Here is a 57,671-nt window from a genome sequence, read left to right on the forward strand (position 1 = left end):
CACACCTTGCGGCGCCAGAACCTAAATCTGGTGCGTCTACCAATTCCGCCACGTCCGCATTCTACTGTTTGATTATTAAGGACTGATAGTCACTTAATCTACAAAGAGTAGTTATTCTATATTTTAATTGACGATTGGTAAATCAATTAAAAGTTGTATGGTGGCTACTACGGGATTTGAACCTGTGACCCCATCATTATGAGTGATGTGCTCTAACCAGCTGAGCTAAGTAGCCAAATTGTTTCTTTATTTCTAACTCGTCTCTCTTCCGTCTTATCGGTGAGGACGGAGCGCATTATGCGTACCAGAGGCTTATGCGTCAACACTTTTTTGAAAAAAATATGAAATCTTTGATTGTTCGAACGGAATTTAATCAAAGCGTACTTTTTATATGCAAATAAGAGTGAATAAGAGCAAAAGAATAGGGATAAGAGTTGAAAACAAGAAGTGGTACTGATGAGAAGTGAGAAGAATAATAGCTTTTAACTGTTTGAAATATAGACAAGTAATAAAAAGGCCAGCAAATTTGCTGGCCTTTTTTATTATACGTTGAAGCGGAAATGCACTACATCACCATCTTTAACGATGTAATCTTTTCCTTCTAGGCGCCATTTGCCGGCTTCTTTAGCGCCGCTCTCGCCACTAAATTCAATAAAGTTATCATAGCCAACAACTTCTGCACGGATAAAGCCTTTTTCAAAGTCTGTGTGGATCTTACCTGCAGCTTGTGGTGCAGTGGCACCTACTGGGATAGTCCAAGCACGAACTTCTTTTACACCCGCAGTGAAATACGTTTGTAGAGTTAGTAGTTCGTAACCAGAACGGATCACACGGTTTAGGCCTGGTTCTTCGATGCCCATATCAGCAAGGAATTCTTCGCGATCTTCATCATCTAGTTCAGAAAGCTCAGATTCAATAGCTGCACATACTGGAACAACTACGTTGTTTTCTTTTTCTGCGTATTCACGAACCATATCTAGGAATGGGTTGTTTTCAAAACCATCTTCACTAACGTTAGCAATATACATTGTTGGTTTTAGTGTTAAGAAATTCAGGTAAGAAACAGCTGCGATTTCTTCTTTTGCTAGTTCAACAGTACGAGCCATTCCACCTTCTGTGAATACAGGCAGCAGTTTTTCAAGTACTGAGATTTCAAACTTAGCGTCTTTATCGCCACCTTTTGCTTTCTTCGTTTGACGGAAGATTGCACGTTCACATGAATCTAAATCAGCCAAAGCAAGTTCAAGGTTGATGATTTCGATATCTTCAATTGGTGAGATTTTACCAGCTACGTGAATAATGTTTTCATTTTCAAAACAACGAACAACATGACCAATAGCATCAGTTTCACGGATGTTAGCAAGGAATTTATTACCTAGACCTTCGCCTTTAGATGCGCCAGCTACAAGGCCTGCAATATCCACAAATTCCATTGTAGTTGGAAGAATACGCTCTGGATTTACGATTTTAGCTAATGCGTCTAAACGTAGATCAGGAACCGGAACCACACCTGTGTTTGGTTCAATAGTACAGAAAGGGAAGTTTGCCGCTTCGATTCCTGCTTTAGTTAGTGCATTAAACAGTGTTGACTTACCAACGTTTGGAAGACCAACGATTCCGCATTTAAAACCCATGATGTAAACCTTATCTTTAGTTATACCAAGCTAAATAGAAATTTATTTAATTACTTATTCAGCTTTGAATGTATGTAAACGATTTTGTGCTTTACTTAACCCGTCTTTAAGCAAGATATCTAGACAGCGAGTAGACTCATCTACAGCAGCATCGATTAACTCTTGCTCTTTGGTAGGCGCTTTTCCTAAAACAAAACCGGCAACTTTGTCTTTATGGCCAGGATGACCAATACCAATTCGAAGTCGATAAAACTCTTTCGTATTGGCTAATTTGCTAATAGTGTCACGTAAGCCATTATGGCCACCATGACCACCACCTTTTTTGAATTTGGCAACACCAGGAGGAAGATCTAGCTCATCATGAGCGACTAAGATCTCTTCTGGCTTTATTTGATAAAACTTAGCTACAGCAGCAATAGCTTTACCTGATAAATTCATAAATGTTGTTGGGATCAATAAGCGAAGATCTTGGCCATTGCTTTGGATCCTCCCTGTTAATCCGAAGAACTTAGCTTCTTCTCGCAGTGAAACATTGTGCATACGAGCGAGTTCTTCAACGACCCATGCCCCTGCATTATGGCGAGTTCTTTTATACTCAAGACCAGGGTTTGCTAGTCCAACAAGAAGTTTGATTTGATTACTCAAAGACTTATCTCTCTATTTGGATACCAATATCATTAATAAACTTATTCGTATAAAAGAAACGAAAGAAAATTAATGGTATTAGTATGTCCCATTAAAAAGGCGCGCCATATTAACACAAGAAATCCAAATACAAAAACGCCCCGCATATAGCAGGGCGTTTGAATAGATTTTTGTTTGACTAGTGATCAAACATTGCAGAGATTGACTCTTCATTGCTGATACGACGAATCGCCTCAGCTAGCATGCGAGAAAGGCTCAGTTCAGTTACTTTACCTGTTGCTGCCATTTCTTTAGATAGAGTAATCGAGTCAGTAACAACAACTTGGTCTAATACCGAGTTTGCAATGTTTTCTGCTGCTGAACCAGAGAATACAGCGTGAGTTGCATAAGCAAATACACGTTTAGCACCGCGTTCTTTAAGTGCTTCAGCTGCTTTACATAATGTACCGCCAGTATCGATCATGTCATCAACGATAACACAGTCACGACCGTCAACATCACCAATTAGGTTCATTACTTCTGATACGTTTGCACGTGGACGACGTTTATCAACGATAGCGATATCAACATCACCTAATGCTTTTGCTGTTGCGCGAGCACGAACAACACCACCTAGATCAGGAGAAACAACAACTGGATTTTCTAGACCACGAGTGCACATGTCATCAAGCAGTACAGGAGTACCGAAGATATTGTCTACTGGTACGTCGAAGAAACCTTGAATTTGTTCAGCGTGAAGATCGATAGTTAAAACGCGGTCAACACCAACGTTTGAAAGCATATCAGCAATAACTTTTGCAGTGATTGGTACGCGAGCAGAACGTACACGACGATCTTGACGAGCATAACCAAAGTACGGGATTACCGCAGTGATACGGCCAGCAGAAGCACGACGAAGTGCGTCGATCATTACTACTAATTCCATGATGTTGTCATTAGTAGGGGCACATGTAGATTGAATGATGAAAACATCACTACCACGTACATTCTCGTTAATTTGAACAGCTACTTCGCCGTCAGAAAAACGATCGACAGTAGCGTCACCAAGTGAAATATATAGTCGATCAGCGATACGTTGCGCTAGTTCAGGAGTTGCATTACCAGCAAATAGCTTCATGTCAGGCACGGTGGAAACCTCAGGGTTGCGTCCAAATTGTGAGAATTTTATATTTTGCATAATGATTTATACTCTTCCAGTTTGTGGTTGAGTGGCGAAGTATTCATACCTCGAGTAATAAATCCGGTTGCATTATCAGGGATTAAGGAATAAACCTCTTGTGCTTCTTTTTCGCTGTTAAATTCAGCAAAAACACAAGCGCCTGTTCCGGTTAATCTTGATGGCGCATATTCTAACAGCCATGAAAGTTGGTAATCAACCTCTGGATACACACTTCTGACAATTTTTTCGCAATCGTTTTCGTACGGAGCGTCTAAAAGTGCATTAAGTGACTGTTTTGGCGTATTTCTAATCAAGTCAGGGTGAGTGAATACATCAACGGTTGCAATGCTGACGTTTGGCTTAATTAATACGTACCATAACTCTTTAGGGGTGGCTGGTTGTAATTTCTCACCAACACCTTCTGCAAATGCAGAAAAACCGTGAACAAAGATAGGGACGTCTGCTCCCAATTTTACGCCCAATTCACTAAGAGTATTGTTGGATAAATTCAACTGCCAAAGAAAATTTAAAGCAGCTAAAACCGTGGCAGCGTTAGAAGATCCACCACCGATACCTCCTCCCATAGGAAGTACTTTTTCTATTTCGATATGAGCACCGAGTACGGATGAAGTATGCTGCTGGAGAAGAGTTGCTGCTTTCCAGATTAAATTATCTTCTGTTTTAACCCCAGGAATATCTGGAGATAAAGTGATTTGACCGGTTTTGTTGGGCGTAATTGTTAGGTAATCACATAAATCGATGAACTGAAATAGCGTTTGAAGTTCATGATAGCCATTTTCTTGTTGACCATTAATATAAAGAAATAGGTTGAGTTTCGCAGGAGAAGGCCAGCGAGTAGAGGTATTTATCATTGAGTAATTTTTTATCATTGAGAAACAATCCAATTTGAAGCAATGATTTTAATTGTGGTGTTTTGTTGAGTAAGCGTCATTGAATTTGGCAATAGGAGCTGTTCATTATCGCTATAGCTGTTATAGCGTAGATGCCAGTTAGTTTGTCCAACCTGCTTTGATAAGTGCTCTATGGTATTTAATTCATTTAATTGAAAGTCATCAGCTGCGGTAGGTAATCCTTTTATCCAATCACCAAGATAAGCAATCGGCATATTAAGACCTGTGAGACCGTAAATAAGTCGTCCAGGGTCTGTACCTTCAAAAGTTTGGTTGTCTCCCGTTTCTACAACGGTATTGCCTTGATTCATTGAAATTTTGAGAACCGTTTGCCCTAAAAATGTGGTTAATAACAGCTCACTATTGTCTTGGTTTTGAGTCCATTGGAAATTTAAGCTATGACGTTGTTCTGGAGATTTATAGCCAATTTTTCCAGTGACTTTATACTCATTTATTTCTTGTAGTTTAGTTTGATGCTTATTCCAATTAGTCGATTGTTGTGGCGTTAAAGGAACACTAGAACAAGCACTCAGAAAAAGAGTTAAGATAAGAATAACGAATGGAAAGCGAGTAAAATGAGGACGCGTCATTAAAAATCTCATGTTTAATCTAAAGTAGGTATCAGATTGTAGCAAATTCTTTGAATATTTGGATACAAATAGTGCTTATTGCTCACTAATTTCTCTCCTGATAGCCCCTATGCCTTTTAAAATTGGACGGCATCAAGTAAAATCCGCCCTTGTTATTTTTTTATTGGTCTGTTTGCCGAATGTCATTGCTTGTTATTGGAATCAATCATACATCAGCCTCAGTTGATTTACGTGAGAGAGTTGCTTTCTCTCCTGATAAATTAACTAGAGCATTAGATGAACTAAAAAATAGTGATGCGATTCAAAGCGGCGTGATTTTATCGACTTGCAATCGAACTGAAATCTATTGCGAAGTGAAAATGGGGATCAGTAGTGGCTATGTCATTAACTGGTTAGCTGAATTTCACGATGTTTCTTTAGATTTGTTGATGCCAAGCATCTATGTTTATGAAGAACAAGCGGCAGTAAAACACTTAATGCGTGTTTCTTGTGGCTTAGATTCATTAGTATTAGGTGAGCCACAGATTTTAGGTCAAGTAAAAAAAGCCTTCGCTGATGCGCGTGAGCGTAATGCAGTAGAGGGAACTATTGAAAAACTATTTCAAAGTGATTTTTCTGTAGCCAAACGGGTCAGAACAGAAACCAATATTGGTGGTAATGCGGTATCTGTTGCTTATGCTGCTTGTATTTTAGCTCGTCAAATTTTTGAATCCCTTGCTGAGTCTACGGTCCTTTTAGTTGGGGCAGGTGAAACCATTGAGTTAGTTGCTAAGCATTTAGATGCTGCTGGTTGTAAAAAATTGATTGTTGCTAACCGAACTCGCGAAAGAGCCATGGGGCTTGCAGAGCAATTTAATGCGGATGTTATTAGTCTTCCAGAAATCCCAGAACATTTATCAAAAGCCGATATTATTATCAGCTCTACCGCTAGCCCATTGCCAATTATTGGTAAAGGGATGGTTGAAAGCGCTTTAAAGCAACGCAAACATCAGCCAATGTTGTTTGTCGATATTGCGGTCCCTCGTGATATTGAGGGAGAAGTGGCTGAGTTAAATGATGCCTATCTGTATTCTGTTGATGATCTTAAGTCAATTATCGATCACAACATTGAGCAACGAAAAATAGAAGCGATTCAAGCCGAAGCTATTGTCAGTGAAGAAAGTGCAAGCTTCATGACTTGGATCCGCTCGCGTCAAGCAGTTAAGAGTATTCGTGAATACCGTGATAATTCAGAAGCGATTCGAACTGAACTATTGCAAAAAAGTATTCAAGCGCTCGCTTCTGGTCAAAATGCAGAAAAAGTTTTGGCAGAATTAAGTAATAAATTAACAAATAAACTCATTCATGCACCAACACTTGCTATGCAGAAGGCCGCCAAAAATGGTGAGTCAGAAAAACTTACTGTTATACGTCAAAGTATTGGTCTAGACAACTAAGTGTAGCGTTCGCTACCAACATAAAGAAAAGAATAAATACTATTATGAAAGCATCAATTCGAGTAAAACTAGAAACGCTGGTTGAGCGTTATGAAGAAGTTCAGCATTTATTGGGGGATCCAGGTGTTATTGGTGATCAAAATAAATTCCGAGCTTTATCTCGTGAATACTCTCAATTGGAAGAAGTGACACAGTGTTTCCAAGCATATGAGCAAGCTCAAGAAGACTTAGTTGCCGCTGAAGAGATGGCGCAAGAAGACGATGCTGAAATGCGTGAAATGGCGCAAGAAGAAATTAAAGAAGCAAAAGCTGCGATTGAGCGTCTTACTGATGAACTACAAGTATTGCTTATTCCAAAAGATCCAAATGATGAGCGTAACTGTTTCTTAGAGATCCGTGCGGGTGCGGGTGGTGATGAAGCGGGTATCTTTGCGGGTAACCTTTTCCGCATGTATTCTCGTTTTGCAGAGAAAAAGGGCTGGCGCATCGAAGTCATGAGCTCGAATGTTTCTGAGCAAGGTGGCTTTAAAGAAATGATTGCAAAAGTAAGCGGCGATGGCGCTTATGGTGTATTAAAATTTGAATCAGGCGGCCACCGTGTACAACGTGTTCCTGAGACTGAATCACAAGGTCGTGTACATACCTCTGCATGTACTGTAGCGGTAATGGCTGAGATCCCAGAAGCGGATCTTCCAGAAATTAAAGCGGCAGATCTAAAAATTGATACCTTCCGTGCATCAGGCGCGGGTGGTCAGCACGTTAACACCACTGATTCAGCAATCCGTATTACTCACTTACCAACCGGTACGGTTGTTGAGTGTCAGGATGAGCGTTCACAACATAAAAACAAAGCAAAAGCGATGTCGGTTCTTGCTGCTCGTATTATTCAAGCTGAACAAGCTCGTCGTGCTGAAGCAGTATCAGATACACGTCGTAACTTACTAGGTTCTGGTGACCGCTCTGATCGTATTCGTACTTACAACTACCCACAAGGTCGTGTTTCTGATCACCGTATCAACTTAACTATCTACCGCTTGAACGAAGTGCTAGAAGGTGACTTAGCTTCGCTGATTGAACCTGTTGTTCTTGAATATCAAGCAGATCAACTTGCTGCATTAGCTGAAAATAACTAATGAGCTTATCTATTGAAGCGTTGTTGAAACGCTCAATTCAATCATTAGTACTTGAGGGGAGTGATTCTCCTCAAGTTGATGCTGCTGTGCTGTTGTGTCATGTTCTTGATAAACCAAGAAGTTATTTACTTACTTGGCCAGAAAAAGTGGTATCAGAGGAAGAGCTGAGTAATTTTGATGCTTTACTAGAACGACGTCTTGCTGGTGAACCTATTGCTTATATTGTGGGATATCGTGAATTCTGGTCATTACCACTTAAAGTATCACCAACAACACTGATCCCAAGACCTGATACAGAGCGTTTAGTTGAAGTCGCTTTAGATCTTCTTACTGAGTCGTCTAGTCGTGTTTTGGATTTAGGGACAGGTACTGGAGCTATTGCTCTTGCGATTGCCTCTGAGCTACCAAAGCTGAAGGTAATGGGTGTCGATTATCAAGATGATGCGGTTGAATTAGCAAGAAGAAACGCAAAAGATAATCACATTACTAATACTGAATTTCGTCAGGGCAGTTGGTTTACTCCAATTTCTCAGGAGGACCTATTTGATATTATAGTCAGTAACCCTCCTTATATTGATGGTAATGATCCTCACCTATCTCAAGGTGATGTACGTTTTGAACCTCAAACAGCCTTGGTAGCAGAGCAAAAAGGCTTTGCTGATTTACTTCATATTATTGATCATAGTCGTCAACATCTTATTGATAACGGCTGGTTATTAATGGAGCATGGCTTTGAGCAAGGTAATCAATTACGTGATTACTTTATCGAGTATGGTTTCATTAATGTTAAAACAGAGAAAGATTATGCTGGCAATGACCGAGTAACTTTAGGTCAATGGACAGTAAACACAGAGAATAAAGGATAATTCATGTATACCGCTGTTAAACACATACATCTATTTATGATCGCTTGTAGCGTATTATTATTTGTCGTTCGTTACGTATTGATGATGGTTGATTCAGACCTTCGCAATAAAGCGTTTTTAAAGCGAGTGCCTCATGTTGTTGACTCTGCAATGCTATTGAGTGGTATTGCGCTTATCTTTATTACTGGGTTTATTCCATTTACCGGCTCTGCGCCTTGGTTAACAGAAAAACTAACGTGTGTAATGGTTTATATCGCCTTAGCTTTTGTCACACTAAACAATGGTAAAAATAAAGTATTTAAGACCTTTGCTTTTCTTGGAGCGTTAGGTTGGCTAATGGTTGCCGCTAAGATTGCAGTGACTAAAGTGCCAACATTTCTGGGGTAATCATGTTGCAGTTATTTGGTGAAAATTTAGAAAGCTTGAGTCTTGTTGAAGGCGCTTTAGCACTTAATGTTGCTATTAATCCAAGCATACAAAAGCAATGGGTTGACACCAAACTGCAAGAAATGTGCGTAGAAGCAGAGCAAGTATTAGCTCATGAACTCAATGACGAAGAACGTTTAGATCGGTTACTTCAACTTTTTTATGTTGAATGGGGGTATCAAGGTGATATTTATACCTACTTTAACTCTGAAAACGCGTTTATTGATCATGTGATTGATACTAAAAAAGGCATTCCAGTTACTTTGGGTGCTCTATTTTTATATCTTTGTGACTATGTAAACCTTCCTGTCAGCGCTATCAACTTCCCAACTCAACTCGTTTTAAGAGTGGATTGGCCAAATAAGGAAACTCGCTATATAAACCCGTTTGATGGTCAGTATATCGGTGAGCATTTAATGACGGCTTGGTTAATCGGTTACGGTGGTCCGTTAGCAAAAATTTTGCCGGTACACCTTGAGTCTATTGATAATGTGACCTTAATTGGGCGTTTACTTGCGGTGATTAAAACGGCTTGTATTCGAGAGAAAAAATTTGCGTTTGCATTAACATGCAGCGATTTGGCACTGACTATGGTGCCGGATGACCCATTTGAAATTCGTGATAGAGGATTAATCTATCAACAACTACACTGTAATGAAGTTGCAAAAAGCGATTTAGAATATTTTATTGAGCAGTGCCCAAATGATCCATCAGTACTATTGGTGAAAGAGCAAGTTCAACTGTTATTACAACAACATCCTACCGTTCTCCATTAAGAGTGAAGATAATGCAAAATCAAAAAACAGTAAAAATTGGCAATATCGATGTCGCAAATGATAAGCCGTTTACCTTATTTGCAGGTATGAACGTATTAGAGTCTCGTGATCTTGCAATGCAAATCTGTGAGACGTACGTAGAAATTACTGATAAATTAGGTATTCCTTACGTATTTAAAGCGTCTTTTGATAAAGCAAACCGTTCTTCAATTCATTCATACCGCGGTCCTGGTATGGAAGAAGGTTTAAAAATATTCCAAGAGTTGAAAGATACTTTTGGCGTTAAAATTATTACGGATATTCATACAGAAGCACAAGCTCAGCCTGTAGCTGATGTGGTGGATGTAATCCAACTACCTGCTTTTCTTGCTCGTCAAACAGACTTAGTTGAGACGATGGCAAGAACTGGTGCTGTGATTAACGTTAAGAAACCACAGTTTATGAGCCCAGATCAAGTCGGCAATATTGTTGATAAGTTTGCAGAGTGTGGGAATGAAAATATCATTCTTTGTGAGCGTGGTTCGTGCATGGGTTACGACAACCTAGTGGTTGATATGCTTGGTTTTGGTGTAATGAAAAAAGCGTCAAATGGTAGCCCAATCATCTTTGATGTAACGCATTCTCTACAGAACCGTGATCCAAGTGGTAAAGCGTCTGGCGGCCGTCGTTCACAAACAGTAGAACTTGCAAAAGCGGGTTTAGCAACAGGTATTGCAGGTCTATTTATTGAAGCGCATCCGAATCCAGATAAAGCACTGTGTGATGGTCCTTCAGCATTACCGTTAGATCAACTAGAACCTTTCTTGAAACAAATGAAAGCGCTAGATGATTTAATTAAAGGTTTTGAGCACATCGATATTAAATAATATTGAGAGTAACTAGATAAATTAAAGCCCAAGAGAGATAACTTTCTTGGGCTTTTTTGTGTTTGGTTTAAATGCTTATTCAGTATCTGCTGAGTTTGGTGAAAACCAATCTAGTTTTTTATGTAATGTCGTTACACTACCTACAACAATTAATGACGGGCTAATGGCTTTTTTTGCCATTTGAGCTAATTCTGAAATGGTACCTGTAAATACTTTTTGTTTTTGTGTTGTACCACGTTCAATAATAGCACAAGGCGTATCTGCTGCTAATCCATGCTCAATTAACTGGGTTGAAATGTGTGGAGATTGCTTTAACCCCATGTAGAAAACCAAGGTATTGTTTGAACGAACTAAAGCGTCCCATTCAATTTCTGCTCCGTCTTTTTGAACATGAGCGGTAATAAACTGGACACTTTGTGCATGGTCTCGATGGGTAAGGGGTATACCAGCATAAGAGGTAGCCCCAGCAGCGGCGGTAATACCAGGAATTACTTCAAATTGAACACCGTTTTCAGCCAGGGTTTCTAACTCTTCACCGCCTCGACCAAAGATAAATGAATCGCCCCCTTTAAGCCGCACAACACGTTTACCTTCTTGTGCTTTATCTACCAGTATTTGGTTAATTTTATCTTGTGGAACGAAATGAAAGTCAAGTTTCTTACCAACATAAATCATTTCTGCTTTATCGTTCGCAAGCGCTAAAATTTCTTTGGATACTAGACGATCATAAACAAGAACATCAGCGTCTTTAATTAAGCGATAACCTTTCATGGTTAATAATTCAGGATCACCAGGACCTGCGCCAACAAGAGAAACAAGTCCGGTTTGTTTGTGTTGCTCAGATTGAGCTTGAATACTTGGCATAATAGATTCCTGCATTATGTTTTTATTTTACTCTAGTATGTAAGAGTCGATAAAAAAAATCACCCTTAATACTTGATTAAGAGTGATTTAATTTGAATGAGTTATAACTAACTTTATTCGTTACTAATTACTTAGCATCCAGTGATGGTGCTGTTTTTGCGTGAGTAAGATAAAGAGGAATACAAGTAAATAGTAGGCCGCCAACAATATTACCTAAAATAGTAGGGATAAGGTTGAAGTTCAACCATGTAGCGATACCGAAATCAGCACCAAGAATCATACCTAGTGGGAATAGGAACATGTTTACTACTGTGTGCTCAAATACTAGTGCGAAGAAGATAAAGATTGGGAACCACATCATTGCTACACGGCCGGACACTGTGCGAGCTGTCATGTTACCAATCACACCTAAACATACCATTAGGTTACAGAAAATAGCGCGGACAAAACACGTGATCCAACCATCCATGCCCATATTTTCAAAACCTAAGCTACGGGCTGTCGATACTGCGATAAACTTCTTCGCAACCGCGTTTAACTCTAAAGAGAAGTTACCTGTTAGAGAAACCGCAACAAGATAAGCAACAATTAATGATCCAACAAGGTTACCTAGACCAACAATACCCCAGCAACGGAAAATGCGCCCCCAAGTAATGCCAGGACGGTTATCAAATTTTGCCAATGGAGCAAGACCAAACACTCCCGTGACTAGGTCATAACCCATTACACTCAAAATAACAAAACCAACAGGGAAGACAAGTGCACCAACGATACCAACACCAGTTTGTACAATGGTCGTAATAGCAACAACCACCGCCAGAGATAAAATAATACCAGCCATTGTGCTTCGTATTAGAAGATCTCGAGTGCTTGTTTTTACTTTTGCTTCACCAACATTAATCATGGTTTGTACAAATTCTGCTGGTTTAAAGTCAATAGTAGACATGAATGTGTCCTTATAAAAAATTAAAGTTTAAATTGAATAGTGAAAGACTCGCTGTTTCTCAACTGTTGAGAAACAGCAAGCCTTTAAGCTATTAAATCTAACGTAAGTAACTAAGCTGAGATTTCTACTGCACCTTTAGTAATACGAGTTTTATATGCTTTAACGTTAAATTGCTCATCTTCCATGCACACACCTGTAGTAAGATTAAAGCGCTGTTTCTTTAGGGGACTAGCCACCCAAAGCTCTCCTTGGTGTTCAACAATTAAACCACGTGATAAAACATTTGATTGGAAGTAAGGGTCAGTATTACTGATTGCCAATACGTCTTCGCCTTTTGATGGACGAAACACGGCAACTTGCTCACCATTCACAAGAGCACAAACCCCTGTACCTGGAATGATATCTTCTAGTTGACAGATTTTTACGAATTTAGAAGTCATAATTAACTCTCTCGCTCTTATTCAGTTGCTGCTACGTGTAGGATGTCACCCTTTGCTTCTGGGTGTTTTTCTGTAAAAGTTGCTGGGCGGTGTTGTTCACGGCCATCAGAAACAAACACAACATTCTCATCACGCTCATCAGTATTGATAAAGTGAGCAAAACGCTTAAGTTGGGTTTCGTCGTTTATTGTATCTGTCCACTCACATGCAAAGTTATTCACTAATTTTGCTACATCCAGTTCCAATTGCTCGTTGATACCCAGTTTGTTATCTACGATGACTTCACGTAGGTAATCCACACCGCCTTCTAGGTTATCCATCCATACCGATGTACGTTGTAGTGGTGCAGCCGTACGAATGTAGAACATCATGAAACGATCGATATATTTGATAAGTGTTTCTTGGTCTAAATCGCTTGCCAGTAAGTCCGCGTGACGAGGTTTCATACCACCGTTACCACATACATACATGTTCCAACCTGCGTCAGTTGCGATAATACCTAAGTCTTTACCTTGGGCTTCAGCACACTCACGAGTACATCCAGACACGCCGAACTTCATCTTATGAGGAGTACGGATGCCTTTATAACGGTTCTCGATCATTATGCCTAGGCCTACAGAGTCTTGAACACCGTAACGACACCACGTTGAGCCAACACATGTTTTAGCCATGCGAAGTGCTTTTGCGTAAGCTTGACCAGTCTCGTAACCAGCCGCGATTAACTTCTTCCAGATTGCTGGTAAGTCATCTTTTTGAGCGCCAAATAGACCGATACGCTGTGCGCCTGTAATTTTGGTGTACAGGTTGTATTCTGCTGCAACATCAGCAAGAACGCTTAGTGCTTGAGGTGTTACTTCGCCACCCGCCATGCGAGGGATAACAGAGTAAGAACCGTCTTTTTGCATGTTACCTAGGAAGTTATCGTTGGTATCGTGCAGTTTTACTAGTTCAGGTTTAAGGATGTGCTCACCCCAGCAAGAAGCAAGGATAGAACCAGCAAGAGGTTTACATACTTCACAACCGTAACCTTTGCCGTATTTTTCTAGAAGTTCATCAAACGTTTTGATTTCTTCGATACGAATAAGGTGGAATAGCTCTTGGCGAGAATAAGCAAAGTGTTCACACACGTCACTCTTAACTTCGATACCAGACTTTGCTAATTCTGCATTAAGTACAGAGGTAACTAGAGGGATACAGCCACCACAGCCAGTACCAGCGCCTGTTACCGCTTTAATATCAGCCATTGTATGATGACCATCTGCAACCGCTTGAGCGATTTTGCCTTTGGTTACATCAAAGCATGAGCAGATAACCGCAGATTCAGGAAGTGAGTCAGCACCTAGTGTTGGTTTTTCTGCGCCAGCGTGTGCTGGTAGAATAAGAGCGTCAGGGTGTTCTGGCAGGTCGATTTCATTCAGCATAAGTTGCAGAAGATCGCCATAGTCAGATGTGTCTCCCACCATTACCGCACCAAGTAGCTTCTTGTTGTCTTCAGAAACGATAAGACGCTTGTAAACTTCTTGTTCTTCATTTTGGTAAACGTAGCTCTTACAACCAGGAGTGCGACCATTAGCATCACCGATAGAGCCAACTTTAACGCCAAGCAGTTTTAGTTTTGCAGACATGTCTGCGCCTTGAAACTTACTGTCATTACCTAAAATGTGGTCAACGGCAACTGTTGCCATTTTATAACCAGGAGCAACCAAGCCATAGAAGGTTTGATTCCAAGAAGCACATTCCCCAATTGCGTAAATGTTCTTATCGGTAGTTTGGCAGTTATCATTGATTTCGATACCGCCGCGAGGAGCAATACCAAGACCCATTTGACGAGCCAGTTTATCTTGAGGGCGGATACCTGCTGAGAATACGATGAAATCTGCTTCTAGCTCTGTGCCATCAGCAAAGCGCATGACATTACGTGCATCTTTACCTTCCGGAACAATTTCAAGCGTATTTTTGCTTGTATGAACGTTAACGCCTATGCGTTCGATTTTTTGACGAAGTTGATTACCACCAGCAAGGTCAAGTTGTTCTGCCATTAATTTCGGTGCAAATTCAACAACGTGAGTTGTTACACCAAGTGCTTTTAATGCTCCAGCCGCTTCAAGACCAAGTAAACCACCACCAACGACAACACCGCTTTTACTGTTTTTTGCTGTTGCTTCAATAGATTTAAGATCTTCAATAGTGCGATAAACAAAACAATCTTTACCGTCGTTACCTTTAATTGGTGGAACGAATGGGTAAGAACCCGTTGCAAGAACTAGTTTATCGTATTGAATTTCACGACCAGTGCTTGAGTAAACGGTTTGTTTTTCACGATTGATATTAATAGCACGTTCACCAAGTAACACATTGATGTTGTGCTTTTCGTAGAATCCTTCTTTTACAAGAGAAAGTTCATCTGCAGTATGATGAGAAAAATAAGAAGAAAGGTGAACACGGTCGTAAGCGACACGAGGCTCTTCACAAAACACCGTGATGTCCATGCTTTGAACGTCGGTTTTATCTACTAAATCTTCGATATAGCGATGACCAACCATGCCATTACCGATGATGACTAACTTCATCTTGCTCATAAGGATTCCTATTATCTTTGATATATAGATATGATGAATTATGAATGAATATGTCGATATGATGTGGATCAATTACGAAATAAAACTACACCAAAGTGGTAGGTAAGGGGCTGGTTTGTTATTTTTTGTTATTTAATCAATTGCTTGTGTGTAGCACGTAACTATTGCGTGTTGTTTTTTTACAATATCTAACAGGATTAATTTCTTTTTGGCTGGTTTTATCTTGGTTTTCTGAAAAAAAAAGACAGAATGTGAAGTGGTATTCTGTCTTTAATTCGAAGGAAAGGTTTCTTATGAGTTTACAATTTGAATCGGTCTATTTCTTGTTTTAACTCATTTGAAAGATCTGATAGCTCTGATGCTTGAATTACAGATTGCTTTGTTTCTTCAGTTAATTCATTTGATACATCACGTACGGCTTCAGTATTCCGTGTGATTTCTTCTGTTACTGAGGATTGTTCTTCTGCAGCCGCCGCAATTTGAGCGGCCATATCACTTATTTGAGTTACTGAATTCGTAATTTGCAGCAAACTTGCTGATGCCGATTGTGCATCTTCGACACTAGTATTTGCGAGATTTTGGCTATCTTCCATAATCCCTACGGCTTTTTGTGTTGTTCCTTGCAGTGTTTCAATCATTTGCTGAATTTCTTGAGTCGATGCATGAGTGCGTTGACTTAAAATTCGAACTTCATCTGCAACTACAGCAAAACCACGGCCTTGCTCACCTGCACGTGCTGCTTCAATTGCGGCATTTAGTGCGAGTAAGTTTGTTTGTTCGGCAATGTTTTGAATGGTAGAAAGAATCGTATTGATGTTTTGAGCGTTGTGGTGGAGTTCTTCAATAACCCCAGTTGCTGTTTCAACTTCTTTGGCAAGGTTATCAATAGAGTGCTGGCTTTGACTCACTTGCTTAGCCCCATGATTTGATGCCGTAACTGTTTCTTCTGCTGTTTGTGCTGTGTTATCTGCATTTCCTGCAATTTCTTGAGTTGCTGCCGCCATTTCATTAATTGCAGTAGCAACCATATTGATTTCATCCATTTGGTGTTGGATTCGTACATTGCGTTCCTCAGCACTTTCGGCAGTAGAATTCGCTTGATTTGCTAGTGTTACTGAAATGTCACGTAAACGGCGAACCATTGAATGCATATTACCAACAAACGTATTGAAGTTAATGGCAAGCTGACCGACTTCATCATCACTATGTGGTTCTAAGCGTTGTGTTAAATCCCCTTCACCCGATGAGATTTCTGCTAATGCGTCTGAAACTCGGATTAGATCTCTAAATAAAATATTAACTAGCATTGTTACACCGATAGCAACAATAATGGTTAACACGATACTTAATAAAATGATTTCACGAAGAAGGGCTGAGTGACCAGCTTCTTCAGTTGCTTGTGTCATTTCAATCGCAAATGTCCAATGGGTATTTGGTACTTGAGCAAAATACACTAACTTACTGTCTCCATTAATTTCAGCAAATTCGATAGTGTTTTTGTTGATTGACTCTTGAATACTTTGTGGGGTCATATCAGAAAAGTAGCTGTTTACTTCTTTTTTTATTAATGATTTGTTTGGGTGTGCTAAGAAAGTCCCATCACTATCAATCAACATGGTGATAGTGTCTTTACCTGCGTCCAAACTAATTACATCGTTGATTAGTTGGTCGATCAGAACATCCGCACCAATTACACCAAGGAAGGTTCCGTTTTTGTAAACTGGTTCAGCAATAGTAACTAATAATGATTGAGTGATAGCATCTTGGTAAGAGGAAGTGATGATTTGTTTGTTTTCGCGTTGGGCTTCTTGATACCAAGGGCGTTGACGAGGATCATAATCAGCACGGTTACGTTCAGGATGAGATCGGTACATATCCCCACCTGGGGTACCAAAGAAAATATCATCGAATCTACCAGCATTACGGCTTAGCTGCAAAAAGGAGATAATATTTTCTGTTTGAGTGTAGTCATTAGTGGCATGTGCGATTTCAGCTTTAATTGAAATCCAATTTGAGATCCCCGTCGTTGCTGCAGAAGTAACACTTTCAGCTCGGGAGTATACCCCGTTGCGAGTTTGTTCGAATAATTGGCTTGAAGCAAACCAAGTTAATGCAGATGCAGTAATTACGACAGCGAGTACACTTGCACTTATTAGCTTATGTTTTAGTTTCATTATACTACCTAAATCCATGGGTTAATTTTGCTAAAAATAGAGCCTACTATTCATTATTTTTATAAGGCTTAATTTGTTATCGGGAAGTGCATATAAAACTTAACTGGATTTGACTGAAATATATAAAAATTTATTATTATTTTCATAAATATTTTTTGATTTGTAACTCATTGGCTGGGTGATCGTTTGCTTTGTGTGTTTTGCATTCGATTATTTTTAGTTTCATTATTTATTAGTAATATATGAGTTATTTTTAGTGATCTAACAGACATATTTATGAAATCAATGTGAGAGTAAAGCGTAATTCTTTTAAACTTGGTCAGGTTATTGGATTGGATCACTCGTAATTGATTGATTTGGTCTAGTTTATCCCCCTTGAATGAATGGTGAAACATGATGGAACGTCTTTCTCTTAAAACAGCGATTGCTGCTGCATTAGTTACAACGCTGGCAGGTTGTGCAACAACAACTGAGCATGCATGGCAAGAAGATACTACGTATAAGCTAACGGTATTACATACAAACGATAACCACGGTCGTTTTTGGCAGAATAAATACGGCGAGTATGGCATGGCGGCTCGTAAAACGCTGATTGATGAGTTACGTGCAGATGTTCAAGCACAAGGCGGTAGCGTACTTCTTCTTTCTGGTGGTGATATTAATACAGGTGTTCCTGAATCAGATCTTCAGGATGCTGAACCAGATTTTAAAGGCATGAATAAAATTGGTTATGATGCGATTGCCCTTGGTAACCATGAATTTGATAATCCATTAGATGTATTGCAAAAGCAGATTGATTGGGCTGAGTTCCCAATGTTATCAGCTAATATCTATAATAAAAAAACTGGCGAGCGTAAATACCAAGCTTACGAAATATTTGAAAAGCAAGGTATTAAAATTGCTGTTGTTGGTTTCACAACTGAAGATACGGCTAAAATTGGTAACCCAGAATACATCGGTGATTTAGAGTTTCGTGATCCTAAAGCAGAAGCGAAAAAAATCATTGCAGAGCTAGAAGCGAATGAGAAGCCGGATCTTATTTTTGCTGTAACGCATATGGGCCATTATGAAAATGGTCAACGTGGTATTAATGCCCCAGGTGATGTTGCTTTAGCTCGTTCACTTGAGCTTGGTGAGCTAGACATGATTGTGGGTGGTCACTCGCAAGAGCCTGTATGTATGGAAGGCCCTAATGTAGCTAAGAAAAACTTTACGCCAGGTGATGAGTGTAAACCAGACCAGCAAAATGGTACTTGGATTGTTCAAGCGCACGAATGGGGTAAATACGTAGGTAAAGCTGATTTTGAATTCCGCAATGGCGAATTAGAGATGGTAAGCTACGATCTTATTCCTGTGAATTTGAAGAAAAAAGTGAAAATCGACGGTAAAAAACAACGTGTATTTATCCAAGATGAGATTGAACAAGATCCTGAATTACTTGCATTCTTAAAACCATATCAAGAAAAAGGCCAAGGACAGTTGAATGTAAAAATCGCATCAACTAATGGAAAGTTAGAAGGGGACCGTAATGTGGTTCGTTTCCAACAAACAAATTTAGGTCGTTTAATTGCTCAATCTCACATGGAACGTGCTAAAGCGGACTTTGCAGTGATGAACTCAGGTGGTGTGCGTGATTCAATTGAGATGGGCGATGTAACCTATAAAGACGTGTTAACCGTGCAACCGTTTGGAAATATCGTTACTTATGCTGATATGACAGGCCAAGAAGTACTAGATTACTTAAATGTTGTAGCAACGAAACCAGTTGATTCTGGTGCTTATGCTCAATTTGCAGGCATTAAGATGACAGTGGAGAATGGAAAAGTATCAAATGTGTTTATTGGTGGTAAGCAATTGCGCTTAGATAACACATATCGTTTTACTGTACCAAGCTACAATGCTGCAGGTGGTGATGGTTACCCTAAAATTTCAGATCACTCAGGCTATGTGAATACTGGTTTTGTTGATGCTGAAGTACTTAAAGAGTTCTTAGAAACAAACAGCCCAATAGATGTGAACAAATTTGCACCTCGTGGTGAAATTACTTATAAGTAATTGTTAAAAGAAGATAAGCCTCTGAATCGTTATAATTTCAGGGGCTTTTGTTTATCAATTCAACAGTTTGTTGTTTTTGTAAGCGAACGGAAAGAAAAAACAAAATAATGCTTGTCAAAAAACTCACAGACAGTATTATAGCCCTCGTTGACACGGACAAGGTCTTTGTTTAACAGCTCGGTGAATAGCGCAGCTTGGTAGCGCATCTGGTTTGGGACCAGAGGGTCGGGGGTTCGAATCCCTCTTCACCGACCACTTTTAAGAAAGCCGCATCAGAAATGATGCGGCTTTTTTGCATTTGTAATTTACATAATCCACAGAAGAAAACGATGTTGGTATAATTCAACACCGTTTATGATACATGCCAATTTATCTGATAATCACTTATCTTGATTAGTATTAAGTCTGATACGACCCTAATTATGGGTATTAAATAACGCTAATTTTCCATTCTCTTTAAATGCAACCACTTGGTATTTATCTTTTTGGTCACCATATTCCATGCCTGGTGAACCCATTGGCATACCAGGAACAGCGAGACCTTTAAAATCTTTAGGATCTGCTAAAAAGTTTTTAATATCTGATGCAGGGATATGTCCTTCAAATACATAACCATCGATAACTGCCGTATGACAAGAGGCAAGGCGAGGATCAATACCTAGCTTCTCTTTTATTGCAGCCATATCTTCATGCTTTTCTGTGTTTACGTCATAGCCATTATCTTTCATATGATCTTCCCACTCTGTACAGCAACCGCAGTAAGGGGATTTATAAGAAGTGACTTCAGTTGCTGCAAATACTGATGAACTCACTAACATCAGAGAAGTTAAAGCGAGTTTTTTTACTTTTTTCATTGTGAATATTCCAAAGGTTATTTTGAATTAGGTGATAGCCAAAACCAGTAGATAATGGCAATAATTAGAGCAATACCAATTAGATTAATCATGCGATGCCCCTTTATTATTTATAGGAAACTCGTTGAGAACGAGAAGTAAATAGTCGTAGTCGGTTAGCATTAGTCACGACAGTAATTGAAGATAATGCCATTGCTGCCCCTGCAACCACTGGGCTTAATAGCATCCCAGTAAATGGAAATAAAATACCCGCAGCAATAGGAATGCCGATGGTGTTATAGACAAAAGCACCAAATAAATTCTGTTTCATGTTTTTCATTGTGGCTTTAGATAATTCAATGGCGCTTACTGCAGTAAGTAATGAGTGATTCATTAACGTAAGATGAGCACTTTCAATCGCAACATCACTGCCATTACCCATGGCGATACCAACCTCAGCTTGTGCGAGAGCTGGTGCATCATTAATACCATCACCAATCATGGCGACTTTTTTACCTTGGGCTTGTAAGGTTTGAATTGCCTGAGCTTTTCCATCAGGAAGTACACCAGCGATGACATGTTTAATCCCTAACTCTTTTGCAACATGTTGCGCTGTTTCTTGGCGATCTCCGGTCAACATAACCACATTGATACCAAGTTGGTTGAATTGTTTAATAGCTAACGCAGAATCAATTCGAATCGAGTCACTGACTTCAATAACACCAATACACTCATTTTGAATTGCCACATAAAGTGGTGTCGCTGATACAGAAACAGTGACATCTGGAATATCAATGTTGTTGTTTGCTAAATAAGTACGATTACCAATATAAATAGTATCAGCATTAACAGTAGCTGAGGCACCTAATCCTAATTGAGCTATAAAGTTGGTACTGTTGATATTATCCCAAGATTTTTTCTTTAAATAATTTATAACCGCTTGAGCTAATGGGTGCTCAGAGTGACTTTCTACCGCAGCGGCTAATGAGATAATATCAGCCTCCGTATGACCATTAAAACCAGTGACCTTAGTTACCGTAGGTTTTCCCTCGGTTAATGTTCCTGTTTTATCGACAACAACTGTATCTATTGTGCTTGCAGTTTGAAGCACATCTGCGTCTTTTATCAGCGCACCAAACTCGGCAGCTTTACCTATTCCAACTGTCACTGACATTGGTGTTGCAAGACCGAGAGCACAAGGGCAGGCAATAATAAGTACGGTAGTTGCAACAACTAGCATATAGCTAGAGGTTGGTTCTGGTCCAAAGTTGTACCAAATTAAAGCAGATATAATTGCAATGATCATAACGCTTGGGACGAATACCGATGAAATTTGATCAGCTAATTTCGCTAACTTTGGTTTGCTGTTTTGTGCATTACGGACCATTGTAATGATGCGTGCTAGCATGGTGTTTTCACCAACGTTTGTTGCAATAAACGTAAAGCTGCCTTGTTGATTAATCGTCCCTGCATGAACAATGCCATCTTTGGACTTTAAACAAGGTAAAGGCTCACCAGTAAGCATGGCTTCATCTAGATAACTCTCCCCACTGAAAATAGAGCCATCAACAGGTATTTTTTCACCAGGTTTGATTTTAATTTTCATGCCTTGAGTGACTTGAGCAATTGGCAGGGTTATTTCTTGGCCATCTTGTAATACGGTTGCGGTTTGTGGCTGAAGATCTAACAGTTTTTCAATTGCAGTAGAGGTGCGATTACGAGCTTTAGTTTCTATTAAATTTCCAAGAGTAATTAAACCTAAGATCATTGCCGTTGCTTCAAAATAAACATGACGAGCTTGCAGTGGAAAAAACTCAGGTGAAATAACCAAAGCCATAGAATAAAGCCAAGCAGATCCCGTTCCTAATGCAACTAAAGTGTCCATGGTTGCTCTGTGATGTGTAAAGGCTTTCCACGCATTTACATAAAAGTGTTTACCAGCTGTAAGCAGTAAACCTAAACAAATAAGACCGATAACTCCCCATACTAATTGGTCATTAACGGTGGTGATTTGCATATTACCGCCCAAAACACCCCATAACATGAGTGGTGCACCAATAGCGAGTGAGATAATTGTGTTCTTTTTATGTGTACTGGTTGTCTTTAGGAATAATTCTTTTTGTCTTGCACGACGTTGGTCTTCATTGATACTTAGTTCTGCCCCATAGCCTCCAGCTTCTATTGCTTGAATGAGTTTTGTGACATTAATATTACCGTGGATGAGTGCGGTGCGTTCAGCTAGGTTAACCGTCGCCGATTCAACATGCTCAACATTCTGAATTATGCTCTCTACGGAGGCGACACAACTAGCACAAGTCATGCCTGTTAATATCAATTGCGTTGTTTTCTTATCGATAGGTAGCTGTGATGTTGCTGAGTTATCTTTGATGGATTCTGACTTATTGTTGGAGCCAAGAGTATTATTGGCATTAAATGGCGTAGTACTTGCTTGAAACCCTATGAATTCAATTAGTTCAATGATCTGCGCTTGTGACTGTACCGTCGTCAATACTATCTCTGTTTTTGAGATAGATTCAATGTGTGAATGGGAGAGAGCACTTAAGGCATCTTTTGTTTTATTGACACATTTACCGCAATTCAACCCTGAAAGGTAAAGCTTGATTGTTTTTTCTTTAGGGACGGAGTAACCGAGTTGTTCAATAATTTCAACTACGTCTTGGTAAGTAAGTGTTGTCGTTAGTGCTAGTTCCGACTTGGTTACTGAGTATTGAGATATGTTTGGGTTGTTAGCAAGATTTTGTTCAACCTTTGCTACGCAACGACCACAGTTTAATCCTGATAAGGGAAGGGTAAATTCCTGACTCATAATAACCTCGTAAACTATTCTTGATATTGCTAATAATAAACCTTACAGTAAATGGAAGGTCAAGAGATTAAATGAGTTTAAAATGAATATTAGTGAAGTAGCGAATTTAACTGGATTAACATCGAAAGCGATTCGTTTTTATGAAAGCAAAGGTGTGATCAGAGAGGCAAATAGAGGTGCTAATGGTTACCGTCAATACACCACAGCCCAAGTTGAAGAGTTACAGTTGATCAGACGTTCAAGATTAGTTGGATTTAGTCTAGAAGAATGCCAAGAACTATTAAGTTTATCAAATAATCCAAATCGTCGTAGTGCAGATGTAAAAAAGAAAACGTTAGAGAAAGTCACAGAGATAGAAGCCAAGATAGAAGAGTTAAAAGGAATGAAGCAGACATTATTAGAGCTAGCGAGTGCTTGCCCAGGTGATGAGAGCAATGATTGCCCTATTATTAGAGGGTTAACCTGCTGTCACGATAAAAAGTAACAACAGGATTAATTCGTTAGTCAGTAACTTAGTAAAGTAGAGAATACAGCTGACGGCGGTATTTACCTGCAACTGGATTTCCTTGGCCAAGAGCAGAAAGAATATCCATCATTGTTTTCTTTACTTGCCCATCTTGAGCGTTAAGATCTTTTAATAAAATGTTCATTAAAATTTCCAAGGCTTCTTCTTGACGATTTACTTGGCTGTATTGAACCGCAAGCTCTAAAGCCAGCTCGGTGTTGCTTTGTTCTGCATTATATTTGTCTTCTAACGCTTGGATTTCAGGCGTATTTCCTGCTTGCTTATGAAGCTCTAGTTTTGCGATTAATTCTTTGTATTTACTGTCTTGATCTTGCATTAAAATTTCAGACAACATTGTTTCTGCTTGATCATAAGCTTGAGTTTCAATATAGCATTGAGCAATATGAAGTTTAATCTGGCCATTACCACCAAAATGCTCAAGCAAAGCGAGAAGGGTAGGAAGTGCTGCTTGAAATTCACCTTCTTCAACTAACTTAAATGCCTGACCTAATTGTAGCTCTTCTTGGCTCGGTAGGTGTTTATTTAACATTCCTTGAATGGCTTCGATCGTTTGAGGACCGCCCATACCATCAACCGCTTGGCCGTTTTTAAATAAAGCAATCGTTGGCAGCGCTTGAACTCCAAATTGTTGTGCAAGACCTTGCTGTTCTTCACAGTTAAGTAGAGCAAGAGTTACTGCATCGCCGTATTGCTGCGCTAGTTGTTGTAATGCAGGAATAACCGTAAGGCTTTCTTGACTCATTGGTGCCCAGAAGTGAATTAACACTGGGGTCTGCATTGAGCCTTCGAGAATTTGCTGGAAGTTTTGTTCGTTTAGTTCAACGCTATGTTCTGGCTGCATGGTCTTTTCCTAAAATCAGTATTGTCTCTGTATATATACAGTTATATGGGGTATTGCACTGATTTTCAAGGAGCCAAAGACGAAGAAAGCCACTATGCATAACATAATGGCTTTACTATCGTAAGCGAAGACAACCGTTAGATCAGTATGAAGACTGCAACCGCCACACTCACACAGATCCAGTTGATTTTACCTAGTGTCATATTCCCTCCCGAAAAAACACTTTCTACCGGATAGGAACAAATATACTTATGCAATATGACACTAATATTACATTTTTGTTCTTTTCTTATATTTCTTAATTGTTACACCAAACTGACATGATAAAGCTAAGTTAATCACTCTTATTTAAGATCTTATCAAGGTACTTTGTTGGTAATAATCGTTTTAGAATAGCAAAGAGGTGGGTGGGGAAGGTTACTCGATAGCGTGCTTTTGGTCTTGATGAATTGAGAGCATGTAATAATGGAGGAACGATAGATTCAGAGGGTAAAACAAAGGCACTACCAGAGTGTTCTTTCTCAAGTCGTGTTTGTTGAATAAGGTATTTTTCTTTATGAGAGCTTTTTTCAATATCAACCAATTTTTTAAATGCTTTCAATGCATTAGAGCGGAATTTACTTTCAATTGGGCCTGGTTCGATTAAGCTTATTTTGATATTTGTATCGGATAACTCTAAGCGTAAAGTATCAGTCCAGCCTTCGATCGCAAATTTTGACGCGTTATAAGCGCCACGATATTTCATCGCAACAATACCTAAAACAGAGCTATTTTGAATAATTCGACCTTCCCCTTGTTTCCTCATAACAGGAAGAAGTTCTGTGACTAATTGGTGCCAACCAAAGAAATTTGACTCGAACTGCTCTTTTAATGCTTCTCGGGGTAGATCTTCGAGCGCTCCGGCTTGGCCATATGCACCATTATTGAACAATGCGTATAATTTCCCATCAGTCAGTCTTATTACTTCAACGACAGCATCAGTAATACTTTGTGGATCACTATAGTCTAAATAGAGGCAGGTTAACCCTTCACTCTGTAATCGTTCTATATCTTCTTTTTTACGACAAGAAGCAATAACGTTAAAGCCATGCTTTTGTAATTGATGGGCTGCAGTATAACCAATGCCTGTTGAACAGCCTGTAATGAATATAGTTCGTGTCATTAACTCTTATCCCTAATAAATGATGACCATATTATACAATAACGCTGTATTTCTATTGCTGGCTTTTTTATATCAAAAAGACCAATGGTAGGTGCCATTGGTCTTTGGTTGTATTTAAGTGGATGTCGTTATTAGATTTAGATAGCGGCTTTTTTCGCTTCAGCTAACCAAGAATCAAACAGTGCTCGGTTTGCTTTTATCCAACCATCTACATGGGATTGAATGTCAGCAGAGCTGTTTTTGCCTCTACTCATCATCATATTTTGCGCACTGACGTCATTAATGTTCAGTTTGATAATCTCAAATAACTTAGCTGCTGCAGGATTTTGAGCCGCAAATTCTTTGTTTGCGATAATACGCATTGAGTTCATCTCAAAGCCGTAGTTTTTTCCATTAGATAATGTGGTATCGACATTTTCACGATCCCCCGGAAGTGATGAGAAAGGGACTTCTAACCAGACAACATCTCTATTAGGAACCAGTACGCCACTTACCCAATAAGGGGTCCAAGTATAATAGACAACAGGCTCACCATTTTTGTAACGTGAAATCGTATCAGCAATAATTGCGGCATAGTTACCTTGATTATGCGTGACAGTGTCTTCAAGTTGATAAGCACCAATTTGATGTTCGATCACCATTTCACAACCCCAGCCAGGGTTACAGCCAGTTAGGTCTGCTTTACCATCACCATTTGCATCAAACAATTTTGCAATCTTTGGATCTTTTAATTGCCCAATGTTTGTAATGCCATACTTTTCAGCGGTTTTTTTATCAATTAGGTAGCCTTGAGCAGCACCGCTAACGTATTGACCTTGACGATAGAACTTATCATCACCACCAGACATTTTGTATTTATCCGCATGAAGAGGGAACCAGCCAACAGCAAGGAAAGTTGCATCACCTTTTGCAATCGACGTATAAGCTACGTTGTAATCCACCTCTTTTGTTGGTTTTACATCGTAACCTAGCTCTTCAAGCGCTCGGTTTACAATTGATGTTTGAAACGTTTCTTCTGCAACTGTAGATTGAAGAGCTTGCACTGTAACGCCTTCACCAGGGAGTTTTTCTGCCCATACGTTTGATGATAAAGCTAGAGTGGAAACGATACTCACTGTCAGTGCTTTCTTCCATGAATTAATCATTCTTATTTCTCCTTAAGTTGTAGTTCTGTTTTTGGTTCTTTTTTTTGAGTAAACATATTTAGCAAGATAGAAACAGGGCCCATGCGATACCAACGTAATTTAGTATTACCTGCGTTTGCCCCTAATACTTGAGTGATTCGATCTAGTAAAATAGCAAGTATTACAATACCTAAACCACCGACGGCTGCTAGTCCCATATCTAGTCGTCCAATACCTCTTAATACCATTTGACCTAATCCACCTACCGCGATCATTGAGGCAATAACCACCATAGATAGAGATAGCATTAAGGTTTGGTTAACACCGGCCATAATCGTTGGTAGTGCTAGTGGAAGTTGAATTCGATACAGCATTTGCTTTTTGCTGGCTCCAAATGAATGGCCAGCTTCGATTAGTTCTTCTGGTACTTGTTGAATACCTAGAATGGTTAAACGTACAACAGGAGGCAGTGCAAAAATAATGGTTACAACAACACCAGGTACATTACCGATGCCAAATAACATTACAATTGGAACTAGGTAAACAAAGGCTGGCGTTGTTTGCATTGCATCTAAGATTGGGCGAACGAATTTTGCGGCGGTTTTGCTTCTTGCTAGCCAAATCCCCATCGGTAACCCGATAAGTAAACAGAAAAAGACAGAGGTCATCACTAATGACAGAGTCGTCATGGCTTCAGACCAAGCACCGATAAGGCCAATAACGAGTAATGAAGCTGCCGTTGAGATCCCTAGCTTAAGATTCGAAAATTGCCACGCTAATAAAAATAAAATAAGAAGCATGAATGGTGCTGGTGTTGATACTAATGCCGTTTCAAAAGAGCTTAAGATAAAATCAATCGGTACTCGAATGGCTTGAAATAATGGGCGACCATGTTCAACTAACCAGTTTAATCCTGACTCCACCCAAACATCGACAGGAAGTACGGCTTCCTCAAAGGGATTTAAGGGGTCAAAAGTATTTACTTCGATAGTTTCATGATTTAACCAATCAGCAGAGGCTGATGTATCACCAACTTGGCCCCATGGGTCATCGCTTGTTGGTGCTGTTTGTGACCATGGGTCATTGTTTGTTTGTTCTGATGACATCGTTCTACCCCTTATCTAACGTCTGAAGCAGTCGTGATTTAGTCACAACACCGAAATACTTACCACTCTCGTCAACCACAGGTACAGAGTAAGGAACATTAGCCACTACGCCTAAAATATCATTGATCGCTTGGTTTGGTTTGAGTGTTACACCATCTGTAAGTTGAGCACTGACAAGAGAGTTGTTGTCGTTATGTGCTTCGCGAAGAGAATCAACAGAGACGATGCCAGAATAGAGGCTACTCTTATCTACAACGATGCCATATTCTCTGTCATTATCCATTAGATACTGAAGAGCAGATGCTGGACCATCATGTTCTGATTTCTTAAACATGGCGGCAGGTTTTTTACGAGCAATGTCTTTGGCAGTTAAGACGTTCGCGACATTAACACCACGAAAGAAGGCTTCAACATAATCATTTGCAGGGTTGTTGAGGATATCGTCAGGAGTGCCGACTTGAACTACTTCACCATTTTGCATAATGGCAATTCTGTCACCAATGCGCATGGCTTCATCTAAATCGTGAGAGATAAAGACAATAGTACGTTTATCATCATTTTGTAGGCGGATAAGCTCATCTTGCATTTCTGTTCTAATCAAAGGGTCAAGAGCAGAGAAGGCTTCATCCATTAATAGAATGTCTGGATCACAAGCAAGTGCTCTTGCTAGACCAACGCGTTGTTTCATACCACCTGATAATTCATCGGGATAAGATTCTGCGTATACATCAAGACCAACTCTTTCTAATGCACTTAATGCACATTGTTTACGTTTTTCAATCTCTACGCCAGCAAGCTCTAAACCAAAAGCTGCATTTTCTATAACAGTCATGTGCGGCATTAGGGCAAAGTTTTGAAAAACCATTGAGATGTTATTACGGCGAACTTCGCGGAGTTCTTCTTCAGAGATATGTGCAATGTCTTTACCTTTTAGGAGTACATTGCCTTGGGTAGGTTCGATTAGGCGATTAAGAAGTCGTACCAAGGTCGATTTACCAGAACCAGAGAGGCCCATAATGACGAAAATTTCACCTTCTTGAATACTTAGAGATACGTCATTAACACCGATGGTTAACCCTGTTTTCTCAAAAACTTCTTCCTTATTTGCGCCTTCATCAATCATTGTAAAGGCGCGGTCAGTGTCTTCACCAAACACTTTATACAGTCCCTTAACTTCCAGTATGGGATTCATTTTTAAGTCCTTCGCAAGATATGCGTATTAATAATTCATTAGTACTATAATTAAAAATCATCCAGTTTTCAATGGTCATCATACTGTAAAAGTCACGACCTTGATAATGCTATGTAATTTTCAAATAAATAAATACGCAAAATTTAATCTTATATCATTGTTTATTTTATGTTTTTTTATTTATTTAGATAGAGTAATCCATAGGTTAATTATTTTAAATGAGAATGCTTATAGCTAAATGGTTTTGGTAGAATTAGGGGGAATTACTTAATTGATTTGAGTACAAATTAAAATTGATGAGTAGTCTCTTTTAATTGCTTGTGTTCGATTTTGGTGAAAATGATTGGATTTAACATATTTGTAATATTGTATCTTCCAATCATTATAATTTTTAGCTTAATAATTGTTTGAGTGCAGACTCTATTCGAGAGTAGCGAAATTTAAATCCTTCATGGACGAGTCGCTTTGGTCGAACTCGTTGACTGTCTGTTAGCAGAACAGAAGCTTCTCCTAATATACCTTTAATAATAATATTTGGAGTAAATAGAAAGTGTGGACGTTTTAATGTCTTTGCTAAAGTTTGACTAAATAAGCGATTAGAAACAGGGTGAGGGGCCGTTAAGTTATAAATACCTTGGCTTTCTTCTTGTGTCATTAAATGCAAAATACCATAAACCATATCATCAATATGAATCCAAGATAGGTACTGCTTTCCATTTCCAACAGGGCCACCTAAACCAAATTTATAAGGCAATAACATTTTTTTTAGGGCGCCACCTAAAGGTGATAATACGACCCCCGTTCGTAAGATACAAACGCGAGTATTTTTACTTTGAACTTGTAGTGCCTTGTTTTCCCATTGCTGGCAGACTTGATGAGCAAAATCTGCAGAGACTATCTTAGTGTCTTCATCAATATCTTTTTGGCCATTATCTCCGTAATAACCAATGGCTGATCCCGATATAAAACATCGTGGTGGTGGTGTGGATGCTAGACAGAGTTGTGCCAATTGCTCAGTTAACTTACATCGGCTATCAGAGATGATTTTTTTTTGTTTACGGGTCCATTTTTTATCAGCAATCGGTTCCCCTGCTAAATTAATAACAGTATCAATATTATTAAGATCGGAAAGTGAAGAAAGATCCGAAATGAAATTAACATGAGGTAAAGCTAAATGAGCTAATGAAGATTGAGCTTTTTCTATATTACGCGTCAGAAGTACTAGTTCATGACCTTTAAGGTGATCCAGTAACTGTTTTCCGATTAACCCTGTACTTCCCGTAATGAGTATTTTCATCCCGTCTCCTGCAAGATATTTATAACTGTCGTTTAAGTTAAGTATAAATTGAGTTCACTGATTGACAACTTTCATTGTATTTTACTTTATACTTGAGCTTTGAAATGGCTCTTAAATATTGTAAGGATTCTTGTGAAATTATTTTTTGCCTCTGATTTACACGGTTCATTGACTGCGACTCAACGTATGATTGATACGTTTACTGCTTCTAAAGCGGATCATTTAATTCTTCTTGGTGACCTGATTAATTTTGGGCCAAGAAACCCGATCCCTGAAGGTCATGATCCAATCGCTGTTGCTGAGTTATTAAATCAATACGCAGAGTCTATCATCGCCGTGAGAGGAAATTGTGACAGTGAAGTCGATCAAATGCTGTTATCTTTTCCTATTATGGCTGATTACAATATAGTGTTGCTGCCTACGGGGCAGAAATTATTTTTAACACATGGCCATATTTATAATACCGACAAACGCCCTTTATTAAAGAAGGGAGATATCATCGCTCATGGACATACGCATATTACGGTAGCGGAATGGCAGGGGGAACAGATTATTTTTAATCCGGGCTCAACAACTTTTCCTCGTAACGAAGGCGGAAAACCGAGTTATGGTTTACTTGATAATAGTCGTTTGTCAGTTTTTGATTTTGATGGGAATGAATTGAATTCAATTGTTCTTAAATAGTAATCAATTATTGGGTAGGAAGAAGACTATTGATTAGAGAATAAAATCCGAGATGATTGCCATCTCGGATTTTTGTTGTGATGTTCAGTTAACGAAAGCTATTTTAATGAGAAAATAGAATACCTGAACCATAATTTAAGCTGGTCAGTAATAATGTTTTATCATTAACCACATCAACACGTTTACTTTGTTGAGCATCCATTCTGAATACGCGCATGATTAGTTTTTTCTGTGAGCCAGAAAAATCTTTATTATCATTGGCGGTAACGTCCTTAAATTCAGTAGGGTCAATTAATAAGTAATCTCCGCTGTAATCCCAGTTCCCCGTTTCCATAACATTAATCGTTAATGGGAGGACATTCTCAGATTGGCCACTAAAAAGTGTCAGTGTAGATGATTTTGAATAAGTCTTATTTGGCAGATAGACAACATTAGATTTAATATCTGCGCGTTTTAAAGGGCCCATGTCATCATAATCAGTATCAATACGAACGGTACTCATACTTTGCCATTCTTTAGATGTTAATAGTTGTTCGACTTTACTGTCGCTTTCCCAATAAAACCACCCACTGCCTAACATTGATATTAGAAGAAGAGCGACGGGGAAAAAGCGTTTTGCTATTGGAAGTTGCTCGCTATTTAACCACATACTTTATCTACCTCTTTTTGATCAATCAATAATCGGACACTAATACTTTGATCGCTGTGTTCTTCATTATGAATATAATTCAGTGTGATTTGATTTGGTTGGCCACTCGTCGCAATAACTTCTATTGGTTTTAGCGTATCAACATGGTTTGAATTATAAAAGACAGTACATTGCTCAATTAGAGGTTGCCATTTATCGATATTAGGGTGGTTAACCGGAACAAAAATAGGCACGTCGTCATATTTTGCTACTTGTATAAATGCATCTGATTTTGGAGTGTGATTCACATAAGCAATGATAGGTAAAATAAAAGCGATAATCAGAGTTAGTGTACCAAGTAACGATAAGTGAGCTTGTTGCTGATTAGTGGTGATATTTTCTTTTGCTACGGAATTTATAGTTTGCTCTTTAGCGGAGCTATTAGCCGTGAGCTCTTGAGGTGATTCTTCTTGATGCTCGATCGTTGGGTTATCGATATCCGTTAAAGAATCATTATTTGCATCTGCATTTTCTTGCATATCATCGCTAATCTGATGTACAGCAGTTGAAATAAATTGATAACCACGCTTAGGCACTGTTTTTACATAAACAGGTAGTTTAGTCGGGTCTTGTAGCATTTTTCGTAGCGTCGAAATAGCTTGTGTTAAACTAGAATCATCGACTTCAAATCCTTGATCTCGCCATACATACTCATGTAACTCATGACGACTAACAACCTTCCCTTGTTCTTGAATAAGTAGGCTTAAAACACGACTTTCATTCCCTCCAATTCGAATAATCTCATCGTCATTTAATGTATCAATAAGGCTATTATCGTTAGGATCGAACAGAAACCGGTTGCCAATAATAATTTTGTTATTTTCTATATTCATTGGTTGTTAACTCAGTAATGGTGATTCTTATTAATGATATCCAAGTATCATTTTTAGAATGTCTATTTTATGTCAAAACTTATCATTACGCATTTTATAGTATAAAAAAAGCAAAAAAACAGTGTTTTTTACATTGCTTTACCTTGAATTGAGGTATAGATGTCCTTATTTCAATTAATAAGTTAAATATATTCTGTTATTTTCGGAGTTTTAGATGAGCGAACAAACAATTAATAACAAAGAAACACGCGGCTTTCAGTCAGAAGTTAAGCAACTGCTTCATCTTATGATCCACTCTTTATATTCTAATAAAGAGATCTTTTTACGTGAATTAATCTCAAACGCCTCAGACGCATCAGACAAATTGCGTTTCAAAGCACTATCAAATGGTGACCTTTATGAAGGTAATGCCGACCTTGGTGTTAAATTATCTTTTAACGAGGCTGCAAACACCTTAACCATTTCTGATAATGGTATTGGTATGAGCCGTGCAGATGTGATTGAGCATTTAGGTACGATTGCTAAATCAGGCACTGCTGATTTCTTTTCAAAACTATCAGATGACCAAAGTAAAGACTCTCAATTGATTGGTCAGTTTGGTGTTGGTTTCTATTCTGCGTTCATTGTTGCAGACGCAGTAACAGTTCGCACACGTGAAGCGGGTGTAGCGAAAGACCAAGCTGTTCAATGGCACTCTGAAGGTGAGGGTGACTATACAATTGAAGATATTACTAAAGAAACGCGCGGTACGGATATTATTCTTCATATGCGTGAAGAAGGTAAAGAGTTCTTAAGTGAGTGGCGCCTAAAAGAAGTGATTGGCAAATACTCTGATCACATCGGTATTCCTGTTTCCCTTTGGTCTGTAGAAAAAGACGAAGAAGGCAAAGATAAAGAAGGAAAGTGGGAGCAAGTAAACAAGGCTCAAGCGCTTTGGACTCGCAGTAAATCAGAGATTGAAGATGCTGAGTATCAAGAGTTTTATAAGCACGTATCTCATGACTTTGCCGATCCACTGACTTGGAGCCATAATAAAGTAGAAGGTAAGAACGATTACACGAGCCTTCTATATATTCCAGCCAAAGCACCGTTTGATATGATGAACCGTGATCATAAAAGTGGCTTGAAGCTGTATGTTCAACGTGTATTTATTATGGATGACGCTGAACAATTTATGCCGAGTTACCTACGTTTTGTTAAAGGTTTGATTGACTCAAATGATCTTCCGTTAAACGTATCTCGTGAAATTCTTCAAGATAATAAAGTGACTCAGTCATTACGTAGCGCGTGTACTAAACGTGTGCTAAGTATGCTTGAGAAAACAGCGAAGAAAGATGATGAAAAATATCAAACTTTCTGGAAAGAATTTGGACAAGTACTAAAAGAAGGCTTGGCTGAAGATTTTGCGAATAAAGATAAAATTGCCGGTTTATTGCGTTTTGCTACCACGGATAAAGACAGTTCAGAGCAATCGATGAGCTTAGCTGGGTATATTGAACGTATGAAAGAAGAACAAGATAAGATCTTCTATCTAACGGCAGACAGCTATGCTGCGGCGAAGAACAGTCCGCACCTAGAGCAATTTAAAGCAAAAGGCATTGAAGTTGTTCTAATGTATGACCGTATCGATGAGTGGCTGATGAGCTACTTAACTGAATTCGATGGTAAGCAATTCCAATCAATCACAAAAGCAGGCTTAGATTTAAGCAAGTTTGAAGATGAAGCGGAAAAAGAAAAGCAAAAAGAAACAGAAGAAGAGTTCAAATCAGTTGTTGAGCGTACTAAATCATACTTGGGTGACCGAGTGAAAGAGGTTCGTACAACCTTTAAACTAGCAACGACACCAGCTGTTGTTGTAACTGATGATTTTGAAATGGGAACACAAATGGCAAAACTTCTAGAAGCCGCTGGTCAAGCTGCTCCTGAAGTGAAGTACATTTTTGAAATTAACCCAGAGCATGCTCTTATCAAGCAAATGGCAGATGAAGCAGATGAAGAAGCATTCGGTCGTTGGGTTGAAATGCTGCTTGGTCAAGCAATGTTAGCTGAACGTGGTTCTTTAGATGATCCATCGCAATTTTTAAGTGCGATGAATCAATTATTATCTAAATAATAGATAATACCGTAATCTAGATAACCGCAATGAGACCTATGTATTTTACACTAAGGTCTCATTGTTTTTTTATTGTTACGAAATAGACTCTATTAAGCGGTTATTTTTGCTTTTTTCATCGCAAACTTGATAGCTTTATCAGTTCCGTGTATCTTTCACGACTTATTTTTAGAAATAAAACTTATACCTAAGTTTATAAGTAGTTGTCATTTTTACTTGTAAGGTTTGGTATAAATTCCAAGATTATTTTTTAAGGGGAAAACAATGCGTATCATCCTTTTAGGTGCACCTGGTGCGGGTAAAGGTACTCAAGCTCAGTTCATCATGGATAAATATGGTATTCCACAAATCTCTACAGGTGACATGCTACGTGCTGCTATTAAAGCGGGTACTGAGCTAGGCAAACAAGCTAAATCTGTAATTGATGCTGGTCAACTTGTATCTGATGAGATCATCCTTGGTCTTGTTAAAGAGCGTATTGCTCAAGAAGATTGCGCTAAAGGTTTCCTACTAGATGGTTTCCCTCGTACAATTCCTCAAGCGGATGGTTTAAAAGAGAACGGTGTATCTATCGATTACGTTCTTGAGTTTGATGTTGCTGACGAAGTAATCGTTGAGCGTATGTCTGGCCGTCGTGCTCACTTACCTTCTGGTCGTACTTATCACGTTACATTTAACCCGCCTCAAGTTGAAGGTCAAGATGATGTAACTGGTGAACCTCTTGTTATTCGTGAAGATGATAAACCTGAAACAGTACTTGCTCGCCTAGGTATCTACCATGAGCAAACTGCGCCACTTATCGCTTACTACAATAAAGAAGCGGAAGCAGGTAAAACTCAGTACCTTAAATTTGATGGTACTAAGTTAGTTGCTGAAGTTAGCGCTGAGATCGAAAAAGCACTAGCGTAATCTTACGTAGTCAGTAATTTATTGTTATATTGAAGGCGACCTTATCGGTCGCCTTTTTTTATAGACAATAATGGATAATAACTGTGAATAATAAAAAAGCAGGGGTGCTATTAGTGAATTTAGGTACGCCAACCGCACCAACCACATCAGCAGTAAAAACCTTTTTATCTGAATTTTTACATGATAAACGTGTTGTTGATATGAATCGCTTTCTTTGGTGTCCATTACTCCATGGTGTCATCCTACCTATAAGAGCGCCTAAAGTGGCGAAGTTATATGAAAGTGTTTGGATGGACGAAGGTTCACCGTTAATGGTCTATTCAAAACGTCAAGCGGCAGCATTGCATTCATTTTTAAATGTGCCAGTTGAGCTAGGTATGACTTATGGAGAACCAAGCATTAAATCAGGGATTGAGCGTTTAGAGGCTCAAGGATGTGATGAAATAGTCATTTTACCCCTGTATCCTCAATATTCCCGTACTACCTCAGCAGCCGTGTTTGATCAAATTGCTAAGCAATATAAAACCACATCGGTGTTACCCGACTTCTCACTTGTTCATAATTATCATGATCACCCTCTCTATATTAAAGCCCTTGCTGAATCTATCCGTCTTTCATGGGAGAAGAAGGGTAAAGGTGATTATGTATTATGTTCGTATCATGGGATCCCACAGCGTTTTGTTGATAATGGCGATATTTATGCAAAACATTGTGAACGAACGACAGAATTGCTTGCTCAAGAATTAGGATTAACATCTGAACAAATAGGCATGAGCTATCAATCTCGTTTTGGGCGAGAAGCGTGGTTGCAACCTTATACTTCAGAGATGTTAACTGAACTTACTCCAAAAGGAATTAAATCATTAGACATCATTAGTCCTGCATTTTCGTCTGATTGCTTAGAAACCTTAGAAGAGCTTTCAGAAGAGTGTAAAGAGATATTTATGGAGGCTGGTGGTCAAAAATACACCTTTATTCCATGTTTAAATGATGATGAATTACATATTGAAATGATGGCAGATATTGTAAAAAGTAAGATTTCAGCATAAAAATGAATTTTTTTAATAAAAAAAGCAGTTAAAAGGGTTGAAAAAACTAACCAATTGCCCAATTTCTTATTAAAGATTATCAACGTGTGTAGTGAGTCTCGACATAGATGGGTCAGATCGCTACAATATCGCGTCTTATTTTGCCACTTGGCTAAATGCCGTATTTTATTTAATTAAAGTACGCGATCTACTTATTATTCATATTAAGCAGATAAAAGAAGATACCCAATTGGTATCACGAATCATAGGGGTTACGGTTTCTATTTTATTAGACCTGTAACGCAAGGATGCGACACGTATTTTTTGTCGCAAACTCAGAGAACCTGAGTCGATTTTGAGGTTTATATAAACATGCAAGTTACTGTTGAAACTAAAGAAGGCCTAGAGCGCGTTCTAACTATTACTGTACCAGCGGCAAACATTGAAGACGCTGTAAATGCTGAGCTTCTTAATATCGCTAAAAATCGTCGCTTTGATGGCTTCCGTAAAGGTAAAGTGCCAATGAAGATGGTTGCTAAAATGTACGGTAGTGCAGTTCGTAACGACAAAATGGGTGAAGTTATGCAACGTCACTTCATTGAAGCGATCATTAAAGACAAAATCAACCCAGCTGGCGCTCCAACATTCGCACCAGTAGAATTTGCTGAAGGTCAAGATTTAGTATTCACTGCAACATTTGAAATCTACCCAGAAGTAACACTTCAAGGCCTAGACAAAGTTGTTGTTGAAAAACCACAAGTTGAAGTTAAAGACGAAGACGTAGCAGAAATGCTAGAAACACTACGTAAGCAACAGTCTACTTGGGCTGATGCTGACGTTGCTGCTGAAGACGGTACTCGCGCTACAATCAACTTCGTTGGTTCTATCGATGGTGAAGAATTTGAAGGCGGTAAAGCAGATAACTTCCCTCTAGAAATGGGCCAAGGTCGTATGATCCCTGGTTTTGAAGATGGTATCAAAGGTAAGAAAGCTGGCGAAGAAGTAACTATTGACGTTAACTTCCCAGAAGACTACCACGCAGAAAACCTAAAAGGTAAAGCGGCACAATTCGCTATCACTGTAGTTAAAGTTGAAGCTCGTGAGCTTCCTGAACTGAATGACGAATTCGTTGCTAAGTTTGGCGCTGAAGGTGGCGTTGAAGGTCTTAAAGCTGAAGTTCGTAAGAACATGGAGCGTGAATTAGCTCAAGCTGTTAAAAACAAGATCAAAGAACAAGCTATCAACGGTTTAGTTGAGCAAAACAACATCGACGTTCCTTCTGCTCTTATTGATCAAGAAGTTGAAGTACTACGTCAACAAGCAGTTCAACGTTTTGGCGGCAACGCTGACACAGCTCCTGAGCTTCCACGTGAATTGTTCGAAGAACAAGCTAAACGTCGCGTAGTTGTTGGTCTTCTTCTTGGTGAAGTTATCAAGTCTGAAGAACTAAAAGCTGATGATGAGAAAGTAAAAGCGCTTATCAACGAAATGGCTTCTGCATACGAAGATCCAACAGAAGTTGTTGCTTACTACGAAGGTAATGAGCAAATGATGAACAACATGCGTAATGTTGCTCTAGAAGAACAAGCTATCGATGCAATCCTTGCTAAAGCACAAGTTTCTGAAAAAGAAGTTGGCTTTAACGAACTAATGAATCAACAACCTGCTTAATTTCTAATTTAATTAAGTAGTTAGTTGACTTAGTTTCACAAGATCTGCTAATAATGGTCCGAATGAAGCGTCATTCGGACCATTTATTTTATAAGGGATACGGTTATGAGCTATCAAGAAAACAATGCAATGCCTTCTATTATGGATGCACTTGTTCCTATGGTTGTTGAGCAAACTTCACGTGGTGAGCGTTCGTATGATATTTATTCCCGTCTGTTAAAAGAGCGTGTTATCTTTTTAACAGGTCAAGTTGAAGATCACATGGCCAACTTAGTTGTGGCTCAGTTGCTTTTCCTTGAGTCTGAAAACCCAGATAAGGATATCTTCCTATACATTAACTCTCCAGGTGGCTCTGTGACTGCTGGTATGTCAATTTACGACACAATGCAGTTTATTAAGCCAAATGTGAGCACAGTATGTATGGGTCAAGCATGTTCTATGGGCGCTTTCTTACTTGCAGGTGGCGCACCAGGCAAACGTTATGTTCTGCCTAACTCTCGTGTGATGATTCACCAACCACTTGGCGGCTTCCAAGGCCAAGCATCAGATATTCAAATTCATGCTCAAGAAATCTTAACGATTAAGAAGAAGTTGAATACATTGCTTGCAGAGCATACAGGTCAGCCTTTAGAAGTGATCGAAAAAGATACAGATCGTGATAATTTCATGGCAGCAGATGATGCAGTGAAATACGGTCTTGTAGATGCTGTGTTAAATAAGCGTGACTAATTAATAAAAAAGCAGTAACGTTTACAGCAAAGAAGGTAAGTTAGTATAAACTTACAGCATAAAGGCAACGTTTAAGAGGTTAGCAAATGACAGACAAGCGTAAAGACGAAAATAGTGGAAAGTTACTATATTGCTCTTTTTGCGGAAAAAGCCAGCATGAAGTTCGTAAACTAATTGCAGGTCCTTCTGTTTATGTTTGTGATGAGTGCGTTGATTTATGTAACGACATTATTCGCGAAGAGCTAAAAGATAATACTCTGTCTCCAAAAGAGAGTAGTGAAGCATTACCGACACCGCAAAATATTCGTGCGCATTTAGATGACTATGTTATTGGTCAAGAGCATGCGAAAAAAGTACTAGCGGTTGCCGTATATAATCACTACAAGCGTTTACGTAATGGCGACACTACAAAAGATGGCGTAGAGCTTGGTAAAAGTAATATCCTTCTTATCGGACCAACAGGTAGTGGTAAAACACTGCTTGCTGAGACTCTAGCGCGTTTCTTGGATGTACCGTTTACAATGGCGGATGCAACCACATTAACAGAAGCGGGTTATGTAGGTGAAGATGTTGAAAACATCATTCAAAAGCTACTACAAAAATGCGATTACGACCCTGCAAAAGCAGAGCGTGGCATAGTATATATCGATGAAATTGACAAAATTTCTCGTAAGTCTGAAAACCCATCAATTACACGAGATGTATCTGGTGAAGGTGTTCAGCAAGCACTATTGAAATTGATTGAAGGTACTATTGCATCAGTACCACCTCAAGGTGGCCGAAAGCATCCACAGCAAGAGTTTTTACAAGTAGATACTTCTAAAATCTTGTTTATCTGTGGTGGTGCATTTGCTGGCTTAGATAAAGTGATTGAGCAACGTGTTGCTACTGGTACGGGCATTGGCTTTGCTGCTGAAGTTCGTTCAAAAGATGATAAAGCAACTATTGGTGATTTATTTAAGCAAATTGAACCAGAAGATCTTGTTAAGTTTGGTCTGATCCCTGAATTTATTGGTCGTTTACCAGTAACTACAACTCTGACTGAGCTAGATGAAGAAGCTTTAGTTCAAATACTAAGCCAACCTAAAAATGCATTAACTAAGCAATATGGTGCATTATTTGATTTAGAAGGCGCAGAACTTGAATTCCGTGAAGACGCATTAAAAGCGATTGCGAAAAAAGCAATGGATCGTAAAACAGGTGCTCGTGGTCTTCGTTCAATCTTAGAAGCAGTATTATTGGATACTATGTATGAATTGCCATCAAAAGAAGGCGTTTCTAAAGTAGTTATCGACGAATCTGTAATTAATGGCGAATCAGAACCGCTATTAATGTTTGAAAATACAGAATCAAAAGCAATATCTGCAGAATAGCGTATTTAGCTAATAAATAGACAAAAAGGAGGCATTAGCCTCCTTTTTTATTTTTAATTGAAAATAATGTTGATTCTTAGCGACTTGCCCCCATATTATTTCTATAGATACTGACGGAAAGAGAGAAGAATATGAACCTGGAGCGTTCCGAGCGCATTGAGATACCAGTTCTACCATTACGTGATGTAGTGGTGTATCCGCATATGGTAATTCCACTGTTTGTGGGCCGTGAAAAATCGATTCGTTGTCTAGAAGCGGCAATGGAGCAGAATAAACAAGTCCTACTTGTGGCACAAAAAGAAGCAGCTAAAGAAGAGCCACAATTAGATGATTTACACGGTGTTGGTACAATTGCGACAATTTTACAATTATTAAAATTGCCTGATGGCACAGTTAAAGTATTAGTTGAAGGTCAACAACGTGCCAAAATTCATCAGTTTTTAGAGGCTGATTTCTTTACAGCAGATGCTGAGTTTTTGCTGACTCCAATTATTGATGACGCCGAGCAAGAAGTGATTATGCGCTCTGCAATTAATCAATTTGAAGGCTTTATCAAATTAAACAAAAAAATCCCACCTGAAGTATTAACTTCGCTTAATGGGATTGAAGATGCAGCGCGTCTTGCTGATACGATTGCCGCTCATATGCCACTAAAATTGGTTGATAAGCAGGAAGTGTTAGAGCTTACTGATGTTATCGCTCGTTTAGAGTTTTTAATGAGCATGATGGAATCGGAAATCGATTTATTACAAATCGAAAAACGTATCCGTGGTCGTGTTAAAAAGCAGATGGAAAAAAGCCAACGCGAGTACTATTTGAATGAGCAAATGAAAGCAATTCAAAAAGAACTTGGTGATTTGGATGATGCTCCTGATGAATTTGAAGCTCTACAACAAAAAATTGTAGATGCCAAAATGCCAAAAGAAGCTCAAGAAAAAGCAGAACAAGAGCTTCAAAAGTTGAAGATGATGTCTCCAATGTCTGCTGAAGCAACCGTGGTTCGTAGCTACATCGATTGTATGGTTGGCGTGCCTTGGTTTAAACGCTCAAAAGTGAAAAAAGATTTAGCGAAAGCAGAAGAAATCTTAAATGCAGACCATTATGGTTTAGAGCGTGTTAAAGAGCGTATTCTTGAATATTTAGCAGTACAAAGCCGAGTGACGAAACTTAAAGGACCAATTTTATGTTTAGTCGGTCCTCCTGGTGTTGGTAAAACGTCACTTGGTCAATCTATTGCTAAAGCGACGGGTCGTAAATACACACGTATGGCTTTAGGTGGTGTTCGCGATGAAGCCGAAATTCGTGGTCACCGCCGTACGTATATTGGTTCATTACCAGGTAAACTAATCCAAAAACTGTCTAAAGTTGAAGTAAAGAACCCACTTTTCCTATTGGATGAAATCGATAAGATGTCATCTGATATGCGTGGTGATCCTGCTTCTGCTTTATTAGAAGTGCTTGATCCGGAGCAAAATAGCGCATTCAGTGATCACTACTTAGAAGTGGATTACGATTTATCTGATGTCATGTTTGTTGCAACGTCTAATTCAATGAATATTCCTGGTCCATTATTGGATCGTATGGAAGTAATTCGCCTGTCTGGTTATACAGAAGACGAGAAATTGAATATTGCGAAAAGTCATCTATTGAACAAGCAAATTAAGCGTAATGGCTTAAAAGCAAATGAAATTGAAATTGACGATTCAGCAATAATGGGCATTATCCGTTATTACACACGTGAAGCTGGTGTGCGTAGTTTAGAACGTGAAATTTCTAAATTGTGCCGTAAAGCGGTAAAACAAATCTTATTAGATAAAACGATTAAGAAAGTAACGATTAATCAGGAAAATTTAAAAGATTTCTTAGGTGTTCAACGTTGTGATTATGGTAAAGCCGATGATGAAGATCGTATCGGTCAAGTCGTTGGTTTAGCATGGACTGAAGTTGGCGGTGATTTACTGACAATTGAAGCAGAATCTATGATTGGCAAAGGCAAGTTAACTTACACAGGTTCACTTGGCGATGTAATGAAAGAGTCTATCCAAGCAGCAATGACAGTAGTACGAACTCGTGCTGAAAAACTAGGTATTAATCCTGATTTCTACGAGAAACGTGATATCCATGTTCATGTGCCTGAAGGTGCAACACCAAAAGATGGTCCAAGTGCTGGTATTGGCATGTGCACCGCTCTTGTTTCAAGCTTAACAGGTAACCCGGTTCGTTCTGATGTTGCGATGACAGGTGAAATTACATTACGTGGTGAAGTTCTGCCGATTGGTGGTTTGAAAGAAAAATTGCTTGCAGCGCATCGTGGTGGTATTAAAACTGTCATTATTCCAAAGGATAATGCACGTGATTTAGAAGAGATCCCAGCAAATGTAATTGCTGATCTTTCTGTGCATCCAGTCAAGTGGATTGATGAAGTATTAGCCATCGCACTTAAAAATGATCCTCAAGGTTTTAGTGTCGAAGTCTCTAAATAGTGATGTGTAGCAAAAAACGTTGATATAACAGGGCTGACGAGCCGAAATGACTTGTCAGCTTATATTGATATAGCTAAGTTAAGCCTAATTGTGTGAAAGATTAATTCACTCATCAAATATCTAAATATGGACTCGTTCATTAATCATTGAATGAATAATTTAAAGGGGAATACCGTGAATAAATCTCAATTAGTAGATCAAATTGCTGATAATGCTGACATCTCAAAAGCTGCGGCTGGTCGCGCTTTAGACGCTTTAGTTGAAACAGTAACAGAGACACTAAAAAGTGGCGAGCAAGTAACGCTTGTTGGCTTTGGTTCGTTTCTTGTTCGTGAGCGTGCAGCGCGTACAGGCCGTAACCCTAAAACTGGCGAAGCAATTGAGATTTCTGCTGCAAAAGTACCTGCATTTAAAGCGGGTAAAGCACTGAAAGATGCGTGTAACTAATCGAAATAAAGATAAAACTCTACACAAGCTAGCGTAACGCTAGTAGACTAGAGATTGAGTCATAGGCGCATCCAATGATGCGCTTTTTTATTGTTAAATTTTTCTTTTATTGAACTATTTTTTATTTTCACTATCAATAGAAATTGAAACACTTTCTTAGGAATAGAGTATTCCGCTCAGTGATTAGGAGTTAAGACATATTATGATGGATCGAATTCGCGAAGGTTCAACAGGCCTTGCAGTTAAGATCATTCTCGGTCTAATTATTTTCTCATTTGTATTTGCAGGTGTAGGTAGTTATTTAGTCGGTGGTAGTCAACCAATAGCAGCGAAGGTTGGTGAACGAGAAATTACTCGAAACGAGTTTGAACAAGTTTATCAAAATGAGCGTAACCGTATGCAATCACAGTTGGGTGACTACTTCTCAACTCTGCTAGGTGATCCTGCTTATGTTGAACAATTCCGTAAATCAGTATTAGATCGTATGGTTAATGATGCATTACTAGATAACCAAGCTCAAGATCTAGGTTTACGTGTTAGTGATGAACAAATTCGTCAAGCGATCCTTTCAATGCCTCAATTTCAAAAAGACGGCAAGTTTGATGAAGAGATTTATAACATAGCACTTCGTCGTGCAGGTTTTAGCTCTGATAGTTTTGCAGAATATTTACGTCAAGACCTAGTTCGTAATCAACTAATTTTAGCTTTAGAGTCAACAGAGTTTACGTTGCCAAGTGAAGTTAATGCACAAAATGCATTAGAAACTCAACAACGTGAAATCAGAACGATTACTTTGAATACGGCTGAATTTGCTCAAAAAGCAGCGGTATCAGAAGAAGAAGTTAAAGAATTTTATAATGCTAATAAAGAAAAATTTGTTCGACCAGAACAAGTTAAAGTTGCTTACATTGAGTTATCTGGCGCGTCATTAAAAGACCAAGCTCCAATTTCTGATGATGAAGTTAAAGAGTATTATCAAGCAAATCAAGATAAGTATTCTACGCAAGAGAAACGTGAAGTTAGCCACATTCTAATTAACGGTGATGAAGCAGATGCTGAAGCGGTTCTTGCTCGTTTAGATGCGGGTGAAGATTTTTCAGCTGTTGCTAAAGATGTATCTCAAGATATCCCGACAGCAAAAGAAGGTGGTTCTTTAGGTTGGATTGAACGTGGTGTTATCGATCCTGAATTTGAAGATGCCGCTTTCCAATTAGTTAATATTGGCGATCACTCAGGCGTGGTTAAATCTGCATTTGGTTATCACATTATTCAATTGAATGGTGTTGAAAAACCAACAACAAAACCTCTGGCAGAAGTAAGTGCAGAAATCAAAGCTTTCCTTGTTGATGAGCATGCAGCAGATGCATTCTATAGCTTACAAACAGAGCTAGCAGAGAAGGCATTTGAATCTCCGGATTCTTTAGATGATGCTGCTGAAGCGGTAAATGCGAAAATTATAACAACTGATTTCTTCTCTCAGGTTGATGCACCAGAAGCCTTAGCAAGCCAAGCGGTGTTACAAGCAATCTACAGTGCTGAAGTGAAAGAAGATGGTCTGAATTCTGATGTGATTGAAATTGCACCTGAACATATTATTGTTGTTCGAGTTGAGGACGTTCGTGATGAAGCCGTCTTGCCTTTAGAAGACGTGCAACAAAACGTTGTAGCTCGTTTATCACAATCAAAAGGTGAACAAAAAGCATTAGAGCTTGCTCAAGGTGTGATTGCTGCTCTTAATAAAGGTGAAACAAATTACTTAGCTGATAATGAATTAAATTTCACTGAAGCAAGAATGATCACTCGAGCGGATGAATTAGCAAATGATGTATATCGTTTGCAGAAACCTGAGCAAGGCACATCAACCTATGCGCAAGTCATGGATCGTCAAGGTAATCATGTCATTGTTGCTTTGGATGGTGTATTAGAGTTGGGTAATGATGCGATGATTGAGCAAGTAGCGGCACGTTTATTAAGAACTCAAACTCAGCAAGATTTAACGGCAACATTAGATACCTTAAAAGCTAACTCTGATATCAGTTATCCATTATTAGAGCAGTAATCAATTTATTTGTAATTGATAAATAAAACAGACGGGCCCCTTAATGGGGCCCGTCGTGTTTTTGCAACCCTTTAATGGGATTTACTATTGATATTATTTATTCTTTTTGTGATGACAGATGGAAGTCGAATTTCTGAAGTATCTGATATCGATCATTTAATTAATAAAAGGAATATCAATGAAACGTATAATCTCTTTAATCAATTCTTTCTTTCTCGCTATTATTTTATTTTCAAGCGGAGCTGCCCTTGCTGAAGTCAAAGACTCAGGTAAGCATGAAGGGATAGATGTCGTCATTAATATCAACGAGGCTGAAGCAGAGGAGCTTAAAACGCTATTAATAGGCATTGGAGATTCAAAAGCTCAAGCTATTGTTGATTATAGAAAATCAAATGGGAAGTTTGTTACGGTAGATGATTTATCTAAGGTGAAAGGGATAGGCGATAAATTAGTAGAAAAGAATCGAAATCGAATCATACTGTAATAATAAAGTAAAAAGGCGACCTTAATAATTTAAGGTCGCCTTTATTTTTAATGTAATAAGAAATTATTCCAATCTACATAAATGCGTGATCATTCTTGTTTATACAAAAATTGGTATCAGTGTGCTTTTTCAGCACCATGCATCCAGCGAATAAGTGTTCCTGAGATTATTAGCAGTAATACACCTGAAATAGTAGAAGCAATAGCGATACCAGCGAAGATATCTAATGCTCCAAGGCTTTCAACGTGTGAGCCAACAACACCAGCAATATAGTTAGAAATAGCATTAAAACCAAACCATGTTCCCATCATGAGTGATGCTAAACGCAATGGTGCAAGTTTAGTCACTAATGATAAGCCAATTGGGGATAAGCATAATTCACCTAAAGTATGAAAGAAGTATGCACCGACTAGCCAATACATAGATGTTTTAACTGTCAGATCACCGCCTTGTTCCATAACTGCGCCAACCATGCAAAGAAAACCAATAGCTAGAAAAAATAACGCTAAAGCAAACTTAATTGGTGAGCTTGGTTCTTTAGGACCTAATTTAACCCATAAGATAGCAATAAGTGGAGCAAATGTGATGATGAAAAATGGATTAAGTGATTGAAACCATGCCGCAGGCACTTCAAAAGAACCAATCATTCTGTCTGTATATTGTTGAGAATATATATTCATTAGGCCACCTGCTTGTTCAAAGCCTGCCCAAAACACAATAACAAATAAACCCATTACCATGATTACTTTTAAGCGGTCGATTTCGATTTTACTTAATGCGGTTGGAGACGTTCCTTTTGCTTCGGCTTTTTCTTTTGCAATGTGAGCAGCAGGGCGAACACCAATCTCACCTAAAAAGCGTTGAGCAAATAGAGATTGGATGATTAAGCTTATAATCATACCGATACCAGCAGCAGCAAAGCCAGCTTTCCAGCCCCATAAGCCTGTAACCGAACCTGATACAACACCAGCAAGTAATGAGCCTAAGTTAATGCCCATATAAAAAATGGTAAACGCGCCATCACGACGGTTATCTCCATTTTCATATAAATCACCAACCATAGTTGATACATTCGGTTTAAATAAGCCATTACCCGCAATTAAGAAAGCTAAGCCTGTATAGAATAAGGATTCAACTGAAAATGGAAGAATATCGTGTGGTAATGCAAGGGTGAATTGACCAATGACCATTAAAAATCCACCAATCAGCAATGATTTACGCTGGCCTAGATGGTTATCAGCTAACCAGCCACCGATAAGAGGAGTGATATACATTAATGCAGTATAGGTACCATAAAGGCTTAATGCGTCTTTAACTGTCCAGCCTAAACCACCGTTAATTGTTCTATCTGTTAAATACAGAACTAGAATGGCTCTCATTGCATAATAAGAGAATCGCTCCCATAACTCGGTTCCAAAAAGTAAGAACAATCCTTTAGGGTGTCCCATGATTAATTTGTTGTTTGGCATAGTGCTCTCTTTTTATAATGAAATTTTATTCTTCTTATATAGTTAAATTTATACGCTTCGATGGTTACGACTGCAACATCGTACAAATTTATGTGATTTAGTTAACATATTAACTCGTTGAAATATTTAGAAACAAAAATATTCTATTACATCTTTGGGTGCTGGATTTTAAGCTCATTTAGAGATCTAATTCTGATTTGGTGGTTTAATTTGGTTTAATATGTCTATATTTTTGTTTATTTTGGTTTTTTAAACTTCTTTGGCGGTTTTTTTTGTATTTAACATTTAAAACGAAGGTTTTAGCTGCGATGTACTCGCTATATATTTTTTTGAACTGAGTTGCGTGATATGCTTTACAGTAGGTTAGCTAGGTATAAAGACAATGAAAGAATGGTATTTACTCTACTGCAAGCGCGGAGAGCAACAGAGAGCAAAGCAACATCTTGAAAATCAACAGGTAGAGTGCTATTACCCTGAAATAGAAGTAGAAAAAATGGTAAGAGGAAAGAAAAAGCTTATTATAGAGCCTCTATTTCCTTGTTATATGTTTGTTCGATTTGATTTTGAGCAAGGACCTTCATTTACAACCGTTCGTTCGACACGAGGTGTGAGTGATTTTATTCGGTTTGGTGCTAAGCCTAAAGTTCTACAAGGCGATCTTATCTATTCACTTAAAAGTGCTGAAAAACCAAAGAATATAACGGTTGATGAATTACCCAAAGTTGGGCAATCGGTAGGTATTTGTGATGGTCCTTTTATGGGGGCTGACGCTATATATAAAGAACCTGATGGAGAGAAACGTTCTATCTTACTGATTACGTTAATTAATAAGAAAGTTGAGATTAAAGTAGATAATACAAATATGGATTTTTAATTTAAAAAGCGCCCATTTATAAAGGCGCCTTTTTTAGTTCAGATGCAAGGATTAGCTATAAGCTTCATTATGAACGGCTTGCACTGCACGACCTGATGGGTCAACACAATTTTGGAATGACTCATCCCATTCAATTGCTTTTGCTGATGAGCAAGCTACTGATGGGCCTCCAGGGACACATTTTGCTGCATCTTCCAGAGGGAATAGCTCTTCAAATATCTCGCGATACGCATAACCTTCTTTTGTCGTAGGAGTATTGTATGGAAAGCGGAACTTAGCTGACTCCATTTGCTGATCAGTCACTTTAGCTTCAGCGGTTTCACGTAATGTATCAATCCAGCTATAACCTACACCATCAGAGAACTGCTCTTTTTGTCTCCAAGCAATCGACTCAGGAAGATAATCTTCAAAACACTCACGAAGAATGTGTTTTTCCATTTTACCATTACCACACATTTTATCTTGTGGATTTAAGCGCATAGCGATATCAATAAATTCTTTATCTAAGAAAGGCACTCTACCTTCTACCCCCCAAGCTGCAAGAGATTTGTTTGCACGAGCACAATCAAACATATTTAAAGCAAGCAATTTACGAACAGTTTCTTCGTGGAATTCTTTTTTGTTGGGAGCCTTATGGAAATACAAGTAACCACCGAAGATTTCATCAGCTCCTTCACCAGAAAGTACCATTTTAATACCCATGGCTTTAATTTTTCGCCCCATAAGGAACATAGGTGTTGAAGCTCGGATAGTGGTTACATCGTAAGTTTCGATATGATAAATAACATCACGAATCGCATCTAAACCTTCTTGGATTGTATACGTCATTTCATGGTGTACTGTACCTAATTTATCAGCAACCTCACGAGCTGCTTTTAAATCAGGAGCGCCTTCTAGACCAACGGCAAAGGAATGCAATTGTGGCCACCAAGCTTCAGATTTCTCGTTATCTTCAATACGCATCGCTGCAAATTTTTTCGCAACAGCTGAAGTAATAGATGAATCCAAACCACCAGATAAAAGAACACCATAAGGAACGTCAGTCATTAATTGGCGCTTAACGGCATCCTCTAGAGCTTGTTTAAGGTCTTCTTTACTTGTTGGATTATCTTTAACCGCATCATAATCCATCCAATCACGTACATAATAACGTGTAGGTTCAGCATCTTTTGAAGAGTAGAAGTGCCCTGGAGGGAATTCACTAATTGATTTACAGACAGAGACTAAGGCTTTCATTTCTGATGCCACATAATAGTTCCCATGCTCATCATATCCATGATACATAGGAATGATACCTATATGGTCACGGCCAATTAAATATTCATCTTTTTCTTCATCATAAAGAATAAAGGCAAAAATACCGTTTAAGTCTTCTAAAAGTTCGACACCTTTTTCACGGTATAGTGCCAGAATAACTTCACAATCAGAGTCTGTTTGGAAGGCGTAATCGTCGGCATACTTTTCGCGTAATTCTTTATGGTTATAGATCTCACCATTAACGGCTAAAATGTGTTTTTTATCTTCGCTGTAAATAGGTTGAGCCCCGCTATTTAAACCAACAATAGCAAGACGCTCATGTGCTAAAATTGCTTTATCTGATGAGTAAATACCAGACCAGTCAGGACCGCGATGACGAAGTTTCTTTGACATTTCAAGTGCGCTTGTACGAAGCGGCGCTGGATCAGTCTTTATATCTAGTATTCCAAAAATTGAGCACATAAGTTCCCTCTATCTCTTCTTAATTTTTATCATAAATTATTGTCTTGAATACAATTTGCCATCATCACTAAAAAAATCAACCCAGAAATACAAATAAAATCACAAATAGACAACCTGAATAGATAATATTTAATATTTATACCATTTTGGTATGGAATCGTTAGGTGTGAGCGTTTTTTTGTTCGATATATAGGAGAGGTTAAGAGGAGATATGCAGATTAACGTTAAAATGACATTAACCTGCATGTTGTGGGTAAATTAATTTTAAATAATACTATCTGTCAGCTTAATACTTCATGTAGCTTTTCTGTTGGTTAAATTCAGGTTTGAGCTGTTCAGTTACATGTCGAGCAAAACCACTACCGGCTTCATGGTAAATATTAAATGCGGCATCAACACCTTGTTCAATTAAACCATCTATTTGGTCATTATAAGCTGCAATAGCTGCTGTTTGACCTTGGTAATTACGTGATTGTAATTGCTCTAAAGCAAATTGATTACCTTGATGATTTGGCATTGCTAGCAGCACTAACTTCACGTGAGATGTTGAAAGAATACGCTCCCAAAAATCAGGGTCGGTTGCATCGCCAGAAATAACATTTCGGCCTAAGTTCTGGTGATGTCTTGCTGATTCTTCACGAAGTTCAATACCTAAAATAATATCGCCATACTTCTCTTTGAGCTCATCATAAGCGCCACTACCGATACGACCCATCCCTAAAATCAAAATTTGAGCTCGTCCTGGATTGATTAATTTATCCATCGGATTTAATCGTTCAGCGGTATGTTCTTTTAGCCAATGACGAGATCGTTGATAAATAGAATGACCAAAGTTATTTAATGGTGCTGAGATAATGAATGAAATGGATACAGCAATGGCAATGGCCACTAATGTATCTCCAGGCAACCATCCCATTTTAAAGGCAAGGCCACCCACGATAAGTCCAAACTCACTGTAATTAAATAATGTAAGAGAAGCGAGAAGTGAGGTCCGTACCCTAAATTTGAACTTATTGATGATAATAAAATACAGAAGTCCTTTAACTGGAAGTAGCAAGATCAAAATCAGCGCTAATCCTAAACCTGAAATAGTAGGGGCAGCAGATAAGCCGATATTTAGAAAGAAACAGATAAGTAAAATTTCTTTTAAATTAAAGAGAGATTTAGATAACTCAGAGGCTTTCGAATGTCCCGCCAGTAACATTCCTAAAATAAGAGCACCTAGATCAGGCTTCATACCAACAAGTTCAAAGGTTCCGGCACCAGCAACAAGTGCTAAGAAAATACCATAAAGAACCAACATTTCGCCGTGACCTGCCCAATCTAATAATTTGAAAAATAGTGGACGAAGTAGAGGAAGGGCAAATAGAGTTAATGCAGTTATCTCTGGGATTTTCCCTGTTGATGCAGTTAAAAATACAACCGCAAAGATATCTTGCATGACAAGAATACCAATGGCTAGTGTGCCATATGTGGCGTTCATCTCCCCTTTTTCTTGAAGAGCTTTAACTGCAAAAACAGTGCTAGAGAAAGAGAGAGCAAAACCAAAAAGAACTAGCTGTGCAGTGCCGATATCAGCAAGCATTGTGATGCCAAGAAGTTTAAGGCCTAATAATGCAAAAGTGAAAAAGAGGGTAGAAAAAACATTATGAAGCGTTGCACCTAACCAGATTTCTTTGGCAAGTAAGGTTTTTATATCTAATTTTAATCCAATAGAAAAAAGTAAAAGCGTAACGCCGAGATCTGCAAAAATTGAAAGCGTATCATTAGATTGAAATCCAAGTGCATGTAATCCAAATCCAGCCAATAGAAAACCAACTAATGGAGGTAAATTAATTTTTAATGCTATAAACCCCATTACAAATGCTGCAATGATAAAAAGTAGCTCCATATACTATTGTTCCTAAAAGTGGTCAAAAAAAAGGGCCGCAAAAAGCAGCCCTAGAATAACATGTTAAAAATTTTTTATGATTATTCATCTAATAATTTTTGTAACAATACGCCATTAAGCATTGCACGCTTCACCATTGAAAAAGCACCAATGGTTGGTTGTTCATGAAGCTCTGATGCTACGATAGGTAAATCTTTATGGAAAGCCGTTAATGATTGGTTTTTAATACAATTACGGATCGCAGCAAAAAGAATCTTATCTGATTGTGTAATCGCACCGGAAATGACAATTTTTTGTGGATTAAATAAGTTAATCGTCATTGCTATTGCTTTACCAAGCTGATTGCCCACTCGTAGTAAAGTTTGTGTTGCCAGTTCATCACCATGATTTGCCGCATGACATACATCTGCCATTGTGATGTTATCTAGCTGCGAAAGGCTTGAAGGATAACCTTGCTCAAGTAAAGATTTGATTCGTGCGATAATTGCAGGGTTTGCTGCTACGGTTTCTAAACAACCAAAATTACCGCACTGACATTTATCACCAATTGGGTCTATTTGAATGTGGCCAATTTCACCAACATTGCGGTTATGACCAAGGAAAACTTTGCCATTAACAATGATCCCAGCACCAGTACCTCTATGAACACTGACTAAAATAGAATCATAACAATCTCGTGATGCCCCAAAATAATGCTCGGCTAGAGCAAGTCCACGAACATCATTACCAACAAAACATTGAGTATTGAAAGTATCTCTAATGAAATCTGCTAATGCTAATTTATCTATATCGGTATTTGGCATATATTCTACAACCCCAGTTTCAGGGTTTACTAAGCCAGGAAGGGTGATACCGATAGCAATTAATTGTTTAATTGTATCTTGATTTTGTGTAATGAAATTTTGAAGTAATTTATTTAAGCCATCTAAGAGATGTTCTTGATTACTATAATGAAATTCTTGATATTCACTGGCTAATTCTTTTGTTGAAAGATCAAAAAGACTCAGTTGAATATAGTCTCGCCCTAAACGTACAGCAATTGAATGAAAAGGGTCTGTTTCGGTAGTCAGGGAGATAGCTCTTCGACCACCGGTTGATGCTTGTTGCGCGACCTCTTTAATTAAGCCGCGCTCTAATAATTGACGGGTTATTTTGGTAACACTTGCCGGAGCAAGTTGACTAACATCTGCGATTTGAATTCGAGAAATCGGGCCTTTTTGGTCGATTAAACGATAAACAGCCGCACTGTTTAATTGTTTTACTAGATCTACATTACCAATTTGTCCGTCAGTCATATTAACTTTGCTCGTATTGTCCGTTAACAACAGTCGCTTTTACATTGAAGTCACGATCAAAAATAGCAAGGTTAGCAACCATGTTCTTTTTGATTCGGCCAAGTTTATTATCCACGCCAATTGCTTGAGCAGGGTATAACGTTGCCATACGTAAAGCTTCATCTAAAGCGATTCCAACGTGCTCAACTGTATTCTGAACTGCTTCAATCATAGTCAGAGCTGAGCCGCCTAATGTGCCATTTTCATCAACACATTTACCATCCTTGTAATATACTTTCTTACCAACAAAAATAAAGTATTCCATGTCAGCACCTGCAGGAGCTGTGGCATCGGTCACTAATACTAGCTTTTCTTTCTTTATTTTGTGTGCGATACGGATGTTTGCATAGTCAACATGGAAGCCATCAGCAATGATACCAGCATAAACTTCTGGAGTATCATAAATAGCACCCACAACACCTGGTTCACGACCTACCATTGGTGTCATTGCATTGAATAAATGTGTTGCAAAAGTAATTCCTGATTCAAAACCTTGGCGAGCTTCAGCATAGGTAGCGTTAGTATGGCCTATTGAAACAACGATGCCTGCTTTGTGAAGGCGCTCAATGTGTTCTGGATCATTTTGCTCTGGAGCTAAGGTAACCTTTGCGATTAGATTTGCGTTATCGCACATTAATTGGATCATATCAGTGTCCGATGGACGAATGTGATCGACACTATGAATGCCTTTTTTCATCACGTTTAAGTATGGACCTTCAAGGTGCAGACCTAGTGATTGGTTTTGGTATTTGTTGTGGTATTCACGAGCGGCTTCGATTGATGCGCGCATATCTTCATCAGATGATGTGATTAATGTTGGCAGGAAGCTTGTACAGCCTGATTTTAGATTTGCTTCGTGCATGATTTGCATGGTTTCTGCTGTGATTTGATCATTCAGCATTACACCGCCGCAGCCATTAAGCTGAAGGTCAATAAATCCTGGGCTTAAAATTGCACCATCAAGATCTTTTAATTCGATACCTTCAGGCAATTCTGTTGTTGGACAAACGGCTTCGATCTCTGTTCCATTGATAATAACAGAATGGTCAACAAGAACGTCGTTACCAGTATAAACTTTACAATTTGTTAGCGCATACATAGCTGAATCCTTTGGTTATAATTTATAGTACGAAAAAATAATAACTTTTTTCGTTGAAATTTTTAAGCAAGTGAAAATAGAACTGCTTACTGAGCGGTACACTCAAGTTACCTAAATGTTACGTTCAGTAATGACAAAGTTTGGCGTTTAATTTGCCAAATTTTATTCCTAATGTTTTATTCTTTTGAATGATAAAATAAGTTTTATGATCTCGCTAGCAAAAACCCCTAAATATTCCCTCCACAGGTGATAGTGATCACAATTAGCTTGCTTTTAATTTGCGGAGCGAAATTAATCCCTTACACTGACCCTGTTTATAACGAGTAGCGAAATAAGTTTATAGTAAACAAACAGCGCTGTTCAAAAAAAATCTAAAATCCTTATAGGGGGAAACTAAAGGTGAATATTTTAGGATATTTTCAAAAAGTAGGTAAAGCACTGATGGTACCAGTTGCTACATTACCTGCAGCAGCAATTTTAATGGGTATTGGTTACTGGATTGACCCGGTAGCTTGGGGCGGCAACAGTGCACTAGCAGCGTTTTTAATTAAAGCTGGTGCGGCTATCATCGACAACATGTCTGTACTGTTCGCAGTCGGTGTTGCTTATGGTATGTCTAAAGATAAAGATGGTGCAGCAGCACTTTCTGGTTTTGTTGGTTTCCTAGTTGTAACTACTCTTCTTTCACCAGGAGCAGTAGCTCAAATTCAGGGTATTGATCCTTCTGCAGTTCCTGCTGCATTTGGTAAAATCAATAACCAATTTGTAGGTATCCTAGTTGGTATCGTATCTGCTGAGATCTACAACCGTTTCTCTACGGTAGAACTGCATAAAGCACTTGCATTCTTCTCTGGTAAACGTCTTGTACCTATCCTAACTTCTTTTGCAGGTATCTTAATTGCATTCATTCTTATGTACATTTGGCCTTCAATTTACGGTGGTCTAGTACATTTCGGTGAATCAATTCAAGGTATGGGTTCTGTTGGTGCTGGTATCTATGCATTCTTTAACCGTCTACTAATTCCAGTTGGCCTTCACCATGCACTTAACTCAGTGTTCTGGTTCGATGTTGCTGGTATTAACGATATCCCTAACTTCCTAGGTGGCGCTAAGTCTATCGCTGAAGGTACAGCAACTGTAGGTGTTACAGGTATGTATCAAGCTGGTTTCTTCCCAATCATGATGTTTGGTCTACCAGGTGCAGCATTAGCTATTTACCATACAGCTAAAATTGAGAACAAAGAAAAAGTAGCAGGTATTATGATTGCTGCTGGTTTCGCATCATTCTTTACGGGTGTTACAGAGCCACTAGAGTTCTCATTCATGTTCCTAGCTCCAGGGCTTTACGTACTTCACGCAGCATTAACAGGTATCTCAGTATTCATCGCAGCATCTATGCAGTGGATTGCAGGTTTCGGTTTCTCTGCAGGTCTAGTAGATATGGTTCTTTCTACTCGTAACCCTCTAGCTGTTAATTGGTACATGCTAATTATCCAAGGTATCGTATTCTTTGCAGTTTACTACTTCGTATTCCGCGCTGTAATCGTTAAGTTTAATCTTAAGACTCCAGGCCGTGAAGATGACGATGAAGAAGAAAGCTCAGTTCGTGGTTCAAAAGAAACTGGTGAACTAGCGAAACAATACCTTAAAGCTCTAGGTGGTCACGAAAACCTAGAAAACATCGATGCTTGTATCACTCGTTTACGTCTAACTCTTAAAGACACTAGCGTAATTAGCGAGAAGCAACTTAAAGCTCTAGGTGCAATGGGTGTGGTTAAACTTGGTTCAAACAACGTTCAAGTTATCCTTGGTCCTCTTGCTGAAATCGTAGCTGGCGAAATGAAAAAAATCCCAGCTTCTGAAGACCTAACAGCAGTTGCATTACCATAATTATTGAGTAATTAGCTCAAAATAGACAAGCCGCTCTCCTTAGAGCGGCTTTTTTTATGGAAATAAAGAAACTATTTGATTCTATATATTGAGTATTGGCGCATAATTGTGGATCATAGGGAGATATGAACAATCTGTTCTTTCTAACAATACTAATACCAATGAGGTGCTTTAGATGAGTGAAACTGAAACTCGTCCTACCAACTTTATCCGTCAAATCATTGATGAAGACTTAAAGTCAGGTAAACATTCCAGTGTCCATACTCGTTTCCCGCCAGAGCCAAATGGCTATCTGCATATCGGACACGCAAAATCTATCTGTTTGAATTTTGGTATTGCACAAGATTACCAGGGACAGTGTAATCTACGATTTGATGACACTAACCCTGAAAAAGAAGATATTGAATACGTTGAGTCTATTAAGAACGACGTAAAATGGTTAGGCTTTGATTGGAGTGGTGATATTCACTATTCTTCAAACTATTTTGATAAATTATACGATTATGCTGTAGAGCTTATTGAAAAAGGTTTGGCTTATGTTGATGAGCTAACATCAGATCAAATTCGTGAATACCGCGGTACGTTAAAAGAGCCAGGTAAAAACAGTCCATATCGTGACCGTAGTGTAGAAGATAACCTTGCGTTATTTGAACAAATGCGTGATGGTAAATTTAAAGAAGGTACGATTTGTCTTCGTGCAAAAATCGATATGGCTTCTTCATTTATCGTAATGCGTGATCCTGTTATTTATCGTATTCGTTTTGCTTCTCATCATCAAACAGGTGATAAGTGGTGTATCTACCCAATGTACGATTTTACACATTGTATCTCGGATGCGCTTGAAGGTATTACCCATTCAATTTGTACATTAGAATTCCAAGACAACCGTCGTTTATACGATTGGGTATTGGAAAATATTACGATTGACTGCCAGCCTCGTCAGTATGAGTTTAGTCGCCTAAACCTAGAATATACGATCATGTCTAAGCGTAAGCTAAACGAGCTGGTAACTGAGAAATTGGTTAATGGTTGGGATGACCCTCGTATGCCTACGGTTTCTGGTTTACGCCGCCGTGGCTTTACTGCTGCCTCTATTCGTGAGTTCTGTAAGCGAATAGGTGTAACTAAGCAAGAGAATATGATCGAGTTTGGTTCATTAGAATCGTGTATTCGTGATGATTTAAACGAGAACGCACCTCGTGCAATGGCGGTACTTGAGCCTGTTAAAATCGTAATTGAAAACTACGAAGAGGGTAAAGTTGAGACGCTTAGTATTGCTAATCATCCTAACAAACCTGAAATGGGCAAGCGTGATGTTCCATTTACGCGTGAAGTATACATCGAACAAGATGACTTCCGTGAAGAAGCGAACAAAAAATATAAGCGTTTAGTTCTTGGTAAAGAAGTTCGTCTACGTGGTGCCTACGTTATTCAAGCGAATCGTATTGAAAAAGATGAAGCGGGTAATGTGACGACGATCTTCTGT

The 57,671-nt window shown here is 38.7% G+C and carries 48 protein-coding genes and 2 tRNA genes (1 of these 50 running past the window's edge); 24 read left to right on the forward strand and 26 right to left on the reverse strand.

Annotated elements, in window-relative coordinates:
* Nucleotides 1–158: 158 nt before the first annotated feature.
* The 6 genes from PVK71_RS07920 to lolB all read right to left on the reverse strand — a co-directional run bounded on the left by PVK71_RS07920 (nt 159) and on the right by lolB (nt 4,939).
* Nucleotides 159–235, reverse strand: a tRNA-Met gene (locus PVK71_RS07920).
* A gap of 307 nt (nt 236–542) precedes the next feature.
* Nucleotides 543–1,634, reverse strand: coding sequence for a redox-regulated ATPase YchF (gene ychF / locus PVK71_RS07925; RefSeq protein ID WP_130043073.1), 1,092 nt, complete (start codon nt 1,632–1,634; stop codon nt 543–545).
* Nucleotides 1,635–1,688: 54 nt separating this feature from the next.
* Nucleotides 1,689–2,279, reverse strand: a complete 591-nt coding sequence (gene pth, locus PVK71_RS07930; RefSeq protein ID WP_274417890.1) for an aminoacyl-tRNA hydrolase — start codon at nt 2,277–2,279, stop codon at nt 1,689–1,691.
* 178 nt (nt 2,280–2,457) lie between these two features.
* The gene (locus PVK71_RS07935) at nt 2,458–3,405 is read right to left on the reverse strand and encodes a ribose-phosphate pyrophosphokinase (protein ID WP_274418110.1); all 948 of its coding nucleotides are present in this window, start codon (nt 3,403–3,405) and stop codon (nt 2,458–2,460) included.
* A 38-nt stretch (nt 3,406–3,443) separates the two neighbouring features.
* Nucleotides 3,444–4,310 (reverse strand): 4-(cytidine 5'-diphospho)-2-C-methyl-D-erythritol kinase, encoded by an 867-nt coding sequence (ispE, locus tag PVK71_RS07940; protein WP_274418111.1) that lies wholly within the window; start codon nt 4,308–4,310, stop codon nt 3,444–3,446.
* A 14-nt stretch (nt 4,311–4,324) separates the two neighbouring features.
* Nucleotides 4,325–4,939, reverse strand: a complete 615-nt coding sequence (gene lolB, locus PVK71_RS07945) for a lipoprotein insertase outer membrane protein LolB (protein WP_274417892.1) — start codon at nt 4,937–4,939, stop codon at nt 4,325–4,327.
* A 179-nt stretch (nt 4,940–5,118) separates the two neighbouring features.
* Between lolB and hemA the strand changes: the two genes are divergently transcribed.
* From hemA to kdsA, 6 genes are read left to right on the forward strand one after another with little or no spacing between them, the layout of a single operon-like run.
* On the forward strand, nt 5,119–6,375 hold the full coding sequence (gene hemA / locus PVK71_RS07950; RefSeq protein WP_274417893.1) for a glutamyl-tRNA reductase: 1,257 nt from the start codon (nt 5,119–5,121) through the stop codon (nt 6,373–6,375).
* Between the two features lie 44 nt (nt 6,376–6,419).
* Complete coding sequence (gene prfA, locus PVK71_RS07955; RefSeq protein WP_274417894.1) at nt 6,420–7,508, forward strand: peptide chain release factor 1; 1,089 nt, start codon at nt 6,420–6,422, stop codon at nt 7,506–7,508.
* Nucleotides 7,508–8,374 carry a peptide chain release factor N(5)-glutamine methyltransferase gene (gene prmC / locus PVK71_RS07960; RefSeq protein ID WP_274417895.1) on the forward strand — a complete coding sequence of 289 codons (867 nt, stop codon included), beginning with the start codon at nt 7,508–7,510 and terminating at the stop codon, nt 8,372–8,374. The genes prfA and prmC overlap by 1 nt, the downstream gene beginning before the upstream one ends.
* Nucleotides 8,375–8,377: 3 nt before the next feature.
* Complete coding sequence (locus PVK71_RS07965) at nt 8,378–8,761, forward strand: SirB2 family protein (RefSeq protein ID WP_130043078.1); 384 nt, start codon at nt 8,378–8,380, stop codon at nt 8,759–8,761.
* Between the two features lie 2 nt (nt 8,762–8,763).
* Entirely contained in the window at nt 8,764–9,576 is an 813-nt protein-coding gene (locus tag PVK71_RS07970; protein WP_274417896.1) for a SirB1 family protein, read from the forward strand.
* An 11-nt stretch (nt 9,577–9,587) separates the two neighbouring features.
* Nucleotides 9,588–10,442, forward strand: coding sequence for a 3-deoxy-8-phosphooctulonate synthase (gene kdsA, locus PVK71_RS07975; RefSeq protein WP_274417897.1), 855 nt, complete (start codon nt 9,588–9,590; stop codon nt 10,440–10,442).
* A gap of 75 nt (nt 10,443–10,517) precedes the next feature.
* Here the strand turns inward: kdsA and cobA are convergent, their stop codons facing one another.
* The 5 genes from cobA to PVK71_RS08000 form a co-directional block, all read right to left on the reverse strand.
* Complete coding sequence (gene cobA / locus PVK71_RS07980; protein ID WP_130043081.1) at nt 10,518–11,306, reverse strand: uroporphyrinogen-III C-methyltransferase; 789 nt, start codon at nt 11,304–11,306, stop codon at nt 10,518–10,520.
* A gap of 127 nt (nt 11,307–11,433) precedes the next feature.
* Nucleotides 11,434–12,252, reverse strand: a complete 819-nt coding sequence (locus PVK71_RS07985; protein WP_274417898.1) for a formate/nitrite transporter family protein — start codon at nt 12,250–12,252, stop codon at nt 11,434–11,436.
* A 110-nt stretch (nt 12,253–12,362) separates the two neighbouring features.
* The gene (gene nirD, locus PVK71_RS07990; protein WP_274417899.1) at nt 12,363–12,692 is read right to left on the reverse strand and encodes a nitrite reductase small subunit NirD; all 330 of its coding nucleotides are present in this window, start codon (nt 12,690–12,692) and stop codon (nt 12,363–12,365) included.
* 17 nt (nt 12,693–12,709) lie between these two features.
* Nucleotides 12,710–15,271, reverse strand: a complete 2,562-nt coding sequence (gene nirB / locus PVK71_RS07995; RefSeq protein WP_274417900.1) for a nitrite reductase large subunit NirB — start codon at nt 15,269–15,271, stop codon at nt 12,710–12,712.
* A gap of 299 nt (nt 15,272–15,570) precedes the next feature.
* A complete protein-coding gene (locus tag PVK71_RS08000) occupies nt 15,571–17,445 on the reverse strand; it encodes a methyl-accepting chemotaxis protein (RefSeq protein WP_274417901.1) in 1,875 nt (624 codons plus the stop codon).
* A gap of 393 nt (nt 17,446–17,838) precedes the next feature.
* Between PVK71_RS08000 and ushA the strand changes: the two genes are divergently transcribed.
* The gene (ushA, locus tag PVK71_RS08005; protein WP_274417902.1) at nt 17,839–19,500 is read left to right on the forward strand and encodes a bifunctional UDP-sugar hydrolase/5'-nucleotidase UshA; all 1,662 of its coding nucleotides are present in this window, start codon (nt 17,839–17,841) and stop codon (nt 19,498–19,500) included.
* Nucleotides 19,501–19,678: 178 nt separating this feature from the next.
* Nucleotides 19,679–19,755: transfer RNA gene (locus PVK71_RS08010), tRNA-Pro, on the forward strand.
* Between the two features lie 161 nt (nt 19,756–19,916).
* Here the strand turns inward: PVK71_RS08010 and PVK71_RS08015 are convergent.
* Nucleotides 19,917–20,354: a DUF411 domain-containing protein gene (locus PVK71_RS08015; RefSeq protein WP_274417903.1), complete on the reverse strand. Its 438-nt coding sequence runs from the start codon at nt 20,352–20,354 to the stop codon at nt 19,917–19,919.
* Nucleotides 20,355–20,460: 106 nt separating this feature from the next.
* Nucleotides 20,461–23,160 (reverse strand): cation transporter, encoded by a 2,700-nt coding sequence (locus PVK71_RS08020; RefSeq protein WP_274417904.1) that lies wholly within the window; start codon nt 23,158–23,160, stop codon nt 20,461–20,463.
* Nucleotides 23,161–23,242: 82 nt separating this feature from the next.
* Here PVK71_RS08020 and cueR point away from each other — a divergent pair, with 82 nt between their 5' ends.
* The gene (cueR, locus tag PVK71_RS08025; RefSeq protein WP_274417906.1) at nt 23,243–23,644 is read left to right on the forward strand and encodes a Cu(I)-responsive transcriptional regulator; all 402 of its coding nucleotides are present in this window, start codon (nt 23,243–23,245) and stop codon (nt 23,642–23,644) included.
* 28 nt (nt 23,645–23,672) lie between these two features.
* Here the strand turns inward: cueR and PVK71_RS08030 are convergent, their stop codons facing one another.
* From PVK71_RS08030 to PVK71_RS08055, 6 genes are all read right to left on the reverse strand, one after another.
* Entirely contained in the window at nt 23,673–24,527 is an 855-nt protein-coding gene (locus PVK71_RS08030; protein ID WP_274417907.1) for a co-chaperone YbbN, read from the reverse strand.
* A gap of 334 nt (nt 24,528–24,861) precedes the next feature.
* Nucleotides 24,862–25,689 (reverse strand): SDR family oxidoreductase, encoded by an 828-nt coding sequence (locus PVK71_RS08035; protein ID WP_274417908.1) that lies wholly within the window; start codon nt 25,687–25,689, stop codon nt 24,862–24,864.
* A 137-nt stretch (nt 25,690–25,826) separates the two neighbouring features.
* Nucleotides 25,827–26,834, reverse strand: coding sequence for a glycine betaine/L-proline ABC transporter substrate-binding protein ProX (gene proX, locus PVK71_RS08040; protein WP_274417909.1), 1,008 nt, complete (start codon nt 26,832–26,834; stop codon nt 25,827–25,829).
* 2 nt (nt 26,835–26,836) lie between these two features.
* Nucleotides 26,837–27,919, reverse strand: a complete 1,083-nt coding sequence (proW, locus tag PVK71_RS08045; protein WP_130048089.1) for a glycine betaine/L-proline ABC transporter permease ProW — start codon at nt 27,917–27,919, stop codon at nt 26,837–26,839.
* A 4-nt stretch (nt 27,920–27,923) separates the two neighbouring features.
* Nucleotides 27,924–29,111, reverse strand: a complete 1,188-nt coding sequence (gene proV, locus PVK71_RS08050; RefSeq protein ID WP_130043092.1) for a glycine betaine/L-proline ABC transporter ATP-binding protein ProV — start codon at nt 29,109–29,111, stop codon at nt 27,924–27,926.
* A gap of 391 nt (nt 29,112–29,502) precedes the next feature.
* Nucleotides 29,503–30,408 carry a TIGR01777 family oxidoreductase gene (locus PVK71_RS08055; protein WP_274417911.1) on the reverse strand — a complete coding sequence of 302 codons (906 nt, stop codon included), beginning with the start codon at nt 30,406–30,408 and terminating at the stop codon, nt 29,503–29,505.
* Between the two features lie 132 nt (nt 30,409–30,540).
* Between PVK71_RS08055 and yfcE the strand changes: the two genes are divergently transcribed.
* Nucleotides 30,541–31,092, forward strand: coding sequence for a phosphodiesterase (gene yfcE, locus PVK71_RS08060; RefSeq protein ID WP_274417912.1), 552 nt, complete (start codon nt 30,541–30,543; stop codon nt 31,090–31,092).
* A gap of 103 nt (nt 31,093–31,195) precedes the next feature.
* On the opposite strand, the gene PVK71_RS08065 is transcribed toward yfcE, so the two are convergent.
* Together PVK71_RS08065 and PVK71_RS08070 are read right to left on the reverse strand one after the other, a co-directional pair.
* Nucleotides 31,196–31,741 (reverse strand): regulatory protein ToxS, encoded by a 546-nt coding sequence (locus PVK71_RS08065; RefSeq protein ID WP_130043095.1) that lies wholly within the window; start codon nt 31,739–31,741, stop codon nt 31,196–31,198.
* A complete protein-coding gene (locus PVK71_RS08070) occupies nt 31,732–32,613 on the reverse strand; it encodes a winged helix-turn-helix domain-containing protein (protein ID WP_274417914.1) in 882 nt (293 codons plus the stop codon). Before PVK71_RS08070 ends, PVK71_RS08065 begins: the two co-directional genes overlap by 10 nt.
* Nucleotides 32,614–32,827: 214 nt before the next feature.
* Here PVK71_RS08070 and htpG point away from each other — a divergent pair, with 214 nt between their 5' ends.
* The 11 genes from htpG (at nt 32,828) to PVK71_RS08125 (ending at nt 45,909) form a co-directional block, all read left to right on the forward strand.
* Nucleotides 32,828–34,726 (forward strand): molecular chaperone HtpG, encoded by a 1,899-nt coding sequence (gene htpG / locus PVK71_RS08075; protein ID WP_274417915.1) that lies wholly within the window; start codon nt 32,828–32,830, stop codon nt 34,724–34,726.
* A 264-nt stretch (nt 34,727–34,990) separates the two neighbouring features.
* Nucleotides 34,991–35,635, forward strand: a complete 645-nt coding sequence (adk, locus tag PVK71_RS08080; RefSeq protein WP_130043098.1) for an adenylate kinase — start codon at nt 34,991–34,993, stop codon at nt 35,633–35,635.
* Between the two features lie 83 nt (nt 35,636–35,718).
* Nucleotides 35,719–36,684, forward strand: coding sequence for a ferrochelatase (hemH, locus tag PVK71_RS08085; protein WP_151655608.1), 966 nt, complete (start codon nt 35,719–35,721; stop codon nt 36,682–36,684).
* 91 nt (nt 36,685–36,775) lie between these two features.
* Nucleotides 36,776–36,964 (forward strand): hypothetical protein, encoded by a 189-nt coding sequence (locus PVK71_RS08090; RefSeq protein ID WP_130048083.1) that lies wholly within the window; start codon nt 36,776–36,778, stop codon nt 36,962–36,964.
* 71 nt (nt 36,965–37,035) lie between these two features.
* Nucleotides 37,036–38,334, forward strand: coding sequence for a trigger factor (gene tig / locus PVK71_RS08095; protein ID WP_130048082.1), 1,299 nt, complete (start codon nt 37,036–37,038; stop codon nt 38,332–38,334).
* Nucleotides 38,335–38,439: 105 nt separating this feature from the next.
* A complete protein-coding gene (clpP, locus tag PVK71_RS08100) occupies nt 38,440–39,063 on the forward strand; it encodes an ATP-dependent Clp endopeptidase proteolytic subunit ClpP (RefSeq protein WP_012549607.1) in 624 nt (207 codons plus the stop codon).
* An 86-nt stretch (nt 39,064–39,149) separates the two neighbouring features.
* A complete protein-coding gene (gene clpX / locus PVK71_RS08105) occupies nt 39,150–40,436 on the forward strand; it encodes an ATP-dependent protease ATP-binding subunit ClpX (RefSeq protein WP_130043101.1) in 1,287 nt (428 codons plus the stop codon).
* Between the two features lie 131 nt (nt 40,437–40,567).
* Nucleotides 40,568–42,919, forward strand: a complete 2,352-nt coding sequence (lon, locus tag PVK71_RS08110; RefSeq protein ID WP_130043102.1) for an endopeptidase La — start codon at nt 40,568–40,570, stop codon at nt 42,917–42,919.
* A 174-nt stretch (nt 42,920–43,093) separates the two neighbouring features.
* Entirely contained in the window at nt 43,094–43,366 is a 273-nt protein-coding gene (locus PVK71_RS08115) for an HU family DNA-binding protein (protein ID WP_165366788.1), read from the forward strand.
* A gap of 202 nt (nt 43,367–43,568) precedes the next feature.
* Entirely contained in the window at nt 43,569–45,425 is a 1,857-nt protein-coding gene (ppiD, locus tag PVK71_RS08120) for a peptidylprolyl isomerase (protein WP_274417918.1), read from the forward strand.
* A 178-nt stretch (nt 45,426–45,603) separates the two neighbouring features.
* Nucleotides 45,604–45,909: a ComEA family DNA-binding protein gene (locus tag PVK71_RS08125; protein ID WP_130043105.1), complete on the forward strand. Its 306-nt coding sequence runs from the start codon at nt 45,604–45,606 to the stop codon at nt 45,907–45,909.
* Between the two features lie 116 nt (nt 45,910–46,025).
* Here the strand turns inward: PVK71_RS08125 and PVK71_RS08130 are convergent, their stop codons facing one another.
* Complete coding sequence (locus PVK71_RS08130; protein ID WP_274417919.1) at nt 46,026–47,378, reverse strand: peptide MFS transporter; 1,353 nt, start codon at nt 47,376–47,378, stop codon at nt 46,026–46,028.
* Between the two features lie 382 nt (nt 47,379–47,760).
* Between PVK71_RS08130 and rfaH the strand changes: the two genes are divergently transcribed.
* Nucleotides 47,761–48,252 (forward strand): transcription/translation regulatory transformer protein RfaH, encoded by a 492-nt coding sequence (gene rfaH / locus PVK71_RS08135; RefSeq protein ID WP_274417920.1) that lies wholly within the window; start codon nt 47,761–47,763, stop codon nt 48,250–48,252.
* Between the two features lie 51 nt (nt 48,253–48,303).
* On the opposite strand, the gene asnB is transcribed toward rfaH, so the two are convergent.
* The 4 genes from asnB to nagA form a co-directional block, all read right to left on the reverse strand.
* Nucleotides 48,304–49,971: an asparagine synthase B gene (gene asnB, locus PVK71_RS08140; RefSeq protein WP_274417922.1), complete on the reverse strand. Its 1,668-nt coding sequence runs from the start codon at nt 49,969–49,971 to the stop codon at nt 48,304–48,306.
* Between the two features lie 286 nt (nt 49,972–50,257).
* Complete coding sequence (locus PVK71_RS08145) at nt 50,258–51,862, reverse strand: cation:proton antiporter family protein (protein ID WP_274417923.1); 1,605 nt, start codon at nt 51,860–51,862, stop codon at nt 50,258–50,260.
* Nucleotides 51,863–51,942: 80 nt separating this feature from the next.
* The gene (nagC, locus tag PVK71_RS08150) at nt 51,943–53,157 is read right to left on the reverse strand and encodes a DNA-binding transcriptional regulator NagC (protein WP_274417924.1); all 1,215 of its coding nucleotides are present in this window, start codon (nt 53,155–53,157) and stop codon (nt 51,943–51,945) included.
* Nucleotide 53,158: 1 nt separating this feature from the next.
* Complete coding sequence (gene nagA / locus PVK71_RS08155) at nt 53,159–54,295, reverse strand: N-acetylglucosamine-6-phosphate deacetylase (RefSeq protein ID WP_274417925.1); 1,137 nt, start codon at nt 54,293–54,295, stop codon at nt 53,159–53,161.
* A gap of 399 nt (nt 54,296–54,694) precedes the next feature.
* On the opposite strand from nagA, the gene nagE reads away from it, so the two are divergent.
* Nucleotides 54,695–56,185 (forward strand): N-acetylglucosamine-specific PTS transporter subunit IIBC, encoded by a 1,491-nt coding sequence (gene nagE, locus PVK71_RS08160; RefSeq protein WP_274417926.1) that lies wholly within the window; start codon nt 54,695–54,697, stop codon nt 56,183–56,185.
* A gap of 175 nt (nt 56,186–56,360) precedes the next feature.
* Nucleotides 56,361–57,671 carry the 5' portion of a glutamine--tRNA ligase gene (gene glnS, locus PVK71_RS08165; RefSeq protein ID WP_274417927.1) on the forward strand. It continues 348 nt past the right edge of the window, so the window shows 1,311 of its 1,659 coding nt (coding positions 1–1,311); it begins with the start codon at nt 56,361–56,363; its stop codon lies off the right edge, out of view.

This window comes from Aliivibrio sp. S4MY1, assembly GCF_028765545.1.
Classification (GTDB): Bacteria; Pseudomonadota; Gammaproteobacteria; order Enterobacterales; family Vibrionaceae; genus Aliivibrio.

What these genes read in the sequence shown, in the direction of transcription:
- htpG (WP_274417915.1), top strand. Translation starts at nt 32,828, where the DNA reads ATGAGCGAACAAACAATTAATAACAAAGAAACACGCGGCTTTCAGTCA.
- PVK71_RS08020 (WP_274417904.1), bottom strand. Translation starts at nt 23,160, where the DNA reads ATGAGTCAGGAATTTACCCTTCCCTTATCAGGATTAAACTGTGGTCGT.
- rfaH (WP_274417920.1), top strand. Translation starts at nt 47,761, where the DNA reads ATGAAAGAATGGTATTTACTCTACTGCAAGCGCGGAGAGCAACAGAGA.
- PVK71_RS08065 (WP_130043095.1), bottom strand. Translation starts at nt 31,741, where the DNA reads ATGTGGTTAAATAGCGAGCAACTTCCAATAGCAAAACGCTTTTTCCCC.
- clpX (WP_130043101.1), top strand. Translation starts at nt 39,150, where the DNA reads ATGACAGACAAGCGTAAAGACGAAAATAGTGGAAAGTTACTATATTGC.
- PVK71_RS08055 (WP_274417911.1), bottom strand. Translation starts at nt 30,408, where the DNA reads ATGAAAATACTCATTACGGGAAGTACAGGGTTAATCGGAAAACAGTTA.
- nagC (WP_274417924.1), bottom strand. Translation starts at nt 53,157, where the DNA reads ATGACTGACGGACAAATTGGTAATGTAGATCTAGTAAAACAATTAAAC.
- PVK71_RS08070 (WP_274417914.1), bottom strand. Translation starts at nt 32,613, where the DNA reads ATGAATATAGAAAATAACAAAATTATTATTGGCAACCGGTTTCTGTTC.
- PVK71_RS07965 (WP_130043078.1), top strand. Translation starts at nt 8,378, where the DNA reads ATGTATACCGCTGTTAAACACATACATCTATTTATGATCGCTTGTAGC.
- nirD (WP_274417899.1), bottom strand. Translation starts at nt 12,692, where the DNA reads ATGACTTCTAAATTCGTAAAAATCTGTCAACTAGAAGATATCATTCCA.
- proW (WP_130048089.1), bottom strand. Translation starts at nt 27,919, where the DNA reads ATGTCATCAGAACAAACAAACAATGACCCATGGTCACAAACAGCACCA.
- lolB (WP_274417892.1), bottom strand. Translation starts at nt 4,939, where the DNA reads ATGACGCGTCCTCATTTTACTCGCTTTCCATTCGTTATTCTTATCTTA.
- lon (WP_130043102.1), top strand. Translation starts at nt 40,568, where the DNA reads ATGAACCTGGAGCGTTCCGAGCGCATTGAGATACCAGTTCTACCATTA.
- tig (WP_130048082.1), top strand. Translation starts at nt 37,036, where the DNA reads ATGCAAGTTACTGTTGAAACTAAAGAAGGCCTAGAGCGCGTTCTAACT.
- ychF (WP_130043073.1), bottom strand. Translation starts at nt 1,634, where the DNA reads ATGGGTTTTAAATGCGGAATCGTTGGTCTTCCAAACGTTGGTAAGTCA.
- PVK71_RS08130 (WP_274417919.1), bottom strand. Translation starts at nt 47,378, where the DNA reads ATGCCAAACAACAAATTAATCATGGGACACCCTAAAGGATTGTTCTTA.
- clpP (WP_012549607.1), top strand. Translation starts at nt 38,440, where the DNA reads ATGAGCTATCAAGAAAACAATGCAATGCCTTCTATTATGGATGCACTT.
- proV (WP_130043092.1), bottom strand. Translation starts at nt 29,111, where the DNA reads ATGAATCCCATACTGGAAGTTAAGGGACTGTATAAAGTGTTTGGTGAA.
- PVK71_RS08030 (WP_274417907.1), bottom strand. Translation starts at nt 24,527, where the DNA reads ATGCAGCCAGAACATAGCGTTGAACTAAACGAACAAAACTTCCAGCAA.
- hemA (WP_274417893.1), top strand. Translation starts at nt 5,119, where the DNA reads ATGTCATTGCTTGTTATTGGAATCAATCATACATCAGCCTCAGTTGAT.
- ushA (WP_274417902.1), top strand. Translation starts at nt 17,839, where the DNA reads ATGATGGAACGTCTTTCTCTTAAAACAGCGATTGCTGCTGCATTAGTT.
- PVK71_RS08145 (WP_274417923.1), bottom strand. Translation starts at nt 51,862, where the DNA reads ATGGAGCTACTTTTTATCATTGCAGCATTTGTAATGGGGTTTATAGCA.
- ppiD (WP_274417918.1), top strand. Translation starts at nt 43,569, where the DNA reads ATGATGGATCGAATTCGCGAAGGTTCAACAGGCCTTGCAGTTAAGATC.
- cobA (WP_130043081.1), bottom strand. Translation starts at nt 11,306, where the DNA reads ATGCCAAGTATTCAAGCTCAATCTGAGCAACACAAACAAACCGGACTT.
- proX (WP_274417909.1), bottom strand. Translation starts at nt 26,834, where the DNA reads ATGATTAATTCATGGAAGAAAGCACTGACAGTGAGTATCGTTTCCACT.
- nagA (WP_274417925.1), bottom strand. Translation starts at nt 54,295, where the DNA reads ATGTATGCGCTAACAAATTGTAAAGTTTATACTGGTAACGACGTTCTT.
- PVK71_RS08000 (WP_274417901.1), bottom strand. Translation starts at nt 17,445, where the DNA reads ATGAAACTAAAACATAAGCTAATAAGTGCAAGTGTACTCGCTGTCGTA.
- PVK71_RS07985 (WP_274417898.1), bottom strand. Translation starts at nt 12,252, where the DNA reads ATGTCTACTATTGACTTTAAACCAGCAGAATTTGTACAAACCATGATT.
- ispE (WP_274418111.1), bottom strand. Translation starts at nt 4,310, where the DNA reads ATGATAAATACCTCTACTCGCTGGCCTTCTCCTGCGAAACTCAACCTA.
- adk (WP_130043098.1), top strand. Translation starts at nt 34,991, where the DNA reads ATGCGTATCATCCTTTTAGGTGCACCTGGTGCGGGTAAAGGTACTCAA.
- PVK71_RS08035 (WP_274417908.1), bottom strand. Translation starts at nt 25,689, where the DNA reads ATGACACGAACTATATTCATTACAGGCTGTTCAACAGGCATTGGTTAT.
- prfA (WP_274417894.1), top strand. Translation starts at nt 6,420, where the DNA reads ATGAAAGCATCAATTCGAGTAAAACTAGAAACGCTGGTTGAGCGTTAT.
- cueR (WP_274417906.1), top strand. Translation starts at nt 23,243, where the DNA reads ATGAATATTAGTGAAGTAGCGAATTTAACTGGATTAACATCGAAAGCG.
- asnB (WP_274417922.1), bottom strand. Translation starts at nt 49,971, where the DNA reads ATGTGCTCAATTTTTGGAATACTAGATATAAAGACTGATCCAGCGCCG.
- PVK71_RS08015 (WP_274417903.1), bottom strand. Translation starts at nt 20,354, where the DNA reads ATGAAAAAAGTAAAAAAACTCGCTTTAACTTCTCTGATGTTAGTGAGT.
- kdsA (WP_274417897.1), top strand. Translation starts at nt 9,588, where the DNA reads ATGCAAAATCAAAAAACAGTAAAAATTGGCAATATCGATGTCGCAAAT.
- PVK71_RS08125 (WP_130043105.1), top strand. Translation starts at nt 45,604, where the DNA reads ATGAAACGTATAATCTCTTTAATCAATTCTTTCTTTCTCGCTATTATT.
- PVK71_RS07970 (WP_274417896.1), top strand. Translation starts at nt 8,764, where the DNA reads ATGTTGCAGTTATTTGGTGAAAATTTAGAAAGCTTGAGTCTTGTTGAA.
- prmC (WP_274417895.1), top strand. Translation starts at nt 7,508, where the DNA reads ATGAGCTTATCTATTGAAGCGTTGTTGAAACGCTCAATTCAATCATTA.
- nirB (WP_274417900.1), bottom strand. Translation starts at nt 15,271, where the DNA reads ATGAGCAAGATGAAGTTAGTCATCATCGGTAATGGCATGGTTGGTCAT.